Raw genomic sequence first — 57671 nt, 5'->3', positions numbered from 1 at the left:
CCCTTGACTTTAATCACATATTCATTCGTGCCGAGCGTCGCGCTGTCGCGAAGCCGGATGGACGGAATGACCAGTCCCATCTCCTGCGCATATTTTCTCCGGAAAATGATGATACGGCTGATCAGACGTCCGCCGGAAGATTCGTCCGCCAGCGGTATCAGACTGTATCCGAAATCCATCTCAACCGGCTCTACCTGCAGCAGGCCGTAGACGTTGTTGATATCTTTGAAGAAGTCCGTCTCGGACACCGGTTCGGGTGCTTTCGCCTCCTGCGGTGCCTCTGCCTGTGCTCCGCCGACACCTCCGGCCGCGCCCCCGGCGTCGGGTTCCGCTCCTCCGATGGCCCCCTGCGTCGCCGCCGCATATGCCGCGGCCCGGACCACTTCCGGTTCCCTCTCGATCCGCTTTGCCATATACCATCCGGCAGCGGCGAATCCTCCGCCGACGATCAGAATCTGGATCACCGGCATTCCCGGAATAACAACGAGTGTACAAATGATCAGACCGGCGATGGTAAACGCCTTCGGCTGATCCAGGAACTCTTTCGAGATATCCTCGTTCAGGGATCCCTCCGCTACCGCACGGGTAACGATCATACCGGTCGCCGTGGAAATCAGAAGGGACGGAATCTGTCCGACCAGACCGTCACCGACGGTTGCGATGGTATATGTGTTAAGGACAGTGGAAATATCCTGTCCGCCCTGAACCATACCGATAATGGAACCGCCGATCAGGTTGATCGCGGTGGTGATGAGCGACATGATACCGTCACCTTTAACGATCTTCGTCGCACCATCCATGGATCCGTAGAAATCGGATTCTCTCTGTACTTTGCTTCGGCGCTTTGCCGCCTCTCTCTCATCGATCAGTCCGGCGTTCAGGTCGGAGTCGATCGCCATCTGTTTGCCCGGCATCGCGTCGAGGCTGAATCTTGCGGAAACCTCGGCAACTCGTTCCGCACCCTTCGTGATAACCGTGAAGTTCATGAGAACGATAACGAGGTAAATTACCAGGCCGACAACAACATTTCCCTGCAGTACGAAGTCACCGAACGAAGCGATGACCTGACCGGAAGAACCGCCTCTGGAAAGGATGTTTCTGGTTGTCGAAACGTTGATTCCGAGTCGGTACAGTGTAGTGATCAGGAGCAGTGACGGATAGATGGAAAATTCCAGAGGATCATGAATCGTCATAGTGATGACCAGGATCATCATGGATACTGCCATATTCAGGATAATCGCTGCGTCCGCCAGAGCCGGCGGGAGCGGAATGATCAGCAGGAGAATGATGACCAGCGCCATAACGACGATGGAATTCTCTGCGATGATCTTGGTCCATTTTTTCATACTACGTTCCTGATTTCCTTTCTGTCATACTTACCGGAGAAGCTCCTCTTTGTGTTCCTGTCTGTAGATATAAACGAGAAGCTCTGCGACAACGCCGTAATATTCAGACGGAATCATCTGACCTACCTCGCATGCGCTGTAAATACTTCTGGCAAGCGGTTTATTCTCAACCCACGGGACGTTGTTCTCCTCTGCCACCTCGATGATACGGAGGGCAATATGATCCAGTCCCTTCGCCACGACAAACGGTGCTGCATGCTGCTTCGGATCGTATTTCAGAGCCACAGCGACGTGGGTCGGGTTTCTGACAACGACATCCGCCGTCGGAACATCCTGCATCATTCGCTGGTTTGACATCTGGCGGTGCGCCTGTTTCATTTTGTTCTTGACCTCCGGATTACCTTCGGTCATCTTGTATTCATCCTTTACTTCCTGCTTCGTCATCATGAGATCTTTGTTATACTGCCATCTCTGATACATGAAGTCAAAAAATGCGATTGCCGCAAATGCCATGGCAACCCGGATCACCAGATCCCACAGCATTCCCATCAGCGTCACAACCGAACTCATAATGCTCATATGAAGCATCCGGGAAATCGGAAGAATATCGTCTTTGATGATGGTGTAGAGGAATATGATGAGGAACATGATCTTGATCAGGTTCTTCAGAAATTCCACAAAACTGCGGAGAGAAAACATCCTCTTCACGCCGCTGATCGGATTCATTTTTCCGAAATTCGGCTTAACGGCCTTAAACGCGACATTGAATCGTGTCTGCGCGCCATGGGCAATGATGCCAAGCACCATCGCCGCGAGAAGTCCCGGCGCGGAACAGCTCACCGCAATGACAATAAACTGATAAAACAACGGTCCGCTGATTGCTTCCGCTCCGGCATTCCCGATCTGATCGATGATGTACCGGAGAAATACGGAGCAGTTGCTCCAGATATACGGAGCCGACACCCTTATCACGGTGAATACTCCGAGAAGAACAAGAAGCGTCGCCGCATCCCTACTCTGAAGAACGTTACCCTCTTTCCTGGCATCCTGAATCTTCTTTTGGGTAGGTTGTTCCGTTTTTTCTTCTCCGTCTCCTCCCATAACCTATCCTTTCCCGGGCCGGTGCTCACAGCATCGTTGAAATCCTTTCCAGATTATCGATCATCTGCTTCATAATCTGAACCAGCATATCGGACATCGGGTTATACAGAAAGACCAGCATGGACAAACCCACAATGATCTTCATCTGAAAGTTGATGCTGAACATATTGATCTGCGGAATGACTCTCATCAGTATTCCGAGTGCAACCTCTGTCAGAAGCTCAATCGCGATAATCGGAAATGCAAACTGAAGTCCCATGATAATGCAGTCGCTGAACGTCTTCAGAATGAAATGAATCAGATTTCCGGAAATCGACGGCGTTCCGAAAGGAATCGTCTCCGCAGTCCGAAACAGAATCTCAAAAAACTTCAGATGTGCATCCGATGTGAAAAAGAGCAACATCATGAAAGCAACATACAGAGAAGCGGTCAGCGAGGACTGCGAGTTCGTCTGCGGATCATAAATCTGCGCCATATTCAGACCCATGGAGAAATCCATGATCGATGTGGCAAACCGCACGATCATGAACGAAAGTTCCATCCCGAATCCGAGAGCAAATCCGACAATCATCTCCCGAATCATCAGAACTCCGGCATCCACAAGGCTTGTCACCTCATACTCCGTCGGTCCTCCGATCCAGGTATACATCATAATGCTCAGCATCAGAATGAACATTCCCTTCATCAGCGACGGCATCTCGCTTCTGGCCCACAGAGAATTGAATGCCAGCGCTCCGCTCATTCTCATGACAATCAGCAAAAAGAGCAGAAGCATCGTATCACCCCGTCGCGATCATCGCGAACACCATCGTCGCAAAATCCTGCATTTTGGCAAGAATCGTACTTCCGAGAACGGCAAGGATCAAACCGATCGCAATCAGTTTCGGAACAAAGGTCAGTGTCTGCTCGTTGATCTGTGTCGCCGCGGAAAACAGCGCGATAATGATGCCCACGATCAGGCTGACCAGAAGAAGCGGAAGCGCAATCTCCGCAGCCAGACGAAACGTCTGGTACATGATATCCAGTGCATCTCCACTGCTCATAGCTTTGTCCTCCTATCGGAAACTCTGGACGATGTTCGTAAACAGCAGTTCCCATCCGTTCATCGTAATAAACAATAGCAGTTTGAACGGCATCGATACCATCGTCGGCGGCAACATTACCATACCCATTGCCATCAGCGTTGTGGACACGACGATGTCAATCAGCAGAAACGGGAGATAAAGCAAGAAACCTGCCATAAACCCCCGTTTCAGTTCGGAAGTCATAAAGGCAGGTGTTACCACCGTCAGAGGATAATCCGTGACTTTTTCCTGATGATCGATTCCGGCCATGTCGACAAAACGCTCCAGTGTAGCGCGCTCTGTGTTCCTGAGCATGAATTCTTTCATCGGAACAGCCATTCGGCTGATAGCCTCATCCTGCGTGATCTCCCTGGCCTTGTAGGGCTGGTAGGCAGTTTCGTTGATCTCCTTGATAGTGGGGGACATTATAAACAACGTCAAAAAGAGTGCAATTCCTGCAAGCACCATATTCGGAGGTGTCTGCTGCACTCCCATCGCGTTTCTTGTAAATGAAAGGATGATGATCGTTCTGGTATAGGACGTCATCATAATGACGATCGATGGCAGTAACGCTACCAGTGTAATCGTATAGACAAGTTCAAGGGACGGTACATTACCGCCGTTTAACTCTGTCAGTAAACTCCCCATTATTTACTGTGGTCCTTTCCCTTTGTGAGCTGATCGCGATATCGACTGATATACTGTGCAAAGCTCTCCGAGCCGGAAGTCCCTACTCTGTCCTGCTCTTCAAACTCGCCCTCGAGCTCCGTCAGCATCTGGATGCCGCCCGGTGCCGAACCGATCAGATAGTATTTTTCTTTAATCTTAATGATCAGCAGCGACCGGTCCTGACCGATCGCAAACTGATCAATAATTCTCATATGGCTGTTTCCGATATTCCTCATGTAATTTTTCCCGAGGAATCTGCTGGCGAAATACGCCATCATCAGAATCAGGATCAATACCAGAATTCCGGAAACGATCGATATTAAATCATTCATCCGAGAATCTCTGCATTGATGTCTTTCCGGAGGATCTCCGTGATACGGATACCGAAGTTATCTTCGACAACTACGATGTCTCCGTGGGCGATGCACTCGCCGTTAACATAGAGATCCGCCTGCTCACCGGCCATCTTGTCAAGGACAACCAGAGAACCCTGCGTATACTCGAGGATATCGCTTACCAGCTTGCGTGTTCTGCCGATTTCAACCGAAATTTCCAGCGGAACTTTCATCAGCATCTGGCGGTTTGCTTCCATCTCTCCGGAATTCGGCGGAATATCATTGTACTGCTGCGGATTCATCGGAGTGACAAGCATGCTGTCACGCTGCGGAGCCGGTCTTTCCGCATCTCTGCGGCGGTCTTCCTGCATCTGCTTCATCAGCTCGATCATCTGCGTCTGAGACTGCTGCATCTGATTCAGAATCTGCAGTGTCATCGGATCCGGTCCTGCGGCGTAAACCGGCTGCTGCGGCATTGCTGCTGCCGGTGCCTGCGGGATCGGTGCAGGTGCTGGGACCGGTGCCGGTGCCGGAGCTTCTGCCGCCGGGGCCGGGGCGGGAGCCGGTGCAGGTGCTGCTTCCGGAACCGGGGCCGGGGCCGGACTTGGAGCCGGCGCTTCCGCTGCCACTCCCGGATCGGCAGCTGTACCGGCGAGAAGACTCTTTAAAAGCTCATCTGCCGCTGCCTGATCAAGTTTTCCGGAGCCGTCGGAAGCTCCTGTCGCAGCCGGAGCCGGTTCTGCGGCCGGGGCAGAAGCCGGTTCTGCGGCCGGGGCCGGGGCTTCTGCCGCCGGTGCTTCCGGTTCCAGAGCCGGAGCTGCGCTTTCCGCTGCAGACTCTGCATTATCCGAAGTTTCTCCGAGATCCAGTCCGTATTGCTCAGCGAACGGCTTTAACAGCTTCTTCACGAGCGATGTGGACATCAGGTTGATGAACTGGCTCTGCAGTTTTTCTTCAATTTCAAGGTCAAAGCGGACAACAACCTGTTCCTCTTCTCCCGGGAAATATCTCTCCTTAAATTCCTTCTCATTCGGAACCTCGAAGGATCTCGGTGTGGAGATATCAACCGTTTTTCCGAGGAATTCGGACATGGCTGTCGCGGAGGAACCCATCATCTGGTTCATGACTTCGCGGATGGCGGACTCGTTCATCTCGTCCATCTCGAACTCATCTTCCGGAATCTCCATGCCCATCATCATCCCTACAATAATGCGGACATCGTTCCGGCTGAACATCATGACGTTATTTCCGTCCAGACCTACGGTGTACGAAATCTCAACGCCAACAGCCGGTTCAAGCTCTCTGAACTCGAACTGCTGCGCGTTCTGGATTTTGACAATCGGTGTTGTGATATTTACCTTTGCCCCAAGCATGGTGGACAAAGCGGTAGCCGACGCGCCCAGGCTGATATTCATGATCTCGCCGATCGCGTCGATTTCCATTGGATTAAAATTCGCTGATGCCATCTGTAACTCCCCTTATCCGTGATTATTTCCCGATTTCCAGCGCCTTCTGAGCCATCGCTTTCATAGCATTGAGAGCAGTGACATTAGCCTCATAAGATCTGGTGGCGGACATGCTGTCCACCGTCTCTTTCAGGACATCGACGTTAGGCAGTTCCACATATCCGTCTGCGTCTGCATCCGGATGGGACGGATTGTAAACACGCTTCAGCTCACGGTCGTCCTCGATGATATTCGAGACCCGAACTCCGGGCGTCCGCTTGGAAACATATCCATTGCCTTTTGCAGCATTTTTCAGGGCATCTTTGAAACTGTTGTCCCCATAACTCTGGAATACCACATCTTTACGGCGGTATGCACCGCCTGCCTCGGTACGAGTGGTATCGACATTGGCGATATTCTCCGCAGCGATATCCATCCGGAGACGCTGGGCGCTCATACCCGATGCACTAATATCAAACGAACCTAAAAAAGACATCCCCATTCTCCTTTTTGAGTCCTAATTAATGATTACATTCCCAGAATTGTTTTTACGGTTGCGGTAATTCTTTCCGCATTGAACGGCTTAACAACGAAATCTTTTGCACCGGACTTGATGGCATCAACAACCATGGACTCCTGTCCCATCGCGGTACACATAACAACCTTTGCGTCCGGATGAGCCTCACGGATCTTCTTCAGAGCCTGAAGTCCGTCCATGTTCGGCATGGTGATGTCCATGATAACCAGATCCGGATTCTCCTCGTCATACTTACGTACAGCTTCCGCACCGTCCTGTGCTTCTACATATTCACAGTCCGCGAAACCACCTTTGGTGAGAGAGTTCTTCACCATCATGCGCATGAATGCAGCGTCGTCAACAAGCATAATCTTAGCCATAATAATCTCCTCAATTGTTTGATAGTTATTTTCTCTGACGGGTTACGTCAGGGATCACCCTTCTGTGTCTGCTGTGCTTTCCACGATCTCCGGTGCCTCTTCGGCAACCTTGATCACTTCGGCGATCGTTCCCTCTTCCTCCCCGGGTTCCTCATCATCGAGCTTCTGATCGGTGATCAGGTCCGTGATGGAGACGGAAATGTTCTTTTTATAGACTCCCATCGTTCCGTGGAACCATGGCTGTCTTCCGACAAACAGACGAACCGTACTGTCTTTCGGTTTATTCATATCGATCACATCACCAACCTGAAGGTGATAGAGATCGGATATGTCGAGTTTCACAACACCGAGCTGCGCCGTCATCGGGAATGTGCTTCCCTTCAGGTGTTCCATAATGGTATCGGTATTGTTCTCGTACGCAAAACCGCGTGCAAGATGTTTGCGGTTATCAATCACACGGAAGATGTGCTCCAGCAGCGTCCCCGGAATACAGATCCGGATCTTTTCTGCCGCGAGACCGGAGACATCGACGTTCAGAACAATCATAACGACCGTCTCGTCGAGTCCGACTTCCTGCTGCATGGACGGGTTTTCTTCCACACGCTGCATCCGGAAATCAACATTGATGTAGTTTGAAAATCCGTCATTCATTGCGTGGATGATGTATTCCAGCGCTCTCTTATAGAGCGCCATCTCAACATCGGTATAGCGGTAATCATCATCGACCTGAATGATCTGATCTCCGCCGCCCAACATGTGATTGATCAGAATGATGATCAGTCCCGGGGTCGTATAGAACATCATCGGAATGTTGTTTTTACCCATCTCCGGGACATATGTGTCTACAATTGTCATACAGTCATTCTCATGGAAGCTGTTGACATATTCATAATATCGGGTCTCTCTGAGCTCTATAACCGTAATGTCGGTCATAACGCGGAACAATCCGTTGACCTGAGAGGTCAGAATTCGCGCATAGTTCTCAAAGATACTCCGCAGAAGCTTAATCTTCTCTTTTGTGAATTTACGAGGACTGTAGAAATCGTATTTGTTCAGCTCTTCCTTTTTCTCGGCTGGTTTCGCCTCTTCAGGAGCGCTTTTTTCCTCCGGCGCTGCGCCGGCCATTGATTTCAGCAGTTCGTCAATCTGGCTCTGCGACAGTACATCTGCCATTTGCTAAACACCCCACTTGAAAGCTGTTCTGCATCGATCAGTTACCGGGTACAGGTTCCACCGCCGGAGCGGCGCCATCAACCACACCTGTATCGGCGCCCTGAGCCGCCTGATTTGCATACGATCCGTCCTCCCGCAGGATAACGGTCGTGTCGCCGTTGATGTTGTCCTGAATCTCTTTATAGTAATCCTCGATGCTGCGTTCCTTCGCATCTTTATCAATAATCAGGATTTCTACGCGACGGTTGGAAGCCCTACCTTCCGCTGTGTCGTTGGATTCGAGCGGACGATACTGACCAAAGCCAATGCTGACCAGCTTGTCCGGATCGACAATTCCCTTCTCCTGAATATAGATACAAACTTCTGATGCTCTCATACCCGAAAGCATTCGGTCGCCGCGGACACTGTTATCCTGATTCGGATTTGCCTTGGCGGTGTGACCCATAATGTTCATCTGCGAGATCGCGTCATTTGAATCTTTGATAGTGTCGCAGAAAATATCCAAAATATACTTTCCCTGGTCGGTCAGCACGGAACTGTCTCCGCCGAAGAAAGCCTTGTCTTTAAATACAACAAAGGTATAGTCTTCGCCGCCGGTTACCGTAACATCGGAAACCCCGGCCTGCTGAAGCGCAGCGGCAATCTGAATATAGAGATCTTCGCTGTCCGGAATCTCATTCTCCGGAGCGACCGGATCACCGGCCGGATCAGCCTGTGTCTCGGTCGTCTCATCCGCTTTCTCCGCCTCACTGTCCACAATCAGCGGAGTCTGTGATGCGGCTTTTTCGCTCGGGGTTTTTCCGTCCGGATAAATGCTTCGTACGAAGATATCCCATTTTTTACTGTCCACGCTGGACATCGAATAAAGCAAAACGAAGAATGTCAGAAGCAGGGTAACGAGGTCACCATACGTGTCCATCCAGTTACCGCCGCCGTCTTCGCCTCCTCCTTTTTTCTTCATCAGCCTTCTCCTCCTCCGTCGCCTGCGTTCTTCATCAGCTTCTTCTGAACCGACTGCGGCAGCGAAGCAAGAAGATGTTCGCGAATGGACTTCGGATTCTCTCCTGCCTGAATCGCCAGAACACCTTCGATGACTGTTGTGTCATAAAGGATCTCCTCATCCTCACGAACGCCGAGTTTCTGAGCGATCGGGTGGAAAATGATATTGGAAAAGGCGGAACCGTAGAATGTTGTGATCAGCGCGACACCCATATCCTGACCAAGGGTGCTGGCGCCGCCGCTTCCTGACAGGTCCATGCCCTTCAGCATGTTGATCAGACCTACCAGAGTACCGATCATACCGAAGGCCGGTGCAAGAGCGGAACCTTTTACGTAAAGTCCCTTGGCAATCTCGTGACGGCTCATCATATCTTCAACCTGACGTTCCAGAACGGCCCGGACTTTATCCGGATCGTTCGCGTCCACAATCAGAAGAACCGCAGATTTGAAAAACGGTTCCTTGATCTCCTCCGCTTTTTCTTCGAGAGCGAGAAGACCATTCTGTCTTGCAATCATCGCCAGATCAATAATCTGATCGACCGTCTTCGGAATATTGTATTTCTTTCCTCGAAAGCAGATACCGATATGTTTCGGAATATCCTTCAGTATCCGGAAGGGATAGCAGGCTACAAGACCTGCAATCGTACCTCCGACTACGATCAGAAGGCTCGGCATATCGAAGAAGTTTCCAAGCTTATCAACGCCGATACCGTTGACAATCAGAACCGCAGCGAGGATCCATCCAATTAGTGTCGTAAAATCCATGTTCCATCCCCAGATTCAGTCAGATTTACAGAGTAACTTTTTCTTTGCTGTCAAATGAAATGACATCGTGCAGAAACGCAAGCACCTGCTGTTTGATTGATTCCACACTGTCTTTTACAAGATAATAGTCTCCATTGGCGAGTTTTACCTTTGTCTCCGGAATCTCTTCAAAATACAAAATCTGAAGATAATTCAGGATGATCGGTTCGCCATTCAGTCTTGTCAGCCTAATCATACTATACGTTCCTTCTAAAAAAATCGACGTCAACAGAAATATTATAAATTTTTTTTACCGCTTCATGTTAACCAGCTCTTCGAGAATCTGATCGCTGACGGTAATCATCTTGGTGTTTGCCTGGAAACCTCTCTGTGTGGTGATCATGTCAGAGAACTCCTTTGCGAGGTCAACGTTGGACGCCTCAAGGTATCCGGCAAGAAGTGTCGGGGTTGATCCTCCCGGCATGGTCGCTGCGGCTACACCGGTATTGTCGCCGACTGCCGCGGTAAAGGTGTTGTTTCCTGCCTTCAGAAGACCGTCCTGGTTCTGGAAAGAAGCGATCGCAACTTTACCGATGATGACGGTCGCTGCCTGTCCGTTTGCATCTACAACGCCCTTGATCGTTCCGTCGTTATCAATGGATACGGACTTCAGCTGGGACGGCTCATCCCAGGAATAAGTCGGATCACCGCCGCCTTCCGCCTCAACGTGCGGGGCACGGAGCGCTACGAGATTATTCTTGTTCGCATCGTAGTTCGGAACGGATGCGTTCGGTGTCTCCGGCTGGAAACCGAATACATAGTTTCCGTTGGCATCAACCACAAAGCCATTCGCATCGACAGAGAGCTGTCCTACTCTGGTGTAGGAGATTGCCGCCGCCTTCAGCTTGTCGCTGTTTTCCTGTGCAGTGGAACCGGACTGGTCGATCTTGTCCGCTGTGGACTTTGTGATAAAGAATCCGGATCCGTTGATCGCTGCGTTAAATCCGCCGACATAAGACGGTGTAGAACTTGTCATATCAGTTGTGATCGTTCCCTGCATGGATCCATAACCGAACTGAGCGGCATTGGTACCGCCGACACCGCCGGCTACAGATGCATCGGTTCCGGTCGGTGCTTTACCGCCGCTGGACCCGTTGGCTGTCTGATACATCGCATCTTTGAAAGTGTAGTTCTGAGACTTAAAGCCGAATGTGTTAACGTTCGAAATATTGTTTCCGATTACATCCAGCTTGTTCTGATGAGAACGTAATCCCGCAACTGCACTGTCCATCGCTCTTAACATATTAATCTCCTTTTTATCTATCCGGGCCGATACTCCGGAAGCCTGTGTCTGAGCCCTTAAGGTCCTCAGATATTAATCGTCAGAAAATGCGACGCCCATAAACATATCACTTTTTCTTATTATACATCAACTGTTTTTTTTTAGAAATAAAAAACGTTATGTACCAGTCAAAAAATAAGATCAGTTATTTGATGAGCCGTCAGAAATAATCGATACATCGGAAAGTTTATAATCCGTGATATCGCCCTTTAATTTAATCGTCGGATCATCTCCGGTGAGGTTGATCGATTCAACGATACCGGTCTTGGATGATGCCTGTGTTCCGGTCAGTTCATCTCCCGGAATCGTCACCGTAACCTGCTTGCCGATCATGCTGAGTCCGTACGTCTGCTTGCTGAATGCAATCTGACTGTTGACCGAATCCGTCATGGCGGTCAGAGACTGTACCATCGCCATCTGCGACATCTGTGCCATCAGCTCGCTGTTGGACATCGGGCTGGTCATATCCTGATTTGCCAGCTGCGCTGCCAAAAGTTTAAAGTAACTCTGAATATTCAGCGTATTCTTGTCATTCTGTCCAACCGAGTAGGTGTTCTGCGAATATGCATCCGTTGATGAGCTGCTGACACCTGAAATTTCTGCCATTGGTCCTCCTTACATCAATCCGAGGCGCATTCTCGAGAGGAAACTGTCTGATTCCCTCGCATCGCCTTTCTGCGTCTGTTCCTGACGCCGCGCCTCCTGTTGCTGTCTGCCTTCTCCGCTTCCCTCGCGTTTCTCAGCTGCATCCCTGCCGGAATCTGACGTGCCCGCATGCGGCACATAGACCTGAGTATCATTGCCTGTTCTTCTGGTCAGGATGCTTCCCATGGACTCCGCACCACGGCTGAGAATATCGGCCGTTTTCGTGCTGCTCGCCGTCATGGTGATATGCGCTTCCTGTCCTTTATATTCAACCTCAATGGTGATTTTCCCGAGATTTCTCGGATTCAGTTCCAGAATCATACGTCCGTCATTCGACGGCATATGTTTCGCCATGAAACCGCTCACATCATCCACAAGGCTGTCATCGGTTGTTTCAAATTCATAGGTCGGCACCTGCCGCACCGCAGCCGCCCCCGGAGCTTCTGCCGGCTGTGCGGTTGCCTGAGTCTTCAGACCGTCTGCCGCGTTCATCGCCGCAGCATCCTCCGTTGAATATCCGTTCCGCACGGCATCCCTTCCTCGTGAGGCGTAATCATACGGTTCCGGTTTTTTCATACCGCCGGCGCCGGTCGCCTCCGAAGCAGGTCCGTTACCGGTTCCGCCGCTCTTCGCAGGTCCCTCTGCCGGTCTCGGGGTGAGGATTTTCTCTTCTCCCGTGTTCTTTGCCTTTGCAAGAAGTTCCGGATCCGAAGCCGGTCCGGTCGGTTCCTTTTTACCGGAGGAGGCAGTATTTTCTGCCGTCTTCACCGGCCCGCCGGATTCCTCTGTAAATTTTGACAGAGCACCTTCCTCAAGAACAGTCTCAGCAATCTCCGAGAGTTTTCCGTCCTCTGCACCGTCCTCCGGAATCGCGGACGCAACGGCCAGTTCCGGTTTGCCGGTTCCGGTCAGTTCCGCCGGTTTTTCCGGAACCACCTGTGCATTCATCATTGAGGACAAAATGCTGAGTTCTGTCTCCGCCTTTGTGAGGATTTCCTTCTCGTCATCCTTCTTGTCCGCAGTCGCGGCCTTTGCAGAATTCTTCTCGATGCCCGAAACTTCCCGGTTTGTATCGTTGTCGTTTCTGTCGTTTTTTGTGCTTCGATGATCCGCAGACGTCCTGGTGCCGTTCTCCGCAGTTTTCGACTCACTCTGAAGGATCTCACTGAACGCAGCAGAAGCAGATGTCGGCCCTGTGCCGCCGTCTGCTTTTGCCACTGTTCTTACTGTTGTATCTGACCTTTCAATCCCTCTGGTCACCATTGCCATTTTCCATTTCCTTCCTTTTTCCGCATTCTGTGATCAGGATGCATTGTCACGGGTTTTTGACTGGTAACTGACAAATTCATCAATAAAGTTTTCCTGGTCTTTTTGTACCTGTATATGGTACTCTTCTCTTCTTTTTTCTTTCAGTTTCTCAAACTTGGAAACGTCAATGTTGGCCGCGACGACTTCTTCTTTCTTTTTTGCCGCAAAATCTTCCAGTCTGGCCAGTCTCTCCTGTTCCTTCCGTATCTGTTCTTCAATTCTGCCGATCATGCTGCTGTAGAGAAGGAACCGTTCGATGGAAGCGCCCTCATGTTTCACCGCGTCAAATTCATCCAAAAGATCAGAGGATTTCTTCTGCAGCTGTGCAATGAAGTTCTTCTTGTCATTGACAAGCTTCATGCGCTCCGCATATTCTCCCTTCAACTTATCCAGCACGCCATTTTCATATTCCAGAACTGACTGAAGACTATAATGAAATTGCTTCATACGATACCTCTTTTCATCCTAAAACCGCCTTCATACGTTTTACAGTTTCATCATATGTGAATGACTCATTCGTTCCCTGCATCAGAAATTCATTGATGGCAGGATACTTTTCCACCGCTTCATCCAAAGCGGCATTTGTGCCTTTTTTATATGCTCCAATGGCAATCAGATCGGCATTCTTCTGATAGAGTCCAATGATGTTTCGCATCCTTGACGCGAGTTTCCGGTGGTCTGGTTCAACAATTTCCACCATAAGACGCGATACACTGGCGCCGATATTGATCGCCGGATAATGGTTTTCTGCTGCCAATGCCCTCGATAGAACGATATGTCCGTCCAGAATTCCCCGGACAGTATCGGCGATCGGTTCGTTCGTATCATCACCTTCGACGAGCACGGTATATACTCCTGTAATCGAACCTTTGTTAAACTGTCCCGCTCTTTCCAGAAGTCTTGGAAACTCCGCGTAAATCGACGGGGTGTATCCCCTTGCGATCGGCGGTTCTCCGGTTGCAAGACCGATCTCTCTCTGAGCCATGGCATATCGGGTCAGAGAATCCATCATCAGAAGTACATCCAAGCCCTGATCCCGGAAATACTCTGCAATCGTTGTGGCAACCAGCGGGCATTTCAGTCTGAGCATGGCGGGCTGATCGGATGTTGCAATAATCAGTACCGACCGTTTCATTCCTTCCGGTCCAAGATCCCTCTCGGCGAATTCCAGTACCTCTCGGCCTCGCTCTCCAACAAGAGCAATTACATTGATGTCGGCTGTAATATTCTTGGCAATCATGCCCATCAGAGTACTCTTTCCGACACCGGAACCGGCAAAAATTCCGATTCTCTGGCCCTTACCGACGGTATTCAATCCGTCGATGGCCTTAATTCCGAAATTCAGTCTGGAACGGATCGGCGGTCGGTCGAGCGGGTTGGTATATCCGCTGTTTACGGTATACTTCTCCGCATATTCCGGAAAAGCCGGCCCTCCATCCATGGGTTCTCCCATGGCATTGATGATGCGACCCTTGAGAAAATTGCCTACGGGAATCCGAAGGCGATGTCTGGTGTTCCTGACGAAACTGCCGGACGTAATACCCGAAGTGGCCTCATACGTCATCAGCTGAATGCGGTCTCCTTTGAATCCGACAACCTCCAGAGGAACATCATGGTCCATCTCTTCATTATGGACCAGACAGATATCGCCGATACTCGCCTTACATCCGGACGCTTCCATCGCCATTCCGACGATGTTCTCGATCTTGCCGATATGTCCGACTGTCTCTGTTTTCTCAACGACATCTCTGAGATTTTGAAACATGTACATCCCCTCCTCTATCTTTCGGCCATGTCCCTACTCCCAGAACCCAGGCGGAACCGCCCTATGCCATCCGGCTTTCCGGTTCCACGCAGGTCAGCAAAGCAAAAGATTTTCACTCTCAAAAACGAAACACCGGTGAAATTCCCTACTATCTCACCGGTTCCGATCAGCGCGGCTGATCTTCTTCCGCCCTGTACGCATCGTGATGTTACATCAACGATCTCTTTTACTTTTACAATTAAAATTCTATCATAAAAATCATAAGCTATCAACCGTTATTTTCCCGAACTTTGATTACTTTATGATTGTTTGTAATTAAATTCATCTACGCAATCTATGTATTTTAATCTTTTTCTGTTTTAAAACAAGTCCTCCTCATCCTCACTATATCTTTCGGCGCAATCTTTCATCATCATAAGCTGATTCCAGACATTTTTATGATTTCTTTACAAAACATCCATTTTTCGTCGTTTTGTGTCAATAAATGTTGTTTTAGTATCAATGTCTTAAACTATAATTACCATTATCTTTCTTTTTGTTTATTTTTACTTGATGTACTCTTAGCATTTTTATTTTTACTATTTTGACATCTTTTACTTGCTTGTATATGTTTTCTGTTTATTCTGTATTTTTTTGATTGTCAACTTATTATAATTTGTTCCCATTAAATCCGATGGTTTTTTATCAAAATTTAATCCCCATAATTCCAGAGGGAATCATGGGGATTTTGTCGTCATTATTCAAACTGTGAATTGGAAAAATCATTGGCGTCATTATCGCCGTCTTCATCGTACGGAACGCCTGCAAGCTCATCCCGGATATTTTCCAGCTGCGTCTTCACACCGATATCGATCATCTCATTCGGTGTCTCGATGACACAGTAGCCGGTATCTTCCTTGTTCAGCACGACAAATTTAATGTTGTCCGAAATCCGCTGAAGATCATCCGCCACATCATGGTCGACTTCGAGAAGCCGGTTATAGTCGTGACGGTCGATATAAATCTTGATCCATTCGGAGTGTTTCAGTTCCTCTGCCTCCGACAGGATCATTTTCTTAATAACCTCTCCGCTCGATTCCAGACTGATCCGGACAACTTTCTCCGCTACCGTAAGCGCGATATCGCGAAGCTCGTCCAGATACCGGTGAAACGCCTTCTTGCGGTTCTTCTGAATCTCTTCAACCGCATTCGCCACTTCTTCCTGAAGAGACTGCAGTTTCTGCGCAAACTGACTCTCAGCCAGCTGAACCGCCGACTCTTCTCCGTCCTGCATTCCCTGCCGGTATCCTTCATTGTATCCGCGGTTAAACGCTTCCTTACGGATATCTTTTGCCTCCCGGTCCGCCTGTTGGAGAAGTTTATCACATTTCTCCATGGCTTCACGGATCATCTTTGCGCGGATCACCTCAAGATCGTTGCTCATCTGCCCCTGGGTGGCGGTCATCATCGGACGGGGATTCGCCGGTTCATCGCTCCCGCTGAATCCGGAAGCATCTTCCGGCGAAAACTTCTTGACGCTCAGCGAGCCGGAAATAGCCGGATTCGGAGTCTCCTCATGTTTTTCTTTGTACTCATCCGGCGGAATGAACCGCTGAATATCAATTGCGGTTCCCGCTTTGATGACTCTCCTGTTTTTAAACGATGATTGTATCCTCGTCACCTCCCTTATTGATGATTACCTCACCCTGGGCCTCCAGTTTACGAATAAGGTTAACGATTCTCTGCTGTGCTTCCTCAACGTCTTTCAGTCGGACATTGGACTTCGTCTCCATATCGTCACGCACAGACTCGGCCATACGTTTCGACATGTTGTTGAAGAAGATCTCCTTCATCTCCTCGGAAGCAGTCTTCAGAGCAAATACAACATCCTTCTCGTCGCAATCGCGGATAAATCTCTGTACCGAACGATCGTCGAGAGTAAGGATATCTTCGAATACGAACATCTTGTCCTTGATCTCGCTGGACAGATCCGGATTCGAAACATCGAGTTCGTCGAAGATCTTCTTCTCGGAACTGCGGTCGATGTGGTTCATGACATCAGCCACATAATCGATACCGCCAAGGCTCATGTTGTCCTCACTGGTGATGATGGTCGAGAACTTGCGCTTCATCTCCGCCTCAACGATCGCAATCGCTTCCGGCGAAACACGGTCCATGTTTGCCATCGCAATAACGGTCGGAATTCTCTTCTCTTCCGGAAGGTTCTCAAGAACCGATGCAGACTGCGCCACCTCCATATAGGACATGATCAGCGCAATGACCTGCGGACGTTCCGGAGCCAGAAGGCTCAGAAGCGCTTTCGGATCACCCTTGGAGAAGAAATTGAACGGTTTCGAAGCAAGTGTCTTCGATACCTTATCCAAAAGGTTCTTCGCCGTGGACTCACCGAATGCTTTTTCCAGGACGACTTTCGCATAATCCATGCCGCCGTCCGTCATCATTTTATGCGCAAGACAAAGCTTGTAGAACTCGTCGAGCGTACTTTCCACCTGACTGTTGGTGGTTTTTCCGATCCGGGCAACCTCGTAAGTGAGGTCCTCGATCTCCGGCTCGCTCAGATACTTATAAAGCTGCGAAGCTCTATCCGCTCCCATCGCCACCACGACAAGAGCTGCTTTCTGCTTCGGAGAAAGTTTTCTGAACGAAGCTGTATCCTCCGGAATGGAAGGCTGTGATGCCCCAATACCGGCTCCCTGCGTGTTTTTATCTTCTGCCGCGTTTGCCTCTGCCACCTAAATCATCCTCTTCTCTAATCCAGCTCTGAATAAGTTTCGCTACTACCTGCGGGTTATCATCAACAAATGCACCGATGCTTTCTTTCAGCTTCATACCGTGCTGCATTGTCTGGTTGGTATCCTGCTCTCCTTCGAGTTCAAGATTATTCTTCTCCGCTTCCGCTGCCGCAGCTGCTTCTGCTGCCGCCTGTGCTTCTGCTTCCGCTGCCGCTGCCGCCTCAAGGGCTTTCCTCTTCTTCGCACGTCTGCGGAAGATAATCATCAGAATGATCAGAAGGAGAAGAAGTACTCCGGCTGCAATCATGATAATGATAGCAATGGTCGGAACCTCCTTTTCAGCCTCATTTCCGGTCTCGTCCTGCTGCTGCTCTTCATCCAGGGCATTTGCCGCGCGGACGATCGTGATTTTTTCTGCCGCCACGTCACGGGTGATGCCGGCCGCATCTGCGACAAGATTGATCAGGTTTGCTTCCGGAACAGTCGTATCATTGGTATTGATAACCACCGCCACCGATGTATCGGTCAGCACGCCCGGCGAGATCTCTTTCTGCTCCTTCAGTACATTGAAGAGCCAATCTCTTGTCGCACTGGAATTGCTGTACATATCGGTTGTGGTATTCGTGCCGTTCTGGTTGACATACCGCGGCGTATCCGCATTCGAATCCGTCCCGGCCACACCGCCGGCGCCCTGATCACTCGTTCCGGAGTTCTCCCCGGCCGTCTCCTCATGATGAAGAAGACCGTTCTTGTCATTCTGGTCGATCTTTTCCGGAACCGTATACTGCGTCGTTTCCTGAACCAGCTTGGTCATGTCCAGTTTTCCCTTAACCGAAACGGCGAGATTCTCCGGACCGTAAAGCTTGCTCAGTACTCTGCGGACGTTGGCCGCAATATTGTTCTCCACTTCGGCTTCCAGCTGGGAAATGCTCACGCCTCCCTTTCCTTCCGCATCGGAAGAAGATCCGACCTCCGTCATGGTTGCCGCATCAAACACGGAAACGTTCGTGAAGTTAATTCCTTTTACCGATCTTGAGATCAGGTTTCGAATCGCATCGGCGTTGTTCTGATCCATCTTTTTGTCCGGAAGCATGGTGACCACAACAGATGCGGACGCATCGATCGAATCACCTTTATCCAGCGCAAAATCACTGTTGCTTCCCTGAGCAATGGTAACCTTTGCATCCTGAACACCGTCAAACAGGCGGATCGTCGATCCCAGTCGATCCTGAAGATCATACAGTGTATACTGTTTCTTATCCGACTCGGTGGTCATGAGACCGGCGTGGCCAATGTACATATCATAGGAAAATCCGCTCTTCGGATATCCCTTGCTGAGCAGCTTGACTCTGGTCTGTTCGGCCACTTCGGCCGGAACCTCGATGGTTCCGGTTCCCGCCTCATAGGTATACTCCGTTCCTTCTTCCTGCAGAAGGGCCGCCACCTGCTGTGCCTCGTCTCTGCTGAGACCGGTAAACAGCTTGCTGTAGCCGGCATTTTTATTCAAAACGTTCAGATAAATGATCAGCCCGGCCGCGATCAGAACTGTCGCTGCGACGATCGACGCAAGGGTGATCTTTTTCTTTTTCGACATGGCTTCCCATGCCTCTTTAAACTTATTCATCAAGTTGCTTCTCCCCAGAAATACCCCTAATCATGAGTTCGTTACAGATTGATCTTAACGAGTTCGTTGTATCCCTCTATAACCTTATTGCGCAATGTGATCATGAGATCCAGGCTTACCGCCGCCTTTGCCTCCGCAATCGGCAGCGAATGTGCATCATCCAGCTGACCTGTCGCAAGCAGATACTGCTTATTCTCGACATCAGCCTGCGTCTGTTTGACATTTTCCGCGGTACTCCGCAGGATGTCCCCAAAGAGCTGTGCTCCCTCGGTTTCTTTTTTTGCTTCAGGCTGCTCGAGCATCTTGCTGATGCTCTTCATTGGTGTAATAAACTGTGTCGATTCTACATTCATCCCCGTCACCTCCTGAATAAAAAACCTGCCCCCATCTTATACAATCTTATAATAACAGAAAGACACGCTTCATTCATTAGTTTTATGATAAAATGTGTTATTTATCCCTGATTATCGGCTTCCCGTTCCCTAAACCGGGAAAGTCAGTACTTTCTCTTCACGCAAAATACCCCGGACGACAGCAATGCTGCCGCTCTGGGGGTAAATTGCAGGTATCCGCCGGAGTTCTCTCCACCGGAATTGTCATTACAAATTAATAGGAGATCTTTGCCACCATGTTCTTCAGAACTCCTGCGTGATCATTCAGTTCCTGGCTGGAAGCGGAACTCTCTTCCGCTGTAGCACTGTTCTGCTGAACAACCTGGGAAATCTGCTCCAGTCCGGTTGTGATCTCGGCAATGGTGGAAGCTTCTTTCTGCATATCTTCCGCAATCTTCGCCACAAGTTCCTTGCTCTTGATCGAATTATCCTTGACCTGTGTGAGAGACTCTGCCGCAGCAGTAACCATGGAAGATCCGTTGCGAATTGCTTCGATCGCAGCCGCAATCAGGGTTGATGTCTCAGAAGCGGCATCCGCAGACTTTCCTGCGAGGTTGCGGACTTCATCCGCAACAACCGCGAATCCCTTGCCGGCCTCACCTGCTCTTGCAGCCTCAACTGCTGCATTCAGAGCAAGAATATTGGTCTGGAATGCGATGTCATCAATCGCCTTGATGATATTCTCGATCTGATTGGACTTGATCTCAATCTCGTGCATCGCATCCTGTACGCGATCCATCTGCTCATTCTCTTCATTGATATTCTCGGCAACACTTGCGGAGAATTCCTCTACGTTGCGGGCAGCAACCGCACTCTCTTTCACTTTATCATTCAGGTTGGTAACCGTTGCAGTGAGCTCCTCCAGTGTGGAAGCCTGCTCGGTTGCACCCTGGGAGAGGGCAACGGAACCGTTCGCGATCTGCTCGGATCCGCTCTCAACCTGTGCGGCAACTTCATTCATGCTGGCAAATACTTCACGGAGGTTATCCGAAATCTGTTCAAATCCCTGACGGATCGGTGCGGAATCTCCGACGAAGATATCCGGATTCTCAAGCTGAGCGGCAAAGTTTCCTTCGCTCATCTCCGTGAGCATACGGCTTGTCTCCGCGACAATACCGCGGTTGAAATCAATCATGCGCTTCACACTGCGCTTCATCTGACCGAGCTCATCCTTGGAAGCCTTGGAGTCATCGATGACAATGTCGTAATGGCCCTCGGCCATCTGCTTCATGGCATCATTTGCCTCAAGGATATTTTCCGTGATGCTCTTCTCTAAAAGAATAAACACGGTAATGCTGAATCCCATGGCAAGGATGAAGCATATCGCCATCAGAATCAGGGAACCTACGCGGAGCGTCGCAGCACTTCGAAGAGTCGCCTCTGCAGACGCGTCAGCCTGCTTTCCCAGCGCATCCAGGGTATTGGCAAAATTCTCGGATGTTTTATTGTTAAATCCATCCTGATAGAAACGTGCCGCCTCGTCAGAGTTACCGGACGATACCATCTCAATGATCTTCATGGCGTCTGTCTTCATCGCAGTCAGACTTGTGAGCGCTGCATTTGCATCACTGTCATTTTTCAGAAGTTCGCCGAGTTTTTTGACATTTGCCTCCATCTCCGGGAAACGCTTGTCAAAATCAGCTTTCTGATCCGCAGCCGGATTCGCCTTGGAATCCAGAATGGTGAGCAGAAGTCTCTTATTGATGGTCTGAATATCCCTGCGCACCGTCAGCTGCGTCTCCATCGCAACATAGTCGCGATCGGAAAACTCGACCATCATGGATCCCATACGGATAAATGAGAAAAATGCAATTCCCACCGCAATGATAAGCATAACTGCCATCGCCGCAAGAGTTGTATTAAACTTTGTTCTGAGTTTTAGGTCTCTGAAATTCATACTCTCTACTTCCTTTCAGGCCAGAAAAACATGGCCAAGATATTATTTATTCCAATAATGATTCAGACATAATATCGGCATAACATGTGATTTTTATTAGCATCATTTTGTCCTTTTCCGAAGACATTTCCGATACTTCCCCATGTTTTGCCCGGCGTCCGGTTCTAATTCATCACAAATCTTCCGTAAGCATACGGATGACGGTAATCATACCGGCTCACTTTCACGCCGCTTTTTGCGCTTGCCGCGTGGCAAATCAATCCGTTTCCGATATAGATCGCCACATGATTGATGTAATCATCTTTTGCGTAAAAAATCAGATCTCCCGGCATGACCTCCGATGCGTACAGATAAATGCAGTTCCGGTACTGATCCCTTGACGTCCGCCCCGTTGCAATGCCGAAGTGCCCGAAAATCTGCTGGACAAACCCGGAGCAGTCGACGCCATTGTCCAGCGACGTTCCCCCCCACACATAGGGCTTTCCGACAAACTGGATGGCATATTCCACCAGTTTCTGCCGGGCCTCCGTCGTGTATTCTTCTTCATTGGCATACTCATATGCATAAGGCTTGTAGTACCGCGGCTGCAGGCTCGGCGACGTATAATTATAGTAATTGTATGCGCTGTAATACTGCCCCGAACTGTCATAATCATATGCGCCGGATCCGTAAAGCGCCGCCTCGGCCCGAATGACGCCGAAAAAGCTCGCCGATACGCCCTGATTGATCAAAAAAGAAAGGGGCAATGCTGCAGCCAGCACGGCCCACTTCTTCCACATGGTCATTCTCCGTAATGATTTAACGTCTCTCATCTGCGTCCAATCCCCTCGAATGAAATGCTATATCGTTTTACGTCATGATTACCAGATTCGAACATTCACGGCTGCTGAGATCGTAGACATTTCCCGATGCAAGCCCGACCACCACCGGTCTGAGGGAAAGATTCGGGTTGTTGCGTACCACCTGAGCGACTTCTCCGTTGGAAAGCATAACCTGCGAATCCACCGGATAGAGAATAATCGCGGACAGGAATGCCTGCAGGATATCCATATCCAGCTTGTCCGTCATGGACATCAGAATGGCAATCGCATCTTTGTTGGAATATCCTTTTTTGTACGGACGCTCGGTCACTAACGCATCGTAGATATCCGCCACCGCAATCACCTTCGCATACGGATGAATCTGACTTACCGTGGCGCCGAACGGATATCCGGACCCGTCGATCTTTTCATGATGCTGAAGGATACCGAGCGCAATCGCAGGGGAAACCTCCCGGTTGTCCTTTACCAGCTCGTAGCCCAGAAGACTGTGCCCCTTCAGAATCTGAAATTCTTCATCCGTAAGCCGTTCCGCTTTGTTCAGAAGCTCGTTCGGTATTTTGGTTTTGCCGATGTCGTGAAGCAGCCCCGCTTCTCCGACTTCTATGATCTGATGTCGTTTCCAGCCTCTTCTTCTCGCAATAACCATCGAAATGGTCGCGACATCGACGCTGTGTTTGAATGTGTATTCATCGCTGGTCTGAAGTTCGGAAATATTAATTGCAATTGCATTGTTTTTCTCAATTGCACGCAGAAGATCCTCCGACATGACGGTTGCGGCATGCGCGAGTTCATGTTCGGTCGGTCCGGCATAAATATATTGAATCCCCTTCGATACTCTCGCACGAAAGTTCTCCTGAAACGTAACCTTCGCCTGATCCGGCTCTCTCAGAAGCTTGATCGTATTCCGAATCGAAGGTGCAATGGTCTCCGCTTTTTTATCCGGCTCCTCGTGAACCTGAATCGTCAGCTCTTCAAAACCATATTCTTTTAAATGCTGGATAATATAAGCGTTGAGCGTCATTCCCCGCTCGACCAGATGCCTTCCCAGGCGATCCTCCACAGATTTTCCGATTATCATTCCGGGGGTCACCTGATCGATCGGCATCGTTTCGCAATAATACATAAGCACCCCTGCACTCTCACCATTTATCTTCCTGCCGCCCACTTACATTCACCCATGAATAGCGACAACAAACTATTTTACCATAAAAGTACATATTTGAGGCCGGTGATCGGCAAAAAATATTTAATCTTCCGCCACTCCATCGTCAGTATATCGACCGCACTGCACTCAATGATAAGTCAATACAGCTATTGTACTATGTTTTTGCCGGGATGTAAAAAAGATATAAATAATATTTCTCACAGGCCCACTCACAGTTATGATTGTACATTTTGCGCCGAAAGGAATAAGGAAAAGAGGAATTTTATCATTTGGAAGGAGCCAGCTACGGAACTATGAAAAAGCGATCAAGAAGATCTTTGATCCTGCTCAGTGCCGCCGCTATCTGTCTCGCCTCTCCCGCAACGATTCGCGCAGATGAGACAGAAGCCGCGACAGAACAGGAAGCTGAATCCGCAGAAAATGCAGAAGAGTCCGAAGAGGACACAGCGGAAAGCGGCGAGGCGGAAGGCGGTGAAGCCGCAACAGAAGAAGCCAGCAAGGAACCGCCGGTCGACTACTATATTCAGGTTGCCGCACCGGACGGTCTGCAGATTCATCAGGATGCATCTGCTCTCAGCCCTCTCAGCATCAGCATTGCAGTTCCGTCGGGAACATTGCTCCATATTACCGGTGAAGTCACAGAGCCCAACGGCGTTGTCTGGGGATATACCTCATACGCGGATCTGAAGGGCGGATACGTCAATCTCTCGGCAGGAACGGCGAAAGTCAGCATCAGTTCCGCACGCGAGGAGGCCGAACGTCTTCGCCAGAACGGAAGCTGGGGCAATCAATTTGTGAAAGTCGATGGCGCCGGTACACCGATCACCTTCAACAATGTATCCAAAGAAGAGATGGATGCCGCAGAGGCCGCCAGCCACACCAGAGCTGCAAATTCAAAAACCTCTGATGAGGCCGACAGTGAGAGCAGCGCGGAAGATGAAAGCGCGGAGGCTGAAACCGACGAAAACGGGAATCCGGTAGATAACGGAACCAACGACGATACCGTACAGATCACGAACAGTGACGGAACAAGCGCTACCGCATCCGGATCGGAAAAGAGCGGCGGCGGATTCTCGATTCTCTCCTACGCGTTAGGTTCTCTGACCATCATTCTGCTGGAGGCTGTCGTTGCAGGACTTCTCATCGTTTCCAAGAAAGTCCGCATCCGCAAGAAGCCGTCATCGGAAGGTGATGACGGAGGCGGTAAGGGCGCCGGCGGAAAGAAAGCGAAGAAGAAAGGCAAAAAGCAGGAAAACGATTCCGATGAGGAAGACGGATCCGGCAAGAAGAAAAAGAAAAAAGGCAAACTCAAAATCAAATTACCGAAACTTCCGATTGGCAAAAAGAAAAAGAAAAAAGGCCAGGAAGACGAAGAAGGATAATATTTCAGCCGCTGCAGATTCTGCAGCGGCTGTTTTTGTGCCATAGAATCGTTAGACGGGATGCTCATGGCGCAGAACCCCCCGGCGCGGAAACGTCGGGGGTTCTTTATATCCAAGTGAAATAGCGTGCTGCGGCTGGTCTTTTCGAGCTTAGTGCGTGCCATGGAAATTCACTTAGCGAGGTCTTTTCGAGCTTAGTGAATTTGCTTACAGCGGCGTGCGCATCCCGCGGAGCGTCTTTATGTCTGGATAGATTTCAAAGAAATCTATCCAGACATAAAGAGACAGCCGCTGTGCTTTAGGGTAGCACATAAAACGCGGCTGTCTTCTGGGGATGTTTATGTAAAACGAATTCGCTTTACTTAATACTTATCGGCTCCATTTGTCTGGGTATAAGATTCATCCCATAAATTTTTGCCGTCAAGCTCATGAAAATCAAGATTATCGTAATCGATATCATCAACCGGAGCCGGAGTCATAACCGGAGCCGGTTTCGGTGCCGGAGTAGGCTTACTTGCCGGCTTGGAGAAACTGCTGGTCTTCGGTGCGCTGGAGGAAGAGGTAAAGCTGCTCTTCGGCGCAAAACTTGAAGTGCTCTTGAAGCTGTCTGTCTTCGGCGCAGACTCAGCCTGCTCCGGTGACGGACTCATGTCGATCGTCTTTGCAGCCGGCTTCTTGGAAAAGCTTCCGGAACCTGTCTTCAGCGTGAATCTGGAAACCAGTCCGTTCATGATATTTGCCTGGCTGGAGAGCTCCTCGGATGCCGCTGCGCTCTCTTCCGCTGTCGCAGAGTTGGTCTGTACGACAGAGGAGATCTGGTCGATACCGAGAGATACCTGGGATACACCCTTCGCCTGCTCATTCGATGCCTCGGAAATCTCCTCGACAAGCGATGTGATCTGACGGGAGCTTTCTGCTACAGAATCAAGAGATTCCGCGGTTTCTCTGGTGATCTCGCCACCGCGGTGAACGGATTCTACCGTCTGCTCAATGAGGACCGCAGTATTCTGTGCAGCCTCCTGAGACTTCTTCGCAAGGTTTCCAACCTCATCTGCAACAACGGCAAAGCCCTTGCCCGCAGATCCTGCGCGTGCAGCTTCGATCGCCGCATTCAGGGAAAGGATATTGGTCTGGAACGCAATGTCATCGATGGTCTTGATAATCTTGCCGATCTCTTCCGACTTCTGAATGATGTCGGCCATCGCATCGCTCATCTCGCCCATCTTCGCGTTGCTGATCTCCATGGAACTGCCCGCTCTCTTGCTGAGTTCCATCGCATTCTTTGCCTTCTCGGCAGTCTCGCTGACCTTCGTGGAGATCTCGTTCATGGTCGCGGAAAGTTCCTCGACAGAGGACGCCTGCTCGGTTGCACCCTGTGCAAGAGCCTGTGCTCCGTCGGATACCTGCTCTGCTCCGTTGTTAACCTGTCCGGATGCAGACTTAATCTCTACCATGGTCTGGTTCAGATCATCGGTAATCGTGTTGAGGGCATCCAGAAGTGGAGCAAACTCACCGATATAAGTTCCGTTGTCATTCAGATCCAGCGCAAAATTTCCCTTTGCAACTTCGTTCAGCTTTTCATTCAGATCCGATACAATTCCGCGGATTCTGGTCACAACATCGCGCAGTGCGCTGATCGCTTTTCCGATCTCATCGTCGCGGTCATAGTTGAAATCAAGATTAAATACACCTCTCGATACATTCTCAGCCACATCGCTGATGGTGTTCAGCGGTTTCAGAGCCAAAGAAATAAACCGGTATGCCAGCACAATCAGGAGAATTACGATCACTGCCGATACGCAAAGGATAATGGTGCGCAGACGGGCCATGGTCGCATTGTACTCCGACAGCGGAAGTGCGGTCTGAACCCAAAAGGTAATTCTACCCATGTCAATCGGAGCGTAATATCTCATAACCGTTCCGGAACTGGAAGAGGTTGTGACATTAAATCTCTTTCCGGTCTTCAGTCCCTCGGATATCTTCGCAAAAGCATCCTCCGACACGGTATCCTTGAAGTCTTTACCGATAACGTTGGTATGTGTGGAGAAAAGAATGTTCATGTCCTCATTGATGACATTCGCATACATGGACGGATAGTTCTCATTCTCTGCTTCCAGCTTATCAAATACATTGGCGTCAATATCCATCATGACAATACCGGCGAACTTGCCGCTTGCATCATTAAACGGATAAAAAATTGTGAACATCTTTACGCCGTTGGAATCTTCGTAAATCTTTGTGGTTCCGAAGTATTCGGTCTTCTGCGGAGTGGTATAATAATCTTTCTGGCTGTACTCGCTGTAGTCCAGATTCTCGACTGTTTTGTTGGCGTAATCATTGCGGTCCACATACAGGGCATATTTGGAAGAGCCTGCGGAAAACGCGTTCGGTTCAAAGAATACACCCATACCGTAAATGTAATTTTCGTCCGATGCGGAAATAACGGAATTCATGGTATTGATCATGATTTTTTCCGCTTCATAACGTCCTTCGGAAATCGGATCTCCGGTCACGCGGCTGGTAAATACGTGTCCGCCTTCTTCCGTCAGGTCAACATCCGGGGTCTCATACATCTCCTTCAGCGCATTCTTCATCTGCTGCCGGATACTGTTCGTCACCTCGATCACTGACCGGATGCGTACACCGTTTCCTTCCGAAATGCTGTACATTTCTGACTCGGTAATCCTTCCGATTGCGTTGGATGCAACCGTCGTTACGATCACTGTCATAACAATCAGGCAGACAAGAATGGTACCGCCGATTACCGCGGAGAGCCTTGCCCCGATTCCCATATTACGGAAACCGCCTTTCTGCTTTAAACTGCTGTGCTTCATTTTTTTCATATGATACACTCCTTAATAGTATGATCAAGTTTCCACACTTATTCATCGACAGTGCAACCGAGAATATAAGACGCGTTATGATTTCTTTTTTCTGAAAACAACGTCGTTTTTTTCCTTCTTTCGCGTTCTTTCCGCTCTTTTCCCCATAAAGTTCACGCACTTGCCTTTTACTTTCTTTTCAATTTTTCATATATTATATTATAATAAATATGATTATGGACGATATTCATATTGATCGCATGGATTGGATTCTGCATACGGTTCCGCGTTGCAGTTCCCTCCCTGCATATGAGGTCATTTTCAGATATGGAAACCGGCACTCGAAACTATATATAAAAGGAAAGGATCGGTCATATGGTCAATTTATTCGGATTGTATGGAAACGGCGTTGCCCTCTCCGAGCGAACGCTGGATTACCTGTGGGGCCGCCAGAACATCACGCTGAACAACATTGCAAATGTCGACACGCCCGGCTACAAATCGCGCTACATGACCTTTGAAGACACACTGGCAAAAAGCATTCGCGCAGCTCAGACCGCCAAAGGCGAACAGGCTGTAGCCCAGGCTATTTCCTCCAACCGTCCGTCGATCCACATCACAAACGCCGAGTCGACAAGACTGGACGGCAACAATGTGGACATGGATCAGGAACAGGTGGATCTGGTCAAAACGGCTTATGAATATCAGTACATGGTTCAGTCCATCAACAACGATCTGAACCGTCTCCGCGCCTCGGTCAAAGGCTTCTGATAGCAGGGTATAATTGCTCATTTTCATTATAGAGAAGAGCCATTTTTCAGATTGCTCTTATTTTTTTAATTGTACCGACGAAATGTATACTGTTGATTCGACAATTTGATACTAAAAGGTGGTAGAAATACATGACTAGTGAAATGGAAGGTATGCTGGACACGTATCTATTCGAGACAAACGGTCTTCTTGACCGACTTGATGAGATGCTTGTTGCAGACGAAAAGGTTGCCGACTTCTCCACAGATGACGTAAATGAGATTTTCCGTATCATGCATACGATCAAAGGATCCAGTGCCATGATGGAATTCAACACGGTCTCTGTCATCGCCCATCGCATCGAAGATCTCTTCTTCTTTATCCGTGATAAGGGTATTGACTATCTGAATCCGGATCAGAAGAAAGCTCTGTTCGATCTGATGTTCCGTTCCGAAGACTATCTTCGCGGAGAAGTTGCAAAGGTAGAGAACGGAGAAGAACTCACCACAGATATCGCAGAATTCCAGAAGCATATCGATGACTTCCTGGCACGCCTGAAAGCAGATGAAGTGGCTGCAGAAGGCGGCGAGGCAGCTCCTGCTGCCGAGGGAGGCAGTGCTCCGGCTGCTGCCGCTGCTGGTCAGAAGCTGCCGAATGATCCGACCGCACAGGTATTTATCCATATCTGGCTCGAGGACGGAATCGGCATGGAAAACCTCCGTGCATTCATGATCGTAAATGCTCTGAAAGAGAACGATATGGGCTTCCGCTATTATCCGGAAGACATGGATGCCAATCCGGATGCTTCCAAGATGATCATCGAAGATGGTTTCTTCCTTGCATTCGATTCTCTCGATACCGCAAGTGCCGCTGAGGAGGTTCTTTCCACTCAGGGCCATATCAAGAATTTTGAAGTAATCGATGCCCCGAAGGCAGAGGAAAAACCGGAAAATGAAGTCGCTGCTGCTCCGGAAGCTCCGAAACCGGAAGCTCCGAAGGCGGAGGCTCCGAAACCGGCTGCCCCGGCTCCGAAGCCGGCTGCAAAAGCAGAGGATAAACCGGCTGCCGCTGCAAAATCCAACGGTCCGGTTAAGCAGTCCCTGATTTCCGTAAACCTTCAGAAGCTCGATGCGCTGAACGATCTCGTCGGCGAGATTGTTATCACCGAGTCCATGGTTACATCCTCTCCTGCTCTCCAGCTGCTTCCGTCGGAATCTCTGGACAGCTTTATGAAATCCGCCCGCCAGCTGCGCAAGCTGACCGACGATCTTCAGGATATCTCCATGTCCCTTCGAATGGTCTCCATCTCCGGTGTATTCCAGAAGATGAACCGTATCGTCCGCGATATGAAGTCCAAGCTGAACAAGGACGTAAGACTGACCATCATCGGTGAAGACACCGAAGTAGATAAGACCATCATCGACTCCATTCAGGACCCGATCATGCATATCGTCCGCAACTCCATGGACCATGGTATTGAAGAGACGGCCCAGGAGCGTATCGCTGCCGGCAAGGATCCGCAGGGTGAACTGGTACTCTCCGCTTCCCATACTTCTTCCGAGGTCGTTATCTCCGTAAAGGATGACGGATACGGAATGGATCCGGAGAAACTTCTCGATAAAGCAGAGGAGAAGGGCATTCTCACCAAGCCGCGTGAGCAGTATTCCAAGAGGGAGGCTCTCGGCCTGATCATGATGGCCGGTTTCTCCACCAACAAGGAAGTTACCGAATATTCCGGCCGTGGCGTCGGCATGGACGTTGTAAAGAAGAACGTCGAGTCTGTCGGCGGTGCCATCAGTCTGGAGTCCGAAAAGGGACGCGGAACCACCATTACACTGAAGATTCCGCTGACTCTGGCGATCGTGGACGGAATGAAGGTTTCTGTGGGCAATACCACATTTACCATTCCGATCGCAAATATCCGCCAGTCGTTCAAGATCACGGAAGACGACATCATCCACGATGACAACGGCAACGAGATGGTGGAACGTCTCGGCGAATTCTACCCGATCATTCGCCTGAACAGCTTCTATAACATTCAGAGCCGTCATACCGATATGAAGGACGGCATCCTGATCTGGGTTGAAGCTGCTGACCGCTCCTGTTGCCTGTATGCAGACGAGCTGATCGGCGAACAGCAGGTAGTAGTAAAACCGCTTCCGCAGTATCTTGCAAATTATGACCTGAAGAGCAGCGGAATCAACGGCTGTACCATCCTCGGCGACGGTACAATCAGTATCATCCTGGACATCATTGGTATTTACAATGCTGCCCTTGGAAATTCCTGAAAGGAGAACCTGACATGACTGAAGAGATCAATACACAGGAAGAGTTCGTGAATGAGGAAGACGAGATCGCCAAAGAGGAATCCGGCAATTTCGTCCGCTGCCTCACCTTCGAGTCTTCTGACCTGATCCTGTTCATCAGCACCGAGCACGTCATTGAGATCATCAATGATCACTCGATCACCGAGCTTCCGCTGGTTCCGGACTATGTCAAGGGAATCATCAACCTGCGCGGTCAGATCCTCCCGATCGTCGATATCCGTCTCCTGATGGGCTCTGATGCAATTGAATATACTTCCAAGACCTGTATCATCGTGCTGAATATTCAGGACACCGCGATCGGTATCGTCGTTGATACCGTGCGTCAGGTCGTAGACATCAACATGGACAATGTTCATCCGATTCCGGTGAAGAACCAGAGAAAGCTCCTCAACGGAATGATCAACATGGATGACGGTACAGTATGCATGTCATTCGACTGCGATTCACTGGTCGCAAGCAGAATGATGTAATGAGGATAATAAATGCAGGGTTTTACGGATGAGGATTTTCAGCGTTTGCATACATACATTCGCAAATGCTTCGGAATCGATCTGCACAACAAAAAGCAGCTGATCGTAAGCCGTCTCTCCAACACAGTGACGGCGGAAGGTTTCGATGGTTTTCACGACTATGTCGAGGAAATTCTTCGTGGGCAGAACAAGGAGCTGATCTCCGGAATGCTCAATAAGCTCACGACCAACTACACTTATTTTCTCCGCGAAAAAGAGCACTTCGATTTTCTCCAGAATATTATTCTCCCCGAGCTTGAAAAACGTCATCAGGGAGATAAATGTCTCTCGATCTGGAGTGCCGGCTGCTCTTCCGGAGAAGAACCATATACAATTTCAATGTATTTGAAGGAGTATTTTGCGAGAAAGCAGGGCAATTGGGATCTTCGCATTCTTGCGACCGATATTTCCCAGAACATCCTGAATTCCGCCATGAATCCGGTCTATGGCATGGACAGCATTTCCAAGCTTCCGCCGGCATGGCAGAGCAAGTATTTCGTCAAGAAGCCGGATGGCAACTTAACCATCAGTCCGGACATCCGCAATAATGTGATTTTCCGGCCGTTTAATCTTCTTGATACACCGCACTGGAAGAGACCGTTCGACCTCATCTTCTGCCGCAATGTCATGATCTATTTCGATCAGCCGACAAAAGATGCTCTGGTGAACCGTTTCTATCAGGTTACTGTACCGGGCGGTTGGTTCTTCATCGGTCACTCGGAGGGACTGACAAAGCAGACCTGTCCGTATGCGTACATCGAACCTGCCATTTATCAGAAGAAATAATCATTTGCCGGCCGATAACTTCGGCCGGCTTTTGTCAAGATAACGAATCAAGGTAACAAAACAACATGGTACAGGCAGGCCTGACTGCCTGACTCCTGTAGGACATAAGTTTGAAAAAACCATTCAAACTTCGATTGACGACTCAGATACGAACTCAGATTATACTGACTCGTGCCTGAGCCTGGAGGGCAAACTATGGATCTTAACAAAAAAATCAGGGTATTTGTCGTCGATGACTCAATGGTATTCCGAAACTTTCTCATCAAATCCATTGGGCAGAGTCCGCGTTTTGAGGTGATCGGCCATGCCATCAATGCCTTTGACGCCGAGCGCCAGATTCCCCAGCTGAAACCGGATGTTGTTACGCTCGATATCGAAATGCCGGGAATGACCGGTCCCGATTTCCTGAGAAAATTTCTTCCGAAATATCCGGTTCCGGTGATTCTCGTCTCCTCTCTCAATCTCCGCGTGTTCGATGCACTCGAAGTCGGAGCGGTCGACTTTGTCCGCAAACCGGATGTCAAAGACGAGATCACATCCAAACAGTTTGTGAGCACCCTCCTTCCGAAGCTCCTGATCGCTTCGAATTCCCGCGTCCGCATGCCGCGCGGCACGGTCTCTTCCGCTCCGGCAACCACCATGGAAGCCAGACAGCTGCAGACACCAACACCGCGGACCATGGAGCATTTTGCCGGCGAAAACAAGATTGTCGCGATCGGCGCCTCCACCGGCGGCACGGAAGCGATTCTGGACGTCGTCCGCAATTTCCCGGCCAATATGCCGGGCGTTGTAATTACACAGCATATGCCGGCCGGATTTACCGCCATGTATGCGGAGCGTCTGAACAAAATCCTGAAAATGGAAGTCCGGGAAGCCAAAAACGGTGACAAAGTCCGTCAGGGACTGATGCTGATCGCGCCCGGCGGTTACCAGATGCGTCTGGTAAAACGCGGAACCGAGTATTTCGTCTCCTGTACCATCGAGGAAAAGGTGAACGGTCACGCGCCGTCCGTCGACGTGCTCTTTAACTCCGTCGCACAGAACGCCCGTGATCAGGCAATCGGCGTGATTCTCACGGGAATGGGCTCCGACGGAGCGGCCGGCCTTCTTCGTATGCGCAAGAACGGTGCTTTTACCATCGGCCAGGACAAAGAGACCTGTGTTGTCTACGGAATGCCGATGGAAGCATACAAGATCGGCGCTGTCTGTCAGCAGGCTCCTCTCCTGACCATCCCGTCCATCATCTACCGTCAGCTTGGTCTTCTGACAAAATGATGCCGCAATAATATCACCACATTGGATACCGCTGCAATTGAAATCACAGCAATTGATACCACAGTAATTGATACGCGGTTATGATGAAAAAGGAGCTTTTGCAGTCATAAATGACAATCTATAGGGTCAGATGACTGCAGAGCTCTTTTCTTTTATGATTTTAAGCCGATAATGTACATGAAAAGCAAAAAAACTGCTATACTTTCCCTATCCTTACCAACGGAGGTGTCCGTCTGTTCACGGCGGCCGCCGTTTATCGGGATGCCGTTTTTCCTCATCCCGTGTTGACGTTTTCTGATATATATGCTTTGATTCGTTTTTGAAAGGATGTAACCCATGAATGAAGCCGCTATCGCCGCAATGATCAAGTCCGGTATCGCAGTCACCTCGGCTGCGCTGACGGTCAGCTCTTATGCTGTCTTTCGAACACCGGAAATGCCGTCTGTCGGCGAACTGACCCAGTCAGCTGCGGATTACACTGCAGGAAAAGCATCCGAAGCAAAACGTTTTGTTGAAGAATGGAATGAAATTCATGCCGAGCTGATCGACGCCGAGGAAGCTGCACGGCTTGCCGAGCAGCAGCTCGCCGACTATCTTGCAAATCATCCGACCAAGAATGAAGACGGAAGTCCTCTGATCTATGAGGAAGGCCCGGACGGCCAGCTTCATCCGATCAATCTTCCGAATACACTTCATTACATCGATAATGACTATAATCTGATTCTGGATACCGCCATGGGTCCGATGCTCTACTTCAACCAGGGCGACAGCCACTGGACCGGATATATGATCGGCGGCCGAGACCGTCTCGGACGCTATGGCTGCGGCCCGACGGTTGTCTCCATGATCGTCAACAGCTTCAACTCTATGGATAACGGCGTTTCCCCGGTTACCATCGCCGAGTGGGCGCTCGCCAACAATCAGTATGCCATGGGCGGCGGCTCCTACCACAGTCTGATTCCGAACGCCCTGACTGCATACGGAATGCAGGTTGCACCGGTCACCGAGAGAACACCGGAGCGCGTTCATGCCGCTCTCGATCAGGGCCATCTCCTGGTTGCCCTCATGGGAAAGGGAGACCTGACGAACAACGGCCACTTTATCATCATTGCCCAGCATAATCCGGACGGCTCTGTCATGATCGCTGACTCGAACCGCTTCGACAACTGCACCAAAGCCTGGGATCTGAACTCTCTTCTCTCGCAGATGAAAGGCCCGGATAAGGACGGCGGACCGCTGTGGGAAGTATGGAAACAGTAAGCACGGAAACAGAAAGCACAGAATAATATGTGCGGAATAGTAAGTGCGAAAACAAAAGTGCCGAATAATATATGCGGAATAGTAAGTGCGAAAACAAAAGTACCGAATAATCCGTACGGAAATCGAACCGGAAATCGAATATTATGGTTAAAGCCTGCTCCTTCAGGGGCAGGCTTTTCGCAGAAAAATCCGCCCAATCTTTCGCAAAACGAACTGCAGAATCTTCCACAAAGCAAACCGCAGAAAGACCCGCGGAAAGGGGAACCAATATGAAAATTGCTCTCTCTCTTATCGTGAAAAATGAACAGCGCAGCCTCCTCCGGTGTCTCCTCGCAGCCGCACCGCTGGTGGATCTGATCGTCATCGCCGATACCGGCTCCACCGACCGAACCAAAGAGATCATTGAAGAATTTCGCCGTCATTTCGATGACAACGACGCACCTCTTCCCGAAAGCCACTCTAAAAGCCTTTCCGAAAGCCCTTCCGAAAGCCCTTCCGAAACTCACGGTCCAAACCGTCCGCCGGTTCAGGTCTATGATTTTCCATGGTGCAATGACTTTTCTGCGGCGCGAAACTTCACCCTCGAGCGCGCGGAGGAACTCGGCGCCGACATCCATTTCGTCCTCGACGCCGATGAGTATGTCCTCTCCGGCTCCTACGATTCGCTGCATGAGTTTGCCGTGCGCATGACTTCAAAATACGATAACGACTGGGCCGCAATGTTTATTCGAAATGACTGGTATCGGGATACTCAGGCTTCACAGCATGCTACCTCTTCCGGTCAGTCGTCACAAAACTCATCCAAATGTCTGGACGATCTCCGCACTCGGAACACACCGGTCGTCGAAACGTCCGACTGTGTCTGCAAACCGGAATCCACATTCGATATGGATAAATCGGCTCTCCGCTGCTCCCGGGAGCTCTGCGAGCGCATTTTCCCGAAAGGCACCCGCTACAGCGGCATCATCCATGAGCAGCCGACAAAGCACTCTATCTGCGTCCAGGCGCCGGTGATCGCCGATCACGACGGCTATCTCCATGACGGCCTGGGAAAGGGCGAGAGAAACCTTCAGTATCTCCTTCAGGCCCTTGAGAATGACCCGGAAGACAGCTATCTTCAGTACCAGACCGCCATCACGCTTCGGAATCTGAAGAGACTTTCGGAAAGTCTGCCATACTTTGAAAAGTTTTTCGCAGCGGTCACAGAACTTTTGTCTAACGACCCGCAAATGGAACTCGGTGCAGAAGCTTCCAATTCCCCCGATCAGAACAACAATAGTCAGAGCAATGCCGGTCAGATTAAGAACGATTTGACAAACTCTGGAAGAGTCGACGATTCTCAAAACAATGCTGCTAAGCCATCACTCCCGGTTTATATCTTCGACGGGATCCTGCGCTATCTCTATACCCTGATGGAGATCGGAACCGATGCCACCTTAAACCGGGCCGAGAAGATCATCGGACTCACCTCCGATCTCTTTGCCGACAGCACGGATTTTTATTTCTTCTGCGGCAATTTCTACACCAAATATATTCTTCAGGATCTGGAGCATCGCAGTTCCCGTCTGCCGATGATCGAGCAGTGCTATCAGGCCTGCCTTGCCATCGGCGAGCAGCCGGACCGCGCCGGCGTTGCCGGGACAGGTTCTTTTCTTGCCGCCTACAACCTCGGCATTTGGTATGAGCTGAACAAGCAGAACGAAAAAGCGAGGGAATTCTATTCCCTCGCTGCAAAGTATGGATATGAACCGGCAAAAGAGCGGATGAACGGTCTAAGCCATAAATAGTATGTAGTTCAGATCATCAAAAATCATTCTTTCTCCGTCAGAATCCTCACATTCTTCCCGGAGAAGGCGATCCCTAGTTTCATCCGAAGGCATATCCTATGTAAAATCTGGTACGTCCTTCTTTTGTCTCACTTTTCAGTTCAAAGATCTCATCCGCCTGTAATAACAGCCCGCTTGGATTTCTTCCGAAAATGATATATTGATTGTTCATATCTTTCGATATAAACAGACGAAACTCATCATTTAAGAGAAGATCCGCATTATCGATCACAACCAACTTGTTCTTAGAATTCTTTATCGCCTGTTTGTAACCTTTATTCTGATCAAGAAAATTGAAACACTTTATTCTCTTATCTTCCGCAGCCAACTCCTGAAGAAAAGAAAACACAGCGGTTTTTCCCACACCGGAATCTCCTGCAATAAACGTAATATTTTGAACCAGTTCGAAATCCACGTCATAAGAAGTGTGTTTTGTCTGAATTCTATTCGTTATAACCGGCTTAATCTTCATCTGACCACCACTCTTTTAATGATTCATAGGAATCGATTTCTCTGCTTCCACGTTTGTCAATCGCAACAACTTTTTTCATTTCAAAAGATATTAAAGGATACTTGCATGTAATATTTCCGGAACCCAACTCATAAATTGCATCCACCGCGTTTTCCCCACACTCTCGGATATCAAAAACTTTATCCTCATTGTACATCACGTTTAGAACTGTTTTGCACCCGGAGGAGAGTTTATCGATATTCAGTAGACAGCCGTCAAATCTGGATTGAAAAGAAAACTGATCCATCATTTTCGAATGGTCGATCGTGTAAATGATATTTACCGCTCTCTCATCCAGTTTTTCCGCAGTATACTTATTAAAAAACAAATCGTTAAATCGAATCAAATCCATGTTTTTTGGTATGGCATTTTCTTTATATACCGTAATCATAAAAGCCTCACCTCTTGTAACGTATTCCGTAGAACAGAATATTGTACTAACTGATTTATTTTTTCGTTTGAATCTAAACGACTGTCGTTCAATCCACAGATATCATCTTTCTGCCTGTTTTCCCATGTACAGCAGTCATTCACAAAGCATTCACCCAATTTCCCTTTGTTGGTCTCAAATCCGGTATTGCGCGTAATATCTCTTAAAAGGGCTGCCGCCATCTGCTCTGAATTTTTATTTTCATCATACCCGGTCAATGCCAAGAATCTTGAACGTTCTTCTTGAGTTAACCCGTATTCAACCAATTGTAAAAACAGCCTTCTTGCTTTAAGAAGTTTTTCCCTTTTCTTTTTCAACTCGTCTTCTTTTGCAAAAACCCAGTCTTCCAACCATTTAAAGGATAATAACACAAACTCAAAAGAATGAATTTTCAGGATATGAACATTATGCTTCCCGGAGGCAAGCGTGTTTAATCGTTTCAGTTCACGCAAAACGTCAGGATTGTCTACCGCCATATCCATAATAACATAATATTCAGCCCCGTCATTTCCGATCTGTTCAACGGATTTCCTTAACTCTGTGTTGTTTCCTTTTGACTCGACTTTTGCGTCCCCTTGAATCACTTTAAAAATATATCGCCAAAACTCATATCCCGCTCCGGAATCTTCACACCAGACATATGTTTTCATGAAATCCCCTTATCTGCCAAATATAGTTATTCATATTCATTTACTGCCATGACCATTAACTATTATAGCAAAAAGATCCAAGAAACGATTCTCAAATAATCATTCTTTCTCTGTCCGGATCCTCACATTCTTCCCGGAAAAAGCAATTCCGAGTTTCAGGATTTCCGAAATGCCCTCTTCCTGCATTTCCGCTTCATAGTTTCTTTCACCAATCTGATGTAACGCCTCTTTCGCCAAACGGTCCAATGCCAACTCATCCAGAGACCTGCCGGCTTTTAACTCCATAATGATTCCGGGATACTGTGATGTTCTCGGAATCAGGCTGATATCATATCTCCCGTCGCCGGATTCACGGTTGGATCTCACCTTATACTGATTATCCATCAGTGCAACCAGCCCCAGAATCAGCCCGTGATAGAACCCTTCTGCACCAGCGTCATAAAAGCTGGCGCTCTTCTTCATATATTCTCCGATACCGTCCTGAAGTTTTTGGAAATCCAACGCATAAAGGCTCTCTGCAATCATATTCGCTGTTGCGCGTCCCATTGCACCGATCCGCATCAAATGGGACAGGATCTCATTCTTATATACCACCGCAATCTCTCGATTCGGAATCGATACTTCACAAATCCAAGTTCCGTCTCCCTGAAGTTTTTTCCGAACCTGCTTCAGATATCCCGCCACCAAAAGAAGACTGTAGATATTGGCCGGATCCTCCGCAAGAGACCTATATACCACATTCTGATCAATCCTGGAGACAACATTTTGTCCAAGAAGAAGAGATTCCAATTTCTCAGAAATGTCATCGGTGGAAGTTTTCAGCACGTCCTCTAAGATCTCGTTTTTCCCCGTATTCACCCAATATGCCTGGGGAAGACAGCCTTTCGACAGATAATTGATCACTGACCAGGGATTATAGATCTCCGTATTGCCAAACAAGTATCCGTCATACCAGCATTTTAATTCCTCTTCTTTGTCCGTCACGCCATAATAATCCATCATCTGATGAACTTCCGATTCCGTAAATCCAAAAAAGGAATCGTATTCGTCATCCATGACCGTACTAACCGTCAGGTTGTTCAGCCCACTGAAGATGCTTTCCTGTGCAATTCTCAGAATGCCGGTTAGAAATCCATAGGATAGATTCCGGTTATCCTTAAATCCACCGGAGAAGAAATTCCGCATGAATCCGATGATCTCATCATAAAAATCCTTCGAATAGCCTTCCTGAATCGGGGTATCATATTCATCAATAATAATGATGGGGGCTTTTCCATAATGAACAGAGAGCATAGCGGAAAGCCTTTGAAGTGAAACCGCCAATTCAACTTCATTGACCTTCCCACTCAATATTTTCTCATAGTATTCTTTCTCGTAACTCTCCAGTTTTTCGCTGTTCCGAAGTTCGGAATGTCTTCCGAATTCCTCCTGTAAAAGCTGAGCAATTCTGGCAAATGTTGCATCCCACGAATCAAATTTGACATCCTTAAATGTCAGGAAAATCACCGGGTACTTTCCCTGATGATCCCGGTATTCCTGTCCGCATTTCCAGATCGACTTATCCGCAAAATATCTGCTGGTATCCTCTTGGGAAATCTCAAAGAATACGCGGAGCATATCCATATTCAGCGTTTTGCCAAAACGTCTCGGTCTGGTAAACAGCGATACATAATTCTTCCGATCCAGAATCTCGCGGATAAACAGTGTCTTATCCACATAGTAGTATTCGGACTGGGCGCGGATATAATCCGATATTCCGACCGGAAGCGGCTTTTTGGGGATCTCTCCCGTATTCTTTCTGTACCTTCCACTGACGATCCGACCATCTGCCGGCCTATCTGTCCCATCCGGAATCATCCATTCTTTTCCTGCTTTTTCTGCACCCGGAATCTTACCGCTTTTGCAGAGAGCATTCACGGTCCGGACCGAAATCCCCCACTCTTTCGCTTTTTCTTTACAGGTCATCATTTGGATCATCACCTCGCAATATCGTTCAGGAATTATCATCGTTTATTATCGCGCAAGTGCCTAGTCCTCGTTCAAGCACGGGCCTTGGCTCGTTTCTTACATAAATTATACCGTGCATTTCGCAATATATCAAATAACAATTGATAATTTGCGAAATGCACGGTATATTATGCGAAATTAAAGAGTGAACAAATCACCCTCTAGTCACGATACTTTATATTGGCTCTATATCGTACTATCGAGTCTAAATATTGTGGTGGAATTCCACTCATTCTACGTAATTTTATTTTTTCTAAAAGTTTTTTTTGAGTTCTTTCTCCCATTTTTTCTTTGAAATATCTTCCTTTTCTGATTTGGTTTCAAGAACGATCGCAACTCCATTCTGATTAAACGGCATAAGCCACCCATCAGGTTTATCACTTATTCCTGCAAAATCAGTAGTACCGAGCCTTGAGCCTAATTGAATAAATGTCGTAAGTTGCCCAACTCCTGATAGATACTCAGATGTATCAACATTATTTCCGCTTGCATCTATAAACCCAAGTGTTATACCTGCTTCATTTCTAACCTGATCCTCTGTTCTTAAAGGCATTTTGCCATCCTCCCTATCTTAATAATATACTTCATGTTTTTCTCCTATCCCCATTTTTATCCTATTATCGTCGAATAAATAGGAGAATTAGAATGCTTTGGCATAAAAAGTATTCTTCCCTGATCCATATTTTTTAATGTACCCTTCATCCATAAGTTTCTTTATTGCTGCTTCTACTGATTTTTCACTTATACTTGGACATATATTAACAATTTCTCGTTTTGTAAACTTACCTATTTTTGTATCGACAGACGCTTTTACAATATCATAAGCTTTACTCTTGATGGTAATTACCTTTTTCTTCCCATCCGCCGTTTCAGATATAATGGTAGTATCACTTAAAATATTTACCCTACTCTCAAATTCCCGATAGCACGCAAGTATAACACCAAGCATATATTTTACAAAAACCGAAGGATCTTCATCTTCTTCATGCCATCCTGATGACAAAGCCTCCAATGCGTCATAATAAGCATCCTTCGTCTTTTCAATATGCTTCTCAATACTAATATACTTTCCGACAAGATATCCTGATTTATATAAGAGTAAGAGCGTCATAAGCCTACTCATTCTCCCGTTACCATCATTAAAAGGATGGATGCAAAGAAAATCATGTAGAAATACAGGTATAATCAGCAATGGGTCCACTGATGTATCTTCCATCATAAAATTATAATTCTCACAAATCGCATCAATGCAAGGCTCTGTTTCGTAGGGTGGAACGGGTGTAAACCGAATCACCTCAGACCCATCCTCCTTTGTTTCCTTAAGATAATTTTGGGTTATCTTATATCTGCCACCATTTCCGGTTTCAGCATACTGCATCAAATCCCTGTGCAATTGAAGGATAATATTTCCATTGATAGGGATATATTCATAATTCTCATGAATCGTATTTAATACATCCCTGTATCCGGCTATTTCCCTCTCATCACGATTCTTGGGAGTTGTTTTTTCTTTTGCAATCTGACCGATTCTTGTTGCTGTAGTAATAATCCCCTCAATCCTATTTGAAGACTCAATAGATTGTACTTTGGCCACATCAACAAGTTTCTCCATTTCGACAGGTTTTTGGCGTAGAAACAGTTCCTGCTTCCCTTTATACTCATGAATCTGTGAAAGGTAATTCAGTATTTCATTATCCCAGCGGTATTCCCTATACTTTTTATAGTCAAATTCTCGCATATTCCCCTATTCCTTTCTATGCTCCTAAATTTTATCACAAATTAGGAGCATGTCAATATATAGGAGTAAGAATACATACCGTATTTTTTCTATATTTATCACCTCATCTTCTCTGTCCACGAACTCGCTCCGGCTGTTCCAACTCCCTTAAAACATCCTCAGTTTTCACATTTTTATTTTTCATTTCGAGATATTCCTTGAACTTGATTTCAAAAGAAAACAGTTCGTTCCATCCCGGATCACTTCTTGCCACAGTGTTATCAGGATTATATGAACGCATTGCGCTGACCATATCTCCAAACGCCCGTGATATCCTCAGCATTGATAGCTCTCTTCATATCGTCCGTAAGATACGGTTTACAATCATTGTAATACTCAACCAGTTGTAACCTTTTGTCTTCAATGTCCTTTTTTGGTATCAGTCCCAGACGACGGTTTATCTTTTCAAGAATACCATCCACTTTCGCATGCGCCTCTTCAATAATATGAGCAGTTTCCTTCTTCGCCTCTTCGATTTTCTCCTCTGCCTGTTTTATAAGATTTTGAAGATTACAAAGAGTACCTCTTAGTTTCTTCTCCTTAACCTCAAGTTTCTTAATCTCCCGCTTACGCATTTCAGCCTTATATTCAAGGACAGATAAGCTATCTCGCTCTGGGGTCTTGATTTCTCCATCCACGGTTAATCCATGCTTTATACAAATCTTGCGGAAATGTGCTCGTTCCATTTCCTTCCACTGCTTGGTAGCGTTGTCTGTGCACTTTCCAGATGCATCCTTTTCATCCGGTCTCGGTGAATACTCGCTACCGGTACGAACCGCAATTAAGTTACGCATAGTTCTATCCAAAGAATTACGTTTCTGCACTCCTGTCTTATGCCCTTCCGCTACAGGGATATAATCAAAATGCATATGTGGCGAAGCCTCATCCATATGTATATAAGCCCCTATAAGTTCCAATCCGGGATTTCTACCTTCGAACCCTTCAATATATTCAAGAAGACATTCCTTTGCGATATCACGCCGCTCTGGATGTTCTATAAAGTCTTCCTGCTTTCCCCACTGAAGCACATCCTCGTAAAACTCCTTCTCGCCATTCTTTGAATTGAGGATATGCGTCCGATAATCTTTAACACGCCGTGAGCAAGAAATTCCCCACCTCTATAGGTGGCGGGATGAATTGCGATAAACACGGCGTTTCTTGACTTTTGTATCTAATGATATTATAATCTAATTATAAATCAGTCGTATGTATAATAGAGGATATAAATATTGTGAAATTAGATAATAACAATCATTCAGTATTCATGCTGCATTATCACCTTATCATGTGCGTAAAGTACCGCAACAAGGTGATAGATGACAAAATCTCAATCCGTCTCAAAGAAATATTTGAGAAGATTGCTCCTACATATAACATTACGTTAGAAGAATGGAATCACGACATTGACCATGTTCACATCCTGTTCCGAGGACAGCCTAACACAGAGATAAGTAAATTTATCAATGCGTATAAATCTGCAAGCAGCAGACTTATCAAGAAAGAGTTTCCTCAGATACGTAAATCTCTTTGGAAAGAGATGTTCTGGTCACAGAGTTTTTGTCTGCTGACCACAGGCGGTGCTACCGTAGATATTATCAAGCAATATATACAATCTCAAGGTAAGAAAGATGACAAACAGAGCCATTAAGTATAGAGCATATCCTACAACGGAACAAAGTGTTATGTTTGCCAAGACCTTCGGCTGTTGCCGCAAGGTCTATAATCTCATGCTTTCCGATAAAATTGAGAGCTACAAGTCTACAGGTAAGTTTGTTACTGTAACACCTGCCAAATACAAAAAGGATTATCTATATCTCAAGGAAGTAGACAGTCTTGCTTTAGCGAATGTACAACTAAACTTACAATGCGCTTTCAAGAACCGCTTTAGCAAATCCCGTAAGAAAAACAACGGATTTCCTAAATTCAAATCCGCAAAACGCAGCCGTAAGTCATATACTACAAATAATCAGCATGGTACTGTTGCCATTACGGATAACAGCATTAGACTCCCTAAAATCGGTCATGTGAAGACAGTTATCCATCGTAAGCCTGATGATAGCTGGATAGTCAAATCAGCTACGGTATCACAGGAATCTGATGGAAAGTTCTATATTTCCGTATTGTTTGAGGTTGCAGATAGTATAAATACCTATGTAGCAGACACGAATAACTGTATTGGTCTGGATTATGCTTCTGACGGTCTGTATGTAGATCATAATGGTAACGTAGGTACAAACCATAAATACTATCGTGAAAGCCATGGTAAACTTGCCAAAGCACAACGTAAACTATCACGTAGGCAAGGCTCGAAAAAACATGAAGCCAAGTCCAATAATTACATAAAACAGCTCCGTAAAGTAAATAAAATCCATCGGCACATAGCAAATCAGAGACTTGATAACCTACATCAAATATCTACAAAGATAGCCAATTTGTATGATGTTGTATGCGTAGAATCTCTGAATATGAAATTTATGTCAAATAAAGGTTTTGGTAACGGCAAAGCTACTCTTGATAACGGATACGGTATGTTTCTGTCGATGCTTGAATATAAGTTATCAGAGAGAAACAAATATCTTGTAAAAGTAGATAAGTGGTTTCCATCATCACAGATATGTCATTGTTGTGGAAAGATACATCCTGAGATGAAAAATCTCACAATTCGTACAATGAAATGTGATTGCGATCTTGTAATAAGCCGTGACCAGAACGCTGCGATCAATATCTTACGTGAGGGATTACGCATACTAAACGAATCTTTTTCAGTAGCCTGAAAACTAGATATACAGTAGGGATGGAATAGCCCTAACTTATACGCCTGTGGACATTGTGTAAGACATTGAGTTGCGTATCATCGTAGCCAATGCAGTAGTGGTTGAAGCAGGAAGCTCTGACTTCAAATGCGTAGCATTAAGTCGGAGTAGTTCACTGTAGAACCTATCTTACACGGATTAAAATTAACAATTACTTCGGTATAAGACAACGATAATAAGTTTTCTTTAGAGAAATTATTATAACGATCCTCAATATCACAAAACTTTTGACTAGCTCGAACAGAACTATCTGTCAAAATCTTTTGTTGCTTAATTTTTTGTGTAATATATTTAGCACTAACAACTTTATCATTTGGATCATTAAAACGGCGAATAATAGGCATATCTGTCAGCTTATGCAACCCAATCAAATGCGGAAACGCAGATAATTCTAACTTAACTGACAAACTTATACCATTATCTAATTCGTACTCAACTCTATAATTTGCTATTTGTTTATAATCAAGAAATTTATCATAAAGAAGGTTCATTATTTCTCCCATAAAAAAAGCTTCTGACAGACGCCAGAAGCTTTTTGAATTCAAGTATGGTTCTTTATTTTTCGGCATTCACCTATTCGGAGTAAGTGAACCAAACTCACATTAGAACCTCAGTACACGAATCCGACACATCGCATACCTCTTTGGTTACTATTATAATACACCCATTTTCAAAGAAAATCAATCCCTTTTGTCTACTGAAATGTACAATATAATTCACATCACACCATTTGCGATATAAACATATCTTGTTCTGTCATAAGCATTATATATTTTTCCTTTCATATTTACAAGAGATGCTTTACTCCAACCCTCTATACTAAATAAACCTTTATTACCATTTCTCCCACCAAACGAAAACGTCGATGAGCTCCATAATTGATTTCGCAGCTCTTATTTATAAATGCTTTTGGAATATCATAAGTTCCTAAAAACAAAGCTTTGTCCATATCTACTATTGGGCTGTAGTAGTTTTTCTTAATTGGTATGGCATCGTCCGTTATTTTTTACGATTCAACATACTCTTCTTCCAATCTGTATCATATGATGAAAAGCCTGGTATACAGGCGATTGCTACAACGTCTCCTGACCTGCCGCCCACAGTAGAAAATGGCACGATCAAGAGAGACTACGAATACAAACGGTTGGGAACAGTATCTCTTTTGACAGCAATAGATTTGCTTACCGGGGAAGCGATTCCCCTTGTCAGGGACACTCATAAAAGTGAAGATTTCATTGACTTTCTGAAAAAACTCAATGAAAAATACCCCGAAGGCGATACTATCCAAGTAATTTTAGATAACCACACAGTCCATACCAGCAAGAAAATAAAACAATACCTTAAAACTGTGCCTGGAAGATTTGTTTTCATTGTTGTTGATCCCTTCAGTTAGCACTTAGTTGCTCTACTTGTGTGTCACGGAGTTGCTCGGTATACTGTTATCATCTTAGATAAAAGGAAAGGCCCAGAGCACCCTCCCGCAAAGTCGTGTACTCTGGACCCTGGTCAAAAAACCATGTTCAGTGTATCAGACTATCTCAATCTCTGAACCCGGCTTTCCGGTTCAAACAGGTAAGTTTATTCTTAAAGGCCTCGAATAATACTCAAATATTCCTGTCTCTGGTCTACCACGGCATATACCGTTACAACCTTTTTATCGTCATCAACCTTATAAAAGACAAGATCCTTTTCTAATATAAGTACCAAATATCCCTGGCGCTTTAATACATTGTATCTTGGTTCAACACCGACGTATGGATTATCTCCCAGATTCATAATAGATTTTTCCAAATAGTCCAGTTTCTCAAGTGCCACATCATTTCCAAAGCTCTCCGCTATAAAAAGAACAATTTTACGAATGAAGGAATCGGCAGTATCTGTTCTTTCAACTCTATACTTCAAGCCCGGCCCTCCTTAAGCATCCTTCGTAAATCATCGAATGTATCCTTAATCGGAGCAACTCTTCCGCACTTAACATCCTCATCGGCTTCTGCCAAAATCTCTAACAGTTCTATTCTGGCCTTCATCCGCTTGTATTCTTCATAGCCAAGAGAAACGGTATCACCTCTTCCATTCACAGTGATAATTACAGCCTCATTATTCTCACGGCACTGTTTTGATACTTCGTTATAATGGTTTCTGAGATCCGCTGATGGGCGAATTGTTTCTTGTAATGCATACATCAAAATCACCTCCGCTTCTTTATAGACATATTATATCATAATACGCCTATAAAAAACGTTTTTCTCATGCCAAAATCAAACCATACATTTCGCTTTTCATCTTTTGGAAAAAACACAGGATAGATTACTGCGTGAATGCCAAAACTCCATAATACATATTGAAATATCGCGAACTGCACGGTATGATCTGCAAATTACACCGCTAAAATGTAGGAGTCTTAGACGTACTACAGGGTAGATGCAAGCCACGTACCTTTAGGTGCGTGGTAGTTGACAATGCTGTCTCCTCTGTAATTTCCGGTCCCTGCATTTCTGAAACCTTCTGGAAAATCTCTCATCCCCCGATCAGTGTCCGCAGCTCCGCATAAATGATTTCATGCGCATACCGGCCGGTCTGCTTTCGATAATCCAGATACGTCTCAAAAATTTCTCTTCTCTGGTCCTTCATGCTTTCTATATCATTTTGTCAATTAAAATGATACAGCGAAGGAATGCTATTCCCTCGCCGCAAAATATGGTTATAAACTGACAGTGGAGCGGATGAATGGACCGATTCTATGAGGCCGGCTAAACATTTCGCACTTTATTTTGCAAAATATCAATCCAAATCGACGTCTTGCGGAATCTATGGCATATTCCGGAATGCATGATATATTATGCAAAATCAAAGAGTGAACAACTCACCGACAATACTATTCGACCTTTTCCAACGCATCATTTCGGGACAAAAGATATACACAATACTGGTTCATACTGACGCCTTCCGCCTTTGACCGCTCGGCCAGTCTGCGATGAAGGCTCCGCGGAATTCGAAGTTTGAACTGTCCGGAATAACTATTCTGCAACATCGGTTCCGCTATCTCCATTCCGCTTTCCATTGCCGCATAAAACCACTCTCTTTTGGCGTCTTCCGCATTTGAAACAGCTTTTTCCATCGAATCACCAACAGTAATACATCCTGGAAGATCCGGATAACAAGCAACATATCCCCCCTCATCCGGGTCCGGAACGATCTCCAAACGATAGGGAAGATTCATGTAATACTCAATCGTTTTCATGTGAAGATTCCTCCTCTACAACAGCTCGTACCATTTCAACATATATTTTCTTAATCGGTTCATGTTTCGGAATTGTAATCGGATTCTTTCCCATCTTACGAAAGGTATAATGGCTGCTTCCGCTCTTAGGAGCGTTCATCTCATATCCATAGCTTTCCAACACCTTTCTGAGTTCATCAAACCGAAGATCTTTGGAAAGAGTAAGAATCTTGTCTAACAGTTTATCCCATTTTGACATTATTGCATAATCCCCTTAGCCTCATTATACTTGGTTCCATATATGGTGTCAATTCAGAATGGGAGCACTTGATTTTGCCAACCCCGTATTTTCAATGCGTTTTGCCCGGTTGGTTGTTCATAATCCTTCGCTATCAATCAAGCAGTTCACAGTATCTCATCCGTTCCATATAATATTTCAACCCCATATAGATCACATAGTGAAGTGTGATGAACGCAGTCCTTATGCCTTGTCGTTATATAGTAATCTGCATATTCAAACAACTCTTGTTCTGATATATCCTTACCAAACTGTAGTGTTACATAACAGTTCGAATCATATTTTTTCAGTTCTTCATATATCAGTTCTTCAACATCATCTGATGTTTCATTTTCAGACAAATAAATCAAAAGTTCGAGTTCGTTTCTATCCTTGCTCAAAAACTTCTCCAGAATCTGTGGCCATAACGGAAACTTGCTGTATACGTCAGGGATCAACAACACGACCTTACGCCCTGAATTGTTTTCGTACCTCCGAATTTCTTTCGGTAAAAGATACTTGTTCACAAAATCCTTCGGTTCTAAATCAAAGTCCTTTTTTCGGTCAAGTTTTTGATCTATTGGCCAATCCCACCAAGCGATCTTCTGAAGTCCGTCTATTACTTCGTTTTCAAAACGATACCGGATTACTCGTGCCGGATTTCCTCCGACAATTGCATATGGCGGAACGTCTTTTGTAACAACAGAATTAGCAGCAACTACGCATCCATTATGCAAAGTCACTCCACTCATTATCGTGGCTCCATGTCCAATCCAAACATCATTTTGAATAATAATGGTTCCTTTACGATGTACTTTCAAATCATGACGAACGTCTTTTAGAAAAGACCATTCCCCCATAGCGATAGAACGATAATCATGATTTAAATCCACCATAAACGTAATCCCCTCAGCCAGTGCGCACCCTTTTCCTATACAGATTTGATGACGCCCTGCTTTCGGATCAAAATTAAGTCCGCTTTGTATTTCCACCCCAACAATATATGAGTCAGAGTCTATGGTTAATAACGGAAAACCTTCCAATCCAACAAAACCAGATAAAACCATCTCCGTATACTTGTTTATTTCATTTGGCATTATGCTAACATTATTAATCATTTCCCCATCACTCCAATAAATTACTCAAACATCTCGCCCCCAAACCGGGCTTGTTTCCTAAAAACTCAATAATACAGGAAATTCAATAGCAACTTCCTTGCGAACTTTGCATCAAGTCACATACCACTGATGGCCCGTTCGATCTCCTCCATCACTATCTCATGCGCAAACTTCCCGATCCCGCTGCGATAGTTCAGATATTCCTCGCAGACCGCCTCCCTCTGCTCCTGCATCGTATCCTGTTCATTCAGGACGACTTCTGTCAGAAACCGCTCGATTTCAGCATACCGTTTTCCCGGCGCGCGATACGTCGCCTCCAGCAGTTTTTCGCCCAAAGCATTGAACTTCTGCTGCGGACGCGTCAGATACAGAACCGGCTTCCGCGTGACCAGATATTCGCCTGCGCAGGAAACATCATCCGTGATCATCACATCCGACGAACGGAATGCATCCGCCTCCTCCGGATCCGACATCACACGCGCATTCGGAAGACTGTTCCACTGCTCCAAATACGCATCATACGCTTCATGCGACGCGAATAATCCGCCCTTCACCGTCATGTATCGAAGATCCGGATGCGGCCGGAACAAAAACGTCACCGAATCCTGATACTTCTTTGCAAGATAGATCCAGAAGAACGCATTTTCAAAAAACGTGTCACAACTTTCCTCACTCTCCGGCTGAAGGTCACCCATCGGAGAAATGATCACACGTTTGCATTTTGACGGGTCCGCATGTTCCGGATATTTCCATTCCGTATCCGACGCGACATCGGGATCCTGCGCTTCACCGTTCTTCGCCATAAGTTTCTCCCAAAGCGCGTCTGCTTTCAGCAGTCCGGAAGAGAGGACATTCTCCCCCTGCAGAAGACCATATTCCTCATACTGTTTCCGTTCGAACTCTGTGCCGGCGCAGATTCTCCACATCATGTTGAAAAAATCCTTGTCGGAAATAATGTCTTTCGCATAAGTATGACCGGAGTTCTCCTGCAGAAACAGCCCCCCCGGCGCGTAAAGATTCAGACAACGCCACGGAAGCTGTAAAAAATTGTGTTCCGGCGGAATGCATTCATAATCAGATGCGCTGTGAATCACCAGATCCGGCACGCCGCCAAGCTCGTTCCACCCAAGGATCCGGTCCGTCAGTCCGCCGATCACCTCAAATCCTTTTTCCCGAAACCACTGTAAGGTCTGATTGTATTCTGTCACAATACTCGTTCCATCCCGACCGATGCGCGGAGGCACAATGACATAGGGATGAAAACGCTCATCCGCTTCCATATCGCGGTAAAGGTTCTTCGCCGGCCACAGCGCCGCCGAATATGTCAAAAAAGCAACCTGGATCCTTTCTCCTGATCCCGCTTTTCTCCTCAAATGCTCTTCACCTCTCGCCATTGCAAGATGATACACCTGACGATAAAATGACTCGCCGCCATCCAGCTGACCTTTCAGCGCAAAAAGCGCTGCCAGATGCTCATATGTATAAGAATCCGGAATACCCGATATCTTCTGAAAGTCTCCCCGACCCGTTCCGGCTACGATCTCCTTGATCAATGTTATGCTTTGTTCCTGTGACAGCATGGTTTCCTCTTTTCTTCAAGCTTCCATCGATGAGACAATATCGTCAAAAATGATCTCATGCGACATTTTTCCGTTCAAACGATAGTAATCCAGATATTCCTCAAATACTTTCTCTCTCTCGTTTTTCAACGGATCTTTCCCTTCCAATACAACATCCGTGATAAACCGCTCAATTTCCATGAGATCCCATCCCGGAGCGCGATAATATGTATTCACAACAGCCTCTCCCAGATCCGTAAATCCCTGTTCCGGGCGGGTCAGGTAGAGCACCGGTTTTTGAACATACAAATACTCCCCGATGAACGAACTGGAATCCAGGATCATCGCATCGGATGTCAGAAAATAGTCAATGTACTTGGATTCGTCGATGGCTCTTGCATTCGGAAGCTCATTCCAGGCCGCAAAATACCGGTCATACTCTTCGTAAGAAGAAAATAGACCTTGCTGCACCGCCGATCCCCGAAGATTCGGATGCGGCTTAAAGAGAAAGCTCACCGAATCCCGATATTTCTCCGCCAGATACAGCCAGAACCAGACATTCTGCCGAAATGTCGACGAGATAAATTCCCCCTCATTCCCAACGGTATAATGCGGAGCAATGATGATCTTCCGGAATTTTGAGATATCTCCGGGGCACTTCCATAATCCGGTAATTTCCTGCTTGGTGAACGTTCTCGGTTTTACCAGTTCATCCATTTTCAAATAACCGGAATAACGGACGTTGACTCCCTGGATCAGTCCGTATTTCTGATAACTCTGCAGCGTCATCTTCGAATCCGTATACAGCCGCCACAGCATATTCATGATGTCTTTGTTAAACACATTCTTGACCGCATACGTCCGATCCTGATTATCCCCGACTTCGATTCCGTAAGGAATATAGATATTCGCGCATTTCCACGGAAGGGTCAGATACTGCTGCGGATCCGGAATGCACTCGTACCAAGAGGAAAGATGAACGACAAGATCCGGGATCCCCCCAAGATCTTCCCAGGAAAGATATGTATCGCCAACTCCTCCATATACCTTATAGCCATTGTTGTAATACCACAAAAGCGTCTGATTGTATCCGGAAATCCTGCTTTCTTCATCCCGGTTCATGAGTGGCGATACGATGATATAAGGATTGAATCTGGGATCATTTTCCATATCCCGATACAGCATTTCTGCAGGCCACTGCGCTGCCGAATAGGACATAAATGCGACATTGATCACTTCTTGACGGGCAAACTTCTCTTTCAAATGCCTGTCGCAGGTTTCCATCGCCGTCTGATACATCTTCTTATACAGTTCATCCCCGTTCTCCATCTTGTCCCGGTTCAGAAAAACCGCCTGAAGATGCTCATATTTATAGCGCTCTTCCGTATCCGGCGCGCCTTCAAAGTCACCGCGCGCCTCACCTTCCATCACCTCCGGAAGCAGCGCCTCAAAGTGATCTGCCGCGATCTGCAGGTACTCTCTCAGGATCCTGGCGTATCCGCTGCCGATATAATACGTCTTCTTCGGGACCTCTCTTTCTCCGAGAATACATAATCCTTTCGAAAGATATCGAACGGAAACAATGTCAAAATAGTTTCTGCAGTTGCCAAACTCCGTGGGCCTGTTATTCCGAAATGCATTGACTGCATAGGGGAACAGCTGATTCTGATTCATGAATCTCCCGACCGGATGGCAAAACTGCACCCAGATATAATTTAAAGCAAGCTTCTTTGACAGCTGCCGTATCATATCATTGGCATGTTTTTTCGCGATACAGTAAAAGGAACTTCCGGAAAATCCGTCTGACATCAGCATTTCTTCCGCAAGTTTCTCATACACGGTCCCGGTAAAAATGATTTTGGGGCATCCCATTCTGCTGCACGCCTTCATCGCTTCGATGGCAAGAATCTCATTGCTTATCTGAAGAGACGCATCCACCCGCTGCTCGCCGAGCGCGCCCTGCCATGCCAGATGGTAAAATACATCCGGAACCACTCCATTTAGTTTTTCTTCTATTTTCGGAATCTCCGACTCGATCACCGTGAGACCGCATGGTTGTTCCAATTCGTCAAGGAAGCCCCGTGACCGGTTACATACCGCATAAACCGTATGTCCGGCCGCCAAAAGCTCTGACACCAGATGAAACCCAAGATAACCGGACGCCCCGGTAACTACTGCTTTCATCGTTTCCCTCTCTCTCCCGATCCTTCGGCCTGTTACTCCATCCATTGATAATTTCTGTCTTTTTCAGAAATCGTAATATTTGAGAGGTCCTCTCCCCAGTCAATATGGAATGCCGGATCGTCAAACCGATAATTCATCTCACTGTCCGGGACGAATTCATGCGTCATATAATACAGAATCTGCGTATCATCCTCCAGGGTCAGAAAGCCATGCGCGCATCCCTTCGGGATATAAAAGGCCCGCCGGTTCTCCTCACTCAGTTCCATACAGACATACTGTTTATACGTCGGCGACTCCGGTCTCACATCCACACAGACATCCCGAAGTCTTCCCCTCGTGCACATCACAAGCTTATCCTCACAGTACGGCGCTTTCAGAGAATGAAGTCCCCGGAGCGTATGTTTTCTGAGATTCTGTGAAATGCTGGACTGCACAAAGTCCGCACACATCCCGGCTTCCTCCAGTGTCTTTTTGTCAAACGCTCTGGAAAAATACCCCCGCTCATCCTGAAAGACATCTCTCTCTATGACAAAACAGCCTTTTATCTTTGTCTCCGTTATCTTCATTTCGGTCTCCGATCCGTTAAGTCCTCTGCACATATTCTTTCTGCCAATGCGGTCAGATTACGGTCATCATAGTACTTCAGAAAATGAGCCGGTGAACTCTTGCTCTCACTTTTAAAACAGTCCGGTATCCGTCCGTTCTTTCCGGCTGCAAGTTCTTCTGCATTCTTCCGGTCATCGCCGCAGATATAAAGGAATCGCTCCCACAGGCTTTTCCCGACGATCTCCTCAAAATGATGCAGGTGTTTCTCTTGATTCAGGATGCGTCCGATCGCATTCTGAAACCTTTTCGCGTTGGCGTTTGCATGGTAATTCTCTATCACAAATGCTCTGGCGGCTGTCCCGAGTCTTTTTCGCTCTTCTTCCCGAAACCAAAGCCTTTTGATCGCTTCCGCCGCTTCTTTTCGGGATCCTGCTACGATCCCTGTCACTCCGTTTTTTATGATCGCTTTTTCCGGCGGATTATCATATACGACAACCGGAAGCCCCGCGGCCATTGCCTCAAGAATGGAGTTTTCTGTCGTCGCATAGTTCTTTTTCGTCAGAAGGTAAAGGAAAATGTCAAAGGTGGGATATCGTGATCCGGGATCCGGCTCAAATCCATCCAGCGCCACATATTCCCGGATCTCCTTTTCCGAAAAGAATTCCCGTTCAAAATCCTCTGTATATCTTCCATAAAAATGAAATTCCGCATTGGGGAGCATTTCATGGATGAGCGCGCAAACCTCCGGATAATCCGGACTCATCTTCGCAAGATCCAGCGTGCCGATGTATCCGATATGAATGCGGTCCCCGCCGGAATAATCCTTCTTATACGGAGCGCGCTGCGGTTGGAAGTTCCCCATTCCGTAGACCAGTTCCGCGCGTTTCAGGAGTTCTTCTGCAATCCCGGCATTTTCGCGGATCCGTTCAAACGAACAGGGAGATGTAAACAGCACCGAATCAAACTCATTCAAGAATTCCGGTTTCAGCACAGGAAAAGACAGTCCGTTCACATGGGACCACAGGACATATCTCGCGGATACCCGGTCAAGCAAAGAAAGTAGCCCCACCATCAATGGGTGAGCCCACCAGTCCAGAATCACCACATCTGCGTTTTCGATCGCACAGATCATCTCTTCTTCTGACGGAGCAATGACGATCCCGGCTCCGGCATTCTCACATACCTCACACCAGTGTCGGTCTGCCGGTTCCTCCAGCATGATGACGGAATTCTGGTATTCACGGCATCCCTCGATCAGTCCGCTGATGGCCTTCCCGGCTCCGCCGCCAAGATGGGCGGTTATATGAAGGATTTGTTTCATGCCTGTCTCCATGTTCTCTTTATCGGGTTAACTGATCTATTCCCATTTTATCCAGGGCGCATTTCCTTCACGAATGAGCGATTCCAGCATCGTTTTTTCCTGAAGGGTATCCATGCACTGCCAGAAACCTTCGTGACGGTAACTCTTGAGCTGTCCCTCATCCGCCAGTTTTGAGAGCGCATCCGACTCAAATATCGAATGATCATCCAGATAATCGAAGACTCCCGGTTCCAAAACCATATATCCGGCATTGATCAATTCATCATCTTTGTTGCTCTTTTCACGGAATGCTTTCACCGTATTATCCATCCCGATATCCAGCCTTCCCTTGGACTGCTTCCGGACAACGGACGTCAGCGTGGCAAGTTTTCCGTGCTGTTTATGAAATTTCACGATCTCCGAAATATCGACGTCGCAGACGCCGTCCCCGTACGTCATGAGGAATGTCTCGTTGCCGATGTAGGGTTGGATCTTTTTGATCCGGCCGCCGGTATTTGTATCCAGACCGGTATTGATGACCATGACTCTCCACTGCTCCGGATCATCGCTCTGTCCCTCAGCGGATACCGTCCAGCTGTCAATGCCGGGTTCCGGTTTGCCTAATGCCGTGATCTTAACGCCATGATCATTTCCGTTTCTGCCGTTCGCCGAAAAATCAAACAGCATATCCGACGTATAAAACGCATAGTCCGCAAACCATTTCTTTATCATGTAATGCTTATATCCCGCACAGATCACAAAGTCATGGAATCCATAGTGAGAATACTCTTTCATGATGTGCCAGATAATCGGCATGCCACCGATCTCAATCATTGGCTTCGGCCGCATCTCGGATTCCTCCATGATGCGGGTCCCCCGCCCACCTGCCAAAAGAACAACTTTCATTCGCTGTACCTCGCGTTGTATGAAATCTCTTATGATTCAGATGCTTTGGATTCTTTTGCGACAATCTCTGCCATCCTGTGCATATTTTCCGGAGAAATAACCTTATCCAGAAGAGCAATGAACTCTTTATACTCTGCACGAACCGCTGCTTTGCAGACGATCACACAGTCATCCACATCATTCAGATCATAAATCTTCTGAACGCCCTGCATCGCCACGTCCGCATTCGCACTGCGGTCTCCGTCCAGCATGGAAAATGCCATAAGGAATGTGGACAGCACATTATCTTTCTTTTTATTGGCATGCAGAAGGATCGACGCGTATCGGACCGCGTCCTTCATTCTTCCCTCTGCCTTAAAGCACGAGAAGGAAAGCATTTCATAGACCAGTTCAAGATGTGATATGGCATCCCGGCCCGTCGCATTGGGATCTCCGTCGAGAAGGTTCAAAACCCGCTCCAGATAAGGAATTGCCTTGTCAAACTCACACTTTCGGAAATAGTCCTTGCCGAACAGATAATCGAAATCCGCATCCCGCGGGCAGTTTTTGACCGCATGATGATAATACTTCTCCGCCTCCTCATATTTGCGCTCGTCGATCAGGTTGCCGATCAGCGTTTCAAGAGTCCATATCGGCCTGTCGCCAAACGGAACGGGTTCTCCATAGAGTTCAATGGATTTCCGATATGCGTCGCTCGCCTCTTCCTTCTTCCCGCGAATCATCAGTTCGTCCCCGAGGTATCCGTACATATCGGCATTATCCGGGTCTTTTTCCAGTGTTTTCTGAATGATGTCCAGGTTCCGGTTGGCATCGATTTTTTCCTTAAGCACTTCTGCCATATACCCCGTATGGAAGATACTCATACGTTCTTTTGGATAATACCCCTTTAATCCGGCCGGACAATGAAGCTGCTCATGAATTGCACCTTCATAATGGATACCGCAATGATTTTTGAACAGGCGGGTCTGCGGAATCTCCTCCCGAATCCCTCCGTCACTGTTCAGATTCAGAATATATCCGACAATGCAGTTTACCTTCATTTTCTCCGCCTGCCGGATCTCTTCCATAACCCGTTTCGCTGTTTCCTCATCGAAATATTCATCCGCATCCAGAATCGCAATCCAGTCACCGGATGCGTGTTTTAATGCAAAGTTCTTTGCCGCAGCAAAGTCGTTGATCCAATCAAAATGGAGGACCGTGGCCCCCATCTTCTGTGCGATCTCCACCGTCCGATCGGTGCTTCCCGTATCGACGACGATCTGCTCATATAAAAAATCTTTTCCCCAGGTCAATGCTCGCTCAATGTTTTTTTCTTCATTTTTCGTAATCATAACCTGCGAAAGCCGTAATGCCAGTTTTCTTCCCATTGTAACATCCCCTTTTTGCGATAATAACGAAAATCGACCTCTAATTATCTTCGACATTTTTTAAGCTGATTATAAGTTAACCATCATAAAAATCAAAGGGTGACGGCTTTTATAAATATCGTAAGATGATAATGTCATAGAAAAAACCGAAAAACTATCTCACTCACAAAAAAGGGGCGCACCCCGTATGGAATGCGTCCCCGAAAAAATCGTATTGTGTTCCAGCGTTTTCTCTGAAAAATTATCTGAGAAGGCTGAGAACGCCCTGTCCGGACTGGTTTGCCTGAGAAAGCATAGACTGTGCAGCCTGGGAAAGGATGTTGTTCTTCTGATATGCTGCGATCTCCTTCGCCATGTCTGTGTCACGGATTCTGGACTCAGCAGCTGTGGTGTTCTCAGAAGTTACAGCAAGGTTGTTGATGGTGTGCTCAAGTCTGTTCTGCTTTGCACCGAGCTCTGCACGGTAGTCAGAAACGTGGTTGATTGCCTTCTGGATGTTGCTTACAACCTGATTTGCTCTCTCGGTCGGATCTGCATCTGTCTCCGCACCGATCTGCAGGTACTCTGCACCGTCATACTTGTCCTTCGCGCTCATATCCGTTGCG

General features: G+C 47.3%; 57 protein-coding genes and 1 pseudogene (1 of these 58 running past the window's edge). 11 read left to right on the top strand and 47 right to left on the bottom strand.

The window, feature by feature from the left end; translation table 11 throughout:
• The 26 genes from flhA to BR86_RS0103635 form a co-directional block, all read right to left on the bottom strand.
• A protein-coding gene (flhA, locus tag BR86_RS0103755) for a flagellar biosynthesis protein FlhA (RefSeq protein WP_031471661.1) crosses the window boundary here: on the bottom strand, window positions 1-1346 show its 5' portion. The gene continues 838 nt to the left of window position 1, outside the view; 1346 of the gene's 2184 nt are visible here — the first part of the coding sequence; the start codon lies at window positions 1344-1346; the stop codon falls past the left edge of the window.
• 30 nt (window positions 1347-1376) lie between these two features.
• Complete coding sequence (gene flhB, locus BR86_RS0103750) at window positions 1377-2447, bottom strand: flagellar biosynthesis protein FlhB (protein WP_031471660.1); 1071 nt, start codon at window positions 2445-2447, stop codon at window positions 1377-1379.
• Window positions 2448-2472: 25 nt separating this feature from the next.
• Window positions 2473-3222 (bottom strand): flagellar biosynthetic protein FliR, encoded by a 750-nt coding sequence (locus BR86_RS0103745; RefSeq protein WP_031471659.1) that lies wholly within the window; start codon window positions 3220-3222, stop codon window positions 2473-2475.
• A gap of 4 nt (window positions 3223-3226) precedes the next feature.
• The gene (locus tag BR86_RS0103740; protein ID WP_031471658.1) at window positions 3227-3490 is read right to left on the bottom strand and encodes a flagellar biosynthetic protein FliQ; all 264 of its coding nucleotides are present in this window, start codon (window positions 3488-3490) and stop codon (window positions 3227-3229) included.
• A 12-nt stretch (window positions 3491-3502) separates the two neighbouring features.
• Entirely contained in the window at window positions 3503-4159 is a 657-nt protein-coding gene (gene fliP / locus BR86_RS0103735) for a flagellar type III secretion system pore protein FliP (protein ID WP_031471657.1), read from the bottom strand.
• A complete protein-coding gene (fliO, locus tag BR86_RS0103730) occupies window positions 4159-4512 on the bottom strand; it encodes a flagellar biosynthetic protein FliO (protein ID WP_051684567.1) in 354 nt (117 codons plus the stop codon). Before fliO ends, fliP begins: the two co-directional genes overlap by 1 nt.
• Window positions 4509-5981 (bottom strand): flagellar motor switch protein FliN, encoded by a 1473-nt coding sequence (fliN, locus tag BR86_RS0103725; RefSeq protein WP_031471655.1) that lies wholly within the window; start codon window positions 5979-5981, stop codon window positions 4509-4511. Before fliN ends, fliO begins: the two co-directional genes overlap by 4 nt.
• Window positions 5982-6003: 22 nt before the next feature.
• Entirely contained in the window at window positions 6004-6456 is a 453-nt protein-coding gene (flgC, locus tag BR86_RS0103720; protein ID WP_031471654.1) for a flagellar basal body rod protein FlgC, read from the bottom strand.
• 32 nt (window positions 6457-6488) lie between these two features.
• Window positions 6489-6857, bottom strand: a complete 369-nt coding sequence (locus BR86_RS0103715; RefSeq protein WP_031471653.1) for a response regulator — start codon at window positions 6855-6857, stop codon at window positions 6489-6491.
• A 54-nt stretch (window positions 6858-6911) separates the two neighbouring features.
• A complete protein-coding gene (locus tag BR86_RS0103710; RefSeq protein WP_031471652.1) occupies window positions 6912-8030 on the bottom strand; it encodes a flagellar motor switch protein FliM in 1119 nt (372 codons plus the stop codon).
• A gap of 37 nt (window positions 8031-8067) precedes the next feature.
• Window positions 8068-8991, bottom strand: coding sequence for an OmpA/MotB family protein (locus BR86_RS0103705; RefSeq protein WP_075034419.1), 924 nt, complete (start codon window positions 8989-8991; stop codon window positions 8068-8070).
• Entirely contained in the window at window positions 8991-9794 is an 804-nt protein-coding gene (locus BR86_RS0103700; protein ID WP_031471650.1) for a motility protein A, read from the bottom strand. The genes BR86_RS0103705 and BR86_RS0103700 overlap by 1 nt, the downstream gene beginning before the upstream one ends.
• Window positions 9795-9819: 25 nt before the next feature.
• Window positions 9820-10029: a flagellar FlbD family protein gene (locus BR86_RS0103695; RefSeq protein ID WP_031471649.1), complete on the bottom strand. Its 210-nt coding sequence runs from the start codon at window positions 10027-10029 to the stop codon at window positions 9820-9822.
• A 54-nt stretch (window positions 10030-10083) separates the two neighbouring features.
• The gene (locus BR86_RS0103690) at window positions 10084-11076 is read right to left on the bottom strand and encodes a flagellar hook-basal body complex protein (RefSeq protein ID WP_031471648.1); all 993 of its coding nucleotides are present in this window, start codon (window positions 11074-11076) and stop codon (window positions 10084-10086) included.
• 180 nt (window positions 11077-11256) lie between these two features.
• Window positions 11257-11721, bottom strand: coding sequence for a flagellar hook assembly protein FlgD (locus BR86_RS0103685; protein ID WP_031471647.1), 465 nt, complete (start codon window positions 11719-11721; stop codon window positions 11257-11259).
• Window positions 11722-11730: 9 nt separating this feature from the next.
• Complete coding sequence (locus BR86_RS0103680) at window positions 11731-13029, bottom strand: flagellar hook-length control protein FliK (RefSeq protein WP_031471646.1); 1299 nt, start codon at window positions 13027-13029, stop codon at window positions 11731-11733.
• Window positions 13030-13062: 33 nt separating this feature from the next.
• Window positions 13063-13515, bottom strand: coding sequence for a flagellar export protein FliJ (locus BR86_RS0103675; protein ID WP_031471645.1), 453 nt, complete (start codon window positions 13513-13515; stop codon window positions 13063-13065).
• A gap of 13 nt (window positions 13516-13528) precedes the next feature.
• A complete protein-coding gene (locus tag BR86_RS0103670; RefSeq protein ID WP_031471644.1) occupies window positions 13529-14833 on the bottom strand; it encodes a FliI/YscN family ATPase in 1305 nt (434 codons plus the stop codon).
• 14 nt (window positions 14834-14847) lie between these two features.
• On the bottom strand, window positions 14848-15105 hold the full coding sequence (locus BR86_RS15910) for a hypothetical protein (protein ID WP_143099313.1): 258 nt from the start codon (window positions 15103-15105) through the stop codon (window positions 14848-14850).
• 464 nt (window positions 15106-15569) lie between these two features.
• Window positions 15570-16493, bottom strand: a complete 924-nt coding sequence (locus BR86_RS15060; RefSeq protein ID WP_051684566.1) for a FliH/SctL family protein — start codon at window positions 16491-16493, stop codon at window positions 15570-15572.
• Window positions 16468-17517 (bottom strand): flagellar motor switch protein FliG, encoded by a 1050-nt coding sequence (gene fliG, locus BR86_RS0103660; RefSeq protein WP_031471642.1) that lies wholly within the window; start codon window positions 17515-17517, stop codon window positions 16468-16470. The genes BR86_RS15060 and fliG overlap by 26 nt, the downstream gene beginning before the upstream one ends.
• Before the next feature lie 19 nt (window positions 17518-17536).
• Window positions 17537-19189, bottom strand: coding sequence for a flagellar basal-body MS-ring/collar protein FliF (fliF, locus tag BR86_RS0103655; RefSeq protein WP_031471641.1), 1653 nt, complete (start codon window positions 19187-19189; stop codon window positions 17537-17539).
• Window positions 19190-19230: 41 nt separating this feature from the next.
• Window positions 19231-19542 (bottom strand): flagellar hook-basal body complex protein FliE, encoded by a 312-nt coding sequence (locus tag BR86_RS0103650; RefSeq protein ID WP_031471640.1) that lies wholly within the window; start codon window positions 19540-19542, stop codon window positions 19231-19233.
• A 253-nt stretch (window positions 19543-19795) separates the two neighbouring features.
• The gene (locus BR86_RS0103645; RefSeq protein ID WP_051684565.1) at window positions 19796-21478 is read right to left on the bottom strand and encodes a methyl-accepting chemotaxis protein; all 1683 of its coding nucleotides are present in this window, start codon (window positions 21476-21478) and stop codon (window positions 19796-19798) included.
• Window positions 21479-21642: 164 nt separating this feature from the next.
• A complete protein-coding gene (locus BR86_RS0103640) occupies window positions 21643-22257 on the bottom strand; it encodes a C40 family peptidase (RefSeq protein WP_051684564.1) in 615 nt (204 codons plus the stop codon).
• Between the two features lie 70 nt (window positions 22258-22327).
• Window positions 22328-23422: an HD-GYP domain-containing protein gene (locus BR86_RS0103635; protein ID WP_031471637.1), complete on the bottom strand. Its 1095-nt coding sequence runs from the start codon at window positions 23420-23422 to the stop codon at window positions 22328-22330.
• A 335-nt stretch (window positions 23423-23757) separates the two neighbouring features.
• Between BR86_RS0103635 and BR86_RS0103630 the strand changes: the two genes are divergently transcribed.
• Entirely contained in the window at window positions 23758-24846 is a 1089-nt protein-coding gene (locus tag BR86_RS0103630; protein ID WP_031471636.1) for a hypothetical protein, read from the top strand.
• A gap of 362 nt (window positions 24847-25208) precedes the next feature.
• Here BR86_RS0103630 and BR86_RS0103625 read toward each other — a convergent pair whose 3' ends face one another.
• Complete coding sequence (locus tag BR86_RS0103625) at window positions 25209-27689, bottom strand: methyl-accepting chemotaxis protein (RefSeq protein WP_051684563.1); 2481 nt, start codon at window positions 27687-27689, stop codon at window positions 25209-25211.
• Between the two features lie 354 nt (window positions 27690-28043).
• On the opposite strand from BR86_RS0103625, the gene flgB reads away from it, so the two are divergent.
• The 7 genes from flgB to BR86_RS16180 all read left to right on the top strand — a co-directional run bounded on the left by flgB (window position 28044) and on the right by BR86_RS16180 (window position 36362).
• Complete coding sequence (flgB, locus tag BR86_RS0103620; RefSeq protein WP_031471634.1) at window positions 28044-28439, top strand: flagellar basal body rod protein FlgB; 396 nt, start codon at window positions 28044-28046, stop codon at window positions 28437-28439.
• 131 nt (window positions 28440-28570) lie between these two features.
• Complete coding sequence (locus BR86_RS0103615; protein WP_031471633.1) at window positions 28571-30706, top strand: chemotaxis protein CheA; 2136 nt, start codon at window positions 28571-28573, stop codon at window positions 30704-30706.
• 14 nt (window positions 30707-30720) lie between these two features.
• Window positions 30721-31215, top strand: coding sequence for a chemotaxis protein CheW (locus BR86_RS0103610; protein ID WP_031471632.1), 495 nt, complete (start codon window positions 30721-30723; stop codon window positions 31213-31215).
• A 12-nt stretch (window positions 31216-31227) separates the two neighbouring features.
• Window positions 31228-32040 carry a CheR family methyltransferase gene (locus tag BR86_RS0103605; protein WP_031471631.1) on the top strand — a complete coding sequence of 271 codons (813 nt, stop codon included), beginning with the start codon at window positions 31228-31230 and terminating at the stop codon, window positions 32038-32040.
• Between the two features lie 195 nt (window positions 32041-32235).
• A complete protein-coding gene (locus BR86_RS0103600) occupies window positions 32236-33315 on the top strand; it encodes a protein-glutamate methylesterase/protein-glutamine glutaminase (protein WP_031471630.1) in 1080 nt (359 codons plus the stop codon).
• 336 nt (window positions 33316-33651) lie between these two features.
• Window positions 33652-34575, top strand: a complete 924-nt coding sequence (locus BR86_RS15055; RefSeq protein WP_051684562.1) for a C39 family peptidase — start codon at window positions 33652-33654, stop codon at window positions 34573-34575.
• A 269-nt stretch (window positions 34576-34844) separates the two neighbouring features.
• A complete protein-coding gene (locus BR86_RS16180; protein WP_038287759.1) occupies window positions 34845-36362 on the top strand; it encodes a glycosyltransferase family protein in 1518 nt (505 codons plus the stop codon).
• Window positions 36363-36441: 79 nt separating this feature from the next.
• Here BR86_RS16180 and BR86_RS0103580 read toward each other — a convergent pair whose 3' ends face one another.
• The 7 genes from BR86_RS0103580 to BR86_RS0103545 form a co-directional block, all read right to left on the bottom strand.
• On the bottom strand, window positions 36442-36873 hold the full coding sequence (locus tag BR86_RS0103580; RefSeq protein ID WP_031471626.1) for a hypothetical protein: 432 nt from the start codon (window positions 36871-36873) through the stop codon (window positions 36442-36444).
• Window positions 36863-37303, bottom strand: a complete 441-nt coding sequence (locus tag BR86_RS0103575) for a DUF4869 domain-containing protein (RefSeq protein WP_031471625.1) — start codon at window positions 37301-37303, stop codon at window positions 36863-36865. The genes BR86_RS0103580 and BR86_RS0103575 overlap by 11 nt, the downstream gene beginning before the upstream one ends.
• A complete protein-coding gene (locus BR86_RS0103570; protein ID WP_031471624.1) occupies window positions 37300-37992 on the bottom strand; it encodes a hypothetical protein in 693 nt (230 codons plus the stop codon). The genes BR86_RS0103575 and BR86_RS0103570 overlap by 4 nt, the downstream gene beginning before the upstream one ends.
• A 99-nt stretch (window positions 37993-38091) precedes the next feature.
• On the bottom strand, window positions 38092-39960 hold the full coding sequence (locus BR86_RS0103565; RefSeq protein ID WP_081844029.1) for an AAA family ATPase: 1869 nt from the start codon (window positions 39958-39960) through the stop codon (window positions 38092-38094).
• A gap of 292 nt (window positions 39961-40252) precedes the next feature.
• Window positions 40253-40552: a hypothetical protein gene (locus tag BR86_RS0103560; protein ID WP_031471622.1), complete on the bottom strand. Its 300-nt coding sequence runs from the start codon at window positions 40550-40552 to the stop codon at window positions 40253-40255.
• Between the two features lie 87 nt (window positions 40553-40639).
• Window positions 40640-41737 carry a Fic family protein gene (locus BR86_RS0103555; RefSeq protein ID WP_031471621.1) on the bottom strand — a complete coding sequence of 366 codons (1098 nt, stop codon included), beginning with the start codon at window positions 41735-41737 and terminating at the stop codon, window positions 40640-40642.
• 266 nt (window positions 41738-42003) lie between these two features.
• Window positions 42004-42885: a plasmid recombination protein gene (locus BR86_RS0103545; RefSeq protein ID WP_081844028.1), complete on the bottom strand. Its 882-nt coding sequence runs from the start codon at window positions 42883-42885 to the stop codon at window positions 42004-42006.
• 122 nt (window positions 42886-43007) lie between these two features.
• Between BR86_RS0103545 and tnpA the strand changes: the two genes are divergently transcribed.
• Window positions 43008-43424, top strand: coding sequence for an IS200/IS605 family transposase (tnpA, locus tag BR86_RS0103540; protein WP_031471619.1), 417 nt, complete (start codon window positions 43008-43010; stop codon window positions 43422-43424).
• A complete protein-coding gene (locus BR86_RS0103535; protein WP_031471618.1) occupies window positions 43405-44550 on the top strand; it encodes an RNA-guided endonuclease TnpB family protein in 1146 nt (381 codons plus the stop codon). Before tnpA ends, BR86_RS0103535 begins: the two co-directional genes overlap by 20 nt.
• 122 nt (window positions 44551-44672) lie before the next feature.
• Here BR86_RS0103535 and BR86_RS0103530 read toward each other — a convergent pair whose 3' ends face one another.
• Complete coding sequence (locus tag BR86_RS0103530) at window positions 44673-45092, bottom strand: PBECR4 domain-containing protein (RefSeq protein WP_143099315.1); 420 nt, start codon at window positions 45090-45092, stop codon at window positions 44673-44675.
• A 530-nt stretch (window positions 45093-45622) separates the two neighbouring features.
• On the opposite strand from BR86_RS0103530, the pseudogene BR86_RS16040 reads away from it, so the two are divergent.
• Window positions 45623-45961: pseudogene (locus BR86_RS16040) on the top strand (transposase); the annotation flags it as partial.
• A gap of 212 nt (window positions 45962-46173) precedes the next feature.
• Here BR86_RS16040 and BR86_RS0103520 read toward each other — a convergent pair.
• The 12 genes from BR86_RS0103520 to BR86_RS14505 form a co-directional block, all read right to left on the bottom strand.
• Window positions 46174-46491: a type II toxin-antitoxin system RelE/ParE family toxin gene (locus tag BR86_RS0103520; protein ID WP_031471615.1), complete on the bottom strand. Its 318-nt coding sequence runs from the start codon at window positions 46489-46491 to the stop codon at window positions 46174-46176.
• Window positions 46488-46772 carry a type II toxin-antitoxin system Phd/YefM family antitoxin gene (locus BR86_RS0103515; RefSeq protein ID WP_031471614.1) on the bottom strand — a complete coding sequence of 95 codons (285 nt, stop codon included), beginning with the start codon at window positions 46770-46772 and terminating at the stop codon, window positions 46488-46490. The genes BR86_RS0103520 and BR86_RS0103515 overlap by 4 nt, the downstream gene beginning before the upstream one ends.
• Window positions 46773-47464: 692 nt before the next feature.
• Window positions 47465-47830 carry a toxin-antitoxin system HicB family antitoxin gene (locus BR86_RS0103505; protein WP_031471613.1) on the bottom strand — a complete coding sequence of 122 codons (366 nt, stop codon included), beginning with the start codon at window positions 47828-47830 and terminating at the stop codon, window positions 47465-47467.
• Window positions 47817-48068, bottom strand: a complete 252-nt coding sequence (locus BR86_RS0103500) for a type II toxin-antitoxin system HicA family toxin (protein ID WP_031471612.1) — start codon at window positions 48066-48068, stop codon at window positions 47817-47819. Before BR86_RS0103500 ends, BR86_RS0103505 begins: the two co-directional genes overlap by 14 nt.
• A gap of 146 nt (window positions 48069-48214) precedes the next feature.
• Window positions 48215-49204, bottom strand: a complete 990-nt coding sequence (locus tag BR86_RS16430; RefSeq protein WP_051684561.1) for a CatB-related O-acetyltransferase — start codon at window positions 49202-49204, stop codon at window positions 48215-48217.
• Window positions 49205-49320: 116 nt separating this feature from the next.
• Entirely contained in the window at window positions 49321-50784 is a 1464-nt protein-coding gene (locus BR86_RS0103490) for a CDP-glycerol glycerophosphotransferase family protein (protein ID WP_031471610.1), read from the bottom strand.
• A 15-nt stretch (window positions 50785-50799) separates the two neighbouring features.
• On the bottom strand, window positions 50800-52947 hold the full coding sequence (locus BR86_RS0103485; protein ID WP_031471609.1) for an NAD-dependent epimerase/dehydratase family protein: 2148 nt from the start codon (window positions 52945-52947) through the stop codon (window positions 50800-50802).
• A 32-nt stretch (window positions 52948-52979) separates the two neighbouring features.
• Window positions 52980-53513 carry a dTDP-4-dehydrorhamnose 3,5-epimerase gene (rfbC, locus tag BR86_RS0103480; RefSeq protein ID WP_031471608.1) on the bottom strand — a complete coding sequence of 178 codons (534 nt, stop codon included), beginning with the start codon at window positions 53511-53513 and terminating at the stop codon, window positions 52980-52982.
• Window positions 53510-54814 carry a glycosyltransferase family 4 protein gene (locus BR86_RS0103475; RefSeq protein WP_161767273.1) on the bottom strand — a complete coding sequence of 435 codons (1305 nt, stop codon included), beginning with the start codon at window positions 54812-54814 and terminating at the stop codon, window positions 53510-53512. The genes rfbC and BR86_RS0103475 overlap by 4 nt, the downstream gene beginning before the upstream one ends.
• Before the next feature lie 36 nt (window positions 54815-54850).
• Complete coding sequence (locus BR86_RS0103470) at window positions 54851-55699, bottom strand: glucose-1-phosphate cytidylyltransferase (protein WP_031471606.1); 849 nt, start codon at window positions 55697-55699, stop codon at window positions 54851-54853.
• Between the two features lie 29 nt (window positions 55700-55728).
• Window positions 55729-57066 carry a glycosyltransferase family 2 protein gene (locus tag BR86_RS15040; protein WP_051684560.1) on the bottom strand — a complete coding sequence of 446 codons (1338 nt, stop codon included), beginning with the start codon at window positions 57064-57066 and terminating at the stop codon, window positions 55729-55731.
• A 241-nt stretch (window positions 57067-57307) separates the two neighbouring features.
• Window positions 57308-57671, bottom strand: a 364-nt coding sequence (locus BR86_RS14505) for a flagellin (RefSeq protein ID WP_031471604.1), incomplete at its 5' end; no start/stop codon positions are given.

It is taken from the genome of [Clostridium] aminophilum DSM 10710 (assembly GCF_000711825.1).
Lineage (GTDB): Bacteria > Bacillota > Clostridia > Lachnospirales > Lachnospiraceae > Clostridium_R > Clostridium_R aminophilum.
The sequence above is the reverse complement of the archived record's forward strand: the minus strand, read 5'-3'. Positions and strand labels throughout refer to the sequence as shown.

What these genes read in the sequence shown, in the direction of transcription:
- flhB (WP_031471660.1), bottom strand. Translation starts at nt 2,447, where the DNA reads ATGGGAGGAGACGGAGAAGAAAAAACGGAACAACCTACCCAAAAGAAG.
- BR86_RS0103745 (WP_031471659.1), bottom strand. Translation starts at nt 3,222, where the DNA reads ATGCTTCTGCTCTTTTTGCTGATTGTCATGAGAATGAGCGGAGCGCTG.
- BR86_RS0103740 (WP_031471658.1), bottom strand. Translation starts at nt 3,490, where the DNA reads ATGAGCAGTGGAGATGCACTGGATATCATGTACCAGACGTTTCGTCTG.
- fliP (WP_031471657.1), bottom strand. Translation starts at nt 4,159, where the DNA reads ATGGGGAGTTTACTGACAGAGTTAAACGGCGGTAATGTACCGTCCCTT.
- fliO (WP_051684567.1), bottom strand. Translation starts at nt 4,512, where the DNA reads ATGAATGATTTAATATCGATCGTTTCCGGAATTCTGGTATTGATCCTG.
- fliN (WP_031471655.1), bottom strand. Translation starts at nt 5,981, where the DNA reads ATGGCATCAGCGAATTTTAATCCAATGGAAATCGACGCGATCGGCGAG.
- flgC (WP_031471654.1), bottom strand. Translation starts at nt 6,456, where the DNA reads ATGTCTTTTTTAGGTTCGTTTGATATTAGTGCATCGGGTATGAGCGCC.
- BR86_RS0103715 (WP_031471653.1), bottom strand. Translation starts at nt 6,857, where the DNA reads ATGGCTAAGATTATGCTTGTTGACGACGCTGCATTCATGCGCATGATG.
- BR86_RS0103710 (WP_031471652.1), bottom strand. Translation starts at nt 8,030, where the DNA reads ATGGCAGATGTACTGTCGCAGAGCCAGATTGACGAACTGCTGAAATCA.
- BR86_RS0103705 (WP_075034419.1), bottom strand. Translation starts at nt 8,991, where the DNA reads ATGAAGAAAAAAGGAGGAGGCGAAGACGGCGGCGGTAACTGGATGGAC.
- BR86_RS0103700 (WP_031471650.1), bottom strand. Translation starts at nt 9,794, where the DNA reads ATGGATTTTACGACACTAATTGGATGGATCCTCGCTGCGGTTCTGATT.
- BR86_RS0103695 (WP_031471649.1), bottom strand. Translation starts at nt 10,029, where the DNA reads ATGATTAGGCTGACAAGACTGAATGGCGAACCGATCATCCTGAATTAT.
- BR86_RS0103690 (WP_031471648.1), bottom strand. Translation starts at nt 11,076, where the DNA reads ATGTTAAGAGCGATGGACAGTGCAGTTGCGGGATTACGTTCTCATCAG.
- BR86_RS0103685 (WP_031471647.1), bottom strand. Translation starts at nt 11,721, where the DNA reads ATGGCAGAAATTTCAGGTGTCAGCAGCTCATCAACGGATGCATATTCG.
- BR86_RS0103680 (WP_031471646.1), bottom strand. Translation starts at nt 13,029, where the DNA reads ATGGCAATGGTGACCAGAGGGATTGAAAGGTCAGATACAACAGTAAGA.
- BR86_RS0103675 (WP_031471645.1), bottom strand. Translation starts at nt 13,515, where the DNA reads ATGAAGCAATTTCATTATAGTCTTCAGTCAGTTCTGGAATATGAAAAT.
- BR86_RS0103670 (WP_031471644.1), bottom strand. Translation starts at nt 14,833, where the DNA reads ATGTTTCAAAATCTCAGAGATGTCGTTGAGAAAACAGAGACAGTCGGA.
- fliF (WP_031471641.1), bottom strand. Translation starts at nt 19,189, where the DNA reads ATGAATAAGTTTAAAGAGGCATGGGAAGCCATGTCGAAAAAGAAAAAG.
- BR86_RS0103650 (WP_031471640.1), bottom strand. Translation starts at nt 19,542, where the DNA reads ATGAATGTAGAATCGACACAGTTTATTACACCAATGAAGAGCATCAGC.
- BR86_RS0103645 (WP_051684565.1), bottom strand. Translation starts at nt 21,478, where the DNA reads ATGAATTTCAGAGACCTAAAACTCAGAACAAAGTTTAATACAACTCTT.
- BR86_RS0103640 (WP_051684564.1), bottom strand. Translation starts at nt 22,257, where the DNA reads ATGTGGAAGAAGTGGGCCGTGCTGGCTGCAGCATTGCCCCTTTCTTTT.
- BR86_RS0103635 (WP_031471637.1), bottom strand. Translation starts at nt 23,422, where the DNA reads ATGTATTATTGCGAAACGATGCCGATCGATCAGGTGACCCCCGGAATG.
- BR86_RS0103630 (WP_031471636.1), top strand. Translation starts at nt 23,758, where the DNA reads ATGAAAAAGCGATCAAGAAGATCTTTGATCCTGCTCAGTGCCGCCGCT.
- BR86_RS0103625 (WP_051684563.1), bottom strand. Translation starts at nt 27,689, where the DNA reads ATGAAAAAAATGAAGCACAGCAGTTTAAAGCAGAAAGGCGGTTTCCGT.
- flgB (WP_031471634.1), top strand. Translation starts at nt 28,044, where the DNA reads ATGGTCAATTTATTCGGATTGTATGGAAACGGCGTTGCCCTCTCCGAG.
- BR86_RS0103615 (WP_031471633.1), top strand. Translation starts at nt 28,571, where the DNA reads ATGACTAGTGAAATGGAAGGTATGCTGGACACGTATCTATTCGAGACA.
- BR86_RS0103610 (WP_031471632.1), top strand. Translation starts at nt 30,721, where the DNA reads ATGACTGAAGAGATCAATACACAGGAAGAGTTCGTGAATGAGGAAGAC.
- BR86_RS0103605 (WP_031471631.1), top strand. Translation starts at nt 31,228, where the DNA reads ATGCAGGGTTTTACGGATGAGGATTTTCAGCGTTTGCATACATACATT.
- BR86_RS0103600 (WP_031471630.1), top strand. Translation starts at nt 32,236, where the DNA reads ATGGATCTTAACAAAAAAATCAGGGTATTTGTCGTCGATGACTCAATG.
- BR86_RS15055 (WP_051684562.1), top strand. Translation starts at nt 33,652, where the DNA reads ATGAATGAAGCCGCTATCGCCGCAATGATCAAGTCCGGTATCGCAGTC.
- BR86_RS16180 (WP_038287759.1), top strand. Translation starts at nt 34,845, where the DNA reads ATGAAAATTGCTCTCTCTCTTATCGTGAAAAATGAACAGCGCAGCCTC.
- BR86_RS0103580 (WP_031471626.1), bottom strand. Translation starts at nt 36,873, where the DNA reads ATGAAGATTAAGCCGGTTATAACGAATAGAATTCAGACAAAACACACT.
- BR86_RS0103575 (WP_031471625.1), bottom strand. Translation starts at nt 37,303, where the DNA reads ATGATTACGGTATATAAAGAAAATGCCATACCAAAAAACATGGATTTG.
- BR86_RS0103570 (WP_031471624.1), bottom strand. Translation starts at nt 37,992, where the DNA reads ATGAAAACATATGTCTGGTGTGAAGATTCCGGAGCGGGATATGAGTTT.
- BR86_RS0103565 (WP_081844029.1), bottom strand. Translation starts at nt 39,960, where the DNA reads ATGATGACCTGTAAAGAAAAAGCGAAAGAGTGGGGGATTTCGGTCCGG.
- BR86_RS0103560 (WP_031471622.1), bottom strand. Translation starts at nt 40,552, where the DNA reads ATGCCTTTAAGAACAGAGGATCAGGTTAGAAATGAAGCAGGTATAACA.
- BR86_RS0103555 (WP_031471621.1), bottom strand. Translation starts at nt 41,737, where the DNA reads ATGCGAGAATTTGACTATAAAAAGTATAGGGAATACCGCTGGGATAAT.
- BR86_RS0103535 (WP_031471618.1), top strand. Translation starts at nt 43,405, where the DNA reads ATGACAAACAGAGCCATTAAGTATAGAGCATATCCTACAACGGAACAA.
- BR86_RS0103530 (WP_143099315.1), bottom strand. Translation starts at nt 45,092, where the DNA reads ATGGGAGAAATAATGAACCTTCTTTATGATAAATTTCTTGATTATAAA.
- BR86_RS0103515 (WP_031471614.1), bottom strand. Translation starts at nt 46,772, where the DNA reads ATGTATGCATTACAAGAAACAATTCGCCCATCAGCGGATCTCAGAAAC.
- BR86_RS0103505 (WP_031471613.1), bottom strand. Translation starts at nt 47,830, where the DNA reads ATGAAAACGATTGAGTATTACATGAATCTTCCCTATCGTTTGGAGATC.
- BR86_RS0103500 (WP_031471612.1), bottom strand. Translation starts at nt 48,068, where the DNA reads ATGTCAAAATGGGATAAACTGTTAGACAAGATTCTTACTCTTTCCAAA.
- BR86_RS16430 (WP_051684561.1), bottom strand. Translation starts at nt 49,204, where the DNA reads ATGATTAATAATGTTAGCATAATGCCAAATGAAATAAACAAGTATACG.
- BR86_RS0103490 (WP_031471610.1), bottom strand. Translation starts at nt 50,784, where the DNA reads ATGCTGTCACAGGAACAAAGCATAACATTGATCAAGGAGATCGTAGCC.
- BR86_RS0103485 (WP_031471609.1), bottom strand. Translation starts at nt 52,947, where the DNA reads ATGAAAGCAGTAGTTACCGGGGCGTCCGGTTATCTTGGGTTTCATCTG.
- rfbC (WP_031471608.1), bottom strand. Translation starts at nt 53,513, where the DNA reads ATGAAGATAACGGAGACAAAGATAAAAGGCTGTTTTGTCATAGAGAGA.
- BR86_RS0103475 (WP_161767273.1), bottom strand. Translation starts at nt 54,814, where the DNA reads ATGAAACAAATCCTTCATATAACCGCCCATCTTGGCGGCGGAGCCGGG.
- BR86_RS0103470 (WP_031471606.1), bottom strand. Translation starts at nt 55,699, where the DNA reads ATGAAAGTTGTTCTTTTGGCAGGTGGGCGGGGGACCCGCATCATGGAG.
- BR86_RS15040 (WP_051684560.1), bottom strand. Translation starts at nt 57,066, where the DNA reads ATGGGAAGAAAACTGGCATTACGGCTTTCGCAGGTTATGATTACGAAA.